The following is a 57,671-nucleotide window of genomic DNA, read 5'->3' as shown; positions in this document are numbered from 1 at the left end:
AGTAGGACGCCATTGATAAGGCTCTGACGATACCTTACTTCCATGCGATGTCTGCTGGGGGGCTGACTTCGAAGTGCCCGTTTGATGCGCCGGGGCGGACACAGGCGATGCACTCTCTGCCGCCGTCGCTACGCGATCGAGCACAGATAACGCATCAGTCTTGGCCGGTGTCCGTCCCGTCTTTTTTACCCCATCTCCCGTTTTATCAGCTTGACGTTTCATACGACTACGCAGCTGATTACGCGCCTGGATAAGGCTAGAGGCAGGCGAAGAGGCAGATGGCTCACTCGCGGACGCTGCATCCGGCACCGAGTCTTCGACCACCGGTTGGCTTTGCTCGACGACACTCGCGTCACGTGCCCCACTGCCGGACGCATCTATGCTGGGCTCCTCCGCGCCAGTCTTTGCCATCGGCTGCTGAGGCGCATGGCTTGGTGGCACTTGGTTTGGCGACGCCACACTGGCCGATGAGACCTGCGCTTTTAATGCATTCAGCGCTTGCGAAGGATCTTTTTTTGTCGGCTGCTGTGACACAGAAGCGGGATCATGTGTCGGCACCGATATGGTAGCCGGTTCATACGGCACGGTTTTGACCGGCTGAAACGCCAACATACGCAGCAAGACCATTTCTAATCCCGCCCGCCCATCAGGGGCGTAAGGCAGGTCTTGCCGTCCTTGCAGTGCCATTTGGTAACACAGCTGCACATCTTGTGGCGCAAGTCGCGAGGCCAAGGCGTGGATCCGTGCTTGCTCACCACTGTCGTCATCATGCGTCTGAGGCAGTGCTTGAGCCAACGCCACATGGTGAAGCTGACTGGCTAACTCTTTGAGTAAGCCATCCCATTCCACCCCGACGTGCGCAATCTGCGTCAGCATGTTCATCAACTCGACCGCATCATGGTTCGCCAAGGCTTCAAGGAGTAAGAGTGCGTTATCGGTACTCAGTGTCCCTAGCATCTCTGCCACTGCTTGGGTGCTAATTTGGCCATTTCCCAGCGCAATCGCCTGATCAGTCAAGCTCAAGGCGTCGCGCATACTGCCTTCCGCCGCCCGTGACAATAGCATTAACGCACGTGACTCTGCCTCGACACCTTCTTGATCAAGAATATGCTCTAGCTGCGTTTGGATCTGACTGGCGTCAAAATGCTTTAAATGAAACTGCAAGCAACGCGATAAAATGGTGACCGGTAGCTTTTGTGGATCCGTGGTCGCCAGCAAAAACTTCACGTATTCGGGCGGCTCTTCTAACGTTTTTAACAATGCATTAAAGCTGTGGCGCGACAGCATGTGTACCTCATCAATCAGGTACACCTTATAACGGCCACGTGCAGGCTTGTACTGGACGTTATCGAGCAGCTCTCGCGTGTCTTCTACCTTGGTACGAGAAGCGGCATCAATCTCCAGCAAGTCAACGTACCGGCCCTCGTCGATCTCACGGCAGGTTGCGCACTGTCCACATGGCGATGACGACACGCCCTGCTCACAATTAAGCCCTTTGGCAAAAATACGCGCAATAGTGGTTTTACCCACACCGCGAGTACCACTAAACAAGTATGCGTGGTGCAAGCGGTCATGATCCAACGCATTGGCCAAGGCCGTGAGCACATGACTTTGACCAGCAACAGACTCAAAATTATGGGGTCGCCACTTACGTGCGAGAACTTGGTAGCTCATGTCAATTCGCTTCCTGTATGCTTATGGCTAACGCGAGACCCTGCACATAGCCTGGCATTAATGACCGGCAAATTCGCACAAGCTATAAACGTTGATCCCAAGCGCGGCCAGTTTTTCTTCCCCGCCGATATCCGGCAAGCTTATCACAAAGCCAGCGTGTTCTACGGTGCCACCTAAACGGCGCACCAACTTCACGGTGGCTTCTATAGTGCCGCCTGTCGCCAGTAGATCATCAATCACCAGCACTTTATCCCCCTCACCAATCGCATCACGATGGATTTCCAGGGTATCTTCACCGTATTCCAGCTGGTAGTTTTCGCTGATCACCGCGCGTGGCAATTTGCCAGGTTTGCGAACTGGCACAAACGGGAGCCCTAGCGCAAGCGCCAGAGGCGCACCGAATAAAAAGCCACGTGACTCGGTACCAATCACCTTGGTAAATCCATGATCGCGATATTGTGCCACCAAGGCGTCAATTGTCGCTTGGTAGGCAGCAGGGTCTTCCATTAAGCTGGTGACATCGCGAAATAAGATGCCAGGTTTGGGGTAATCTGGGATGGTTTGAATACTTTGTTTGATGACATTCAAGCTGTCGGTGCTCATGGCCAATTCTCGCCGATAAAAAACGCAAACCGCCATGTTATGAATTTTCGGCCGAGCCAGCAACAGATTCCGTTTCAGGTAGGCGGAGAAACCAGCATAAGAGCACAATTAGGCAGGTAATCAGTAACGCTTTCAGCCACATCGCCCCGACGATATAAATGGAGAAACTGAAACTTGCCACTATCATGACGGTCGCGCGTCGTTTTACTTTGCGACTAATCGCGCGCTTTTGGTACCAATCGGTCAATATCGGTCCAAACGTGGGGTGGGCATGGAGCCAGTTAGCGATACGAGGAGAGCCTCGCATAAAGCAACCACTGGCGAGCAGCAAAAACGGCGTGGTCGGGAGTACCGGCAAAAAGGCGCCTGCCGCCCCCAGCGCGACCCATAACCACCCTAATCCGTTCCATAACCAACGCCATGCGGCTGTCGGTGCTTGCTGCATAGTCTCTATTACCTCTCGATTCGCGATGGTTGCGCTTGTTTACTCACGCTAAGTGTAGTGGCAGAGACGATGGAGGTACAGGATGGCGGATCAGGAATACGGTGCGGTAAGTGAACAAGGCGGTGATTAGCCGCCAAAAATAATGCCAAGCCAGGTGAGACTGGCAGGTAAGGTCGGGATTAGCAATACCAGCAAAAAGCCGATGAAGTACTTAACGTTATAAGGCTCTTTAAAATCGTGTTCCATTTTGTTACTTCACTCACAACAGCATAACAACAGTGAGCGGCTACTATAGCTCAGGTCAACAGCGCTAAAAACGGACGATTTGTAAGGTTTTAACTGAATCCTTGATTTACATCAGGGTAACAACTTGTGTGACTGCGTCATGATAAACGTCATTTTAGCCAATCAAGCGAACTGACCATGGATACAACAACCCTTGCTCAGCTGGGGCGTGAACTTAACCGCGAACGCACTGAGCTAGTAGCAACACTAACCACGCGATTGCGTGAAGACTGGGACAAGCATTGCGAAAACCTCACCATTTCGGATCTGATTAAAGAAAGCCAAGGGGTACCTGGCGCCATCCGATGTCTCGGTGAACGTTTAGAAAAAGTCGATGCGGCTTTATGTGCCATGGATTTGGAGATTTATGGCTTGTGTGCCGATTGTGAAAGTGACATTCCACTGGATGATTTAATGAAAGACGCTGCCGAGCAGCGCTGCCCGCAGTGCCGTGCGTCGAATTATTATCATCACGATCCAGCCACTCGCCAAGCCACAGCGGGAGAACGTAAAACCGTGTGATCGCGAGGCTGACTTTCGCTTGTCTCATCGTGGCTTAAACGGAACGCGCCCCGCATCAGCTGGGCGCGTTTTTTATTGACTGTTTAAAGCTGTCAAGCGCGTGGAACTAGTGGCCATCCATCACACTAGGCGCTTAATCTTGGTCAATAATCCAACGACGGAACGACTTACGCTCTTGGTCACTGGCTTTGGTATACCAAAGCTTCAACTGAGAGAGTGCATCACCCTTAATTGAAGCTTGACCTTGATCGTCCACCTCGACCAATACATCGTTGAGGTTCTTGCTTTCACCTTTGTCGATAATAATCCCGTTGGCACGGTTATACTCCGCCACCAGCGCTTCCATATCGGCATAGGCAGCAAAGCCATCACCTTTTAACTCGACGGCATCTAACGGCATCACGTCACCGTTATCGAACTCGGCTTGCCATTGCGGGTTGCCGTCAAAATAGCTGGTCGCTTGGCTTTTTACCCGCAATTTCGAGTCAATATTGATGGTGGCATTGCGGCCATCGACCTCAAGCTCAAACAGATACGGGCGGGAGGTAAAGATCACCTCTTTACTGCCGCGTTTCACTTCGCCGTCAAAGCGCATCACTAATTGGTGGGTACCGTTATCTAGCTCAATCGTCTGCTGCGGCGCCCAGTTTTCAAAACTAATTTCCTTGCCATCAACCACCGCAAACTCAATGTTACGTGCTGAAGTAATTTCTGCCGCATTAACCACACTCGATGCTATGAGAGTGCTTAGCACCAAGCCCATACCTACTACTTTTTTCATCTCTACTCCAAACCGTGATAATAAAAAAGCCGCCCTAAGGCGGCTTTTGTAACCAATGCTACATTTAGCAAGGATGGTGTAAGCTCAATTAGAACTTAACTTCCATACCTGCTACGTAGCCTAGGTCTGAATTGTCTGCGTTAGTATCGCCGATTTCTGCGTATACTTTAGCGTTGCTGTGCAGAGCATATGTCACGTTAGCGTAATAACCGTTGACATTATCACCCTCTTTTGGATCTTGGCGGTCCCAGCCTGCAGCGAAGGTAGTATTGCCCATGGTGTAATCAGCAGCCAAAGAGAAATAATCAGTATCAGCGACTTCCGCACCACCTACAACTCTTTCAGCTTCGCCATTACCATAAGAAGCTGCCAAGCCTACATTTTCAATACCTGCATACTCAACTTCAAACTGATACGCTGTTACATCTGTGCTTGAAGCTGGTTTATCTGCACCAACGTCATCAGCTTTGTAGTAATAGCCACGCATATCGAAGTCAGCTACACGGTAGCCTAAACGCGCATCGATGATAGACAGTTCTGCGCTTCCATCATCATTGCCATCGCTGTCTTGACGCGTAGAAATACCGCCATACACTGTGCCGTTGTCGTAGACGTACTTAGCCACTTGCGCACCGTGAGTTGCTTCAGTGCCGTCAAAAGATGAAATTGAAAGCTCATAATCTTTGGTGATACCAATATCATCACTTAGGAGATATTGACGACCGAAAGTAACTTGGCCGAAAGTGTCACCTTTAAAACCAACGAACAGCTCTTTGTTTTCTACGCCACTATTTGAACCAGCATCAGTAGACTCGTCTTCAAACTCAAACGACATACCCGCTAGCGCACTCATTTTTGGCGAGATTGCGACTTCGGTGTTAACAGCGATATCGCCATCGTCTAGGCGCCACATACCGTCTTTGTCATTACCAATTTCTTGCATGTACTGAACTTCAGCTGCACCAGACAAATCGACTTTAACGCCTTCTGCGTCATACAGGTTGATGCTTGCTGATGCTGAGCCAGCAGCCAGCAGAGCTGGCACTGCCATTGCTAGAATAGTCTTTTTCATGGTTAATCCACTGCCTTTTCTATTTAGTCATTATGAGTTCCTTCTTGGAACTCTGTTTTATGGTGACTGTCACTCTATTACCGGCAGCAAAAACGCTGCGAAGCACAAAATGCCAGTTCACTGAAACTTCGTGGCTAATCGTGCAGAACATTTGTGGTTCTGTCAACTCGCCGGAAGCGCATTACAACCTAGACAAAAACCACTTAAAAACAAAAACATAGCAATGTTTTATGAACTGAGATCACAGTTTATCTGACTCATAATTCGCCTTTTGATGAAAATAAACAACAAACAAAGGCAATATAAACCACCAAAAACACCAATAAAAAAATCATCTTTCAGAATAAAAAACTAATCAATCGCTTAAATCAGGCGTTTTGTTAATAAAACGGCAGATCAGCAAGATAGCGAAGAATGGTTCAAATTAAATTCGTGACTAAGATCTCATATCTGTAAGGAAATCTTGCAGTTCGCGATCGTTTTCACGTTTTTGCCTCGTGTTATACTGGCCGCCAACCTTTGCAACTCGGACCTGTTGATGCTCAGCCCTGCCGTAAAATCAGACATTCGCGCGTGCTACCAAACGCTACAAGATCAACTTCCCCACTTTATTCCCCGTAAAGCCCAAAACTATTTAGTGGCAGAGCTCGCGAAAACTCTGGCCGGTGATTACGAGCCGAAACGCCGATTATTAGTGGCAGAAGCAGGCACTGGGGTCGGTAAGTCGATGGCCTATCTGATGGGTGCGATCCCATTTGCACTCAACAACAATAAAAAAGTGGTCATTTCCACCGCGACCGTAGCGTTGCAAGAGCAGCTTGCCAATAAAGATATCCCGTTTTTTCATCGCATCTGTCCCAAGCCGTTTGATTTTATCTTGGCCAAGGGGCGCCAACGCTATTGCTGTGCACATAAGCTAAGTGCAGTGGCAGATACCGAGAGCATTCAAGGCGCGCTATTTACCCAAAAACCCAAGCGTAGCGAACAATTGTTGCTGAATGATCTTTACGAAGCGCTGAGTCGGGGCAAGTGGGATGGTGACAGAGACAGCTGGCCAAAGCCCATTGCTGATCATCTTTGGCAAGCCATCGCCTCTGATAAACACACTTGCCATGCAGGTTTACCCGCCCACCGTGGTTGCCCGTTTGCTAGAGCACGCGAAGCGATGGATAAAGCGGATGTGGTGGTGGTGAATCATAGCCTACTGCTGGCCGATTTAGAGCTCGGCGGCGGCGTGATCTTGCCCGAACCAGAACAATGCCTGTATATGATTGATGAGGCGCACCACTTGCCCACGGTGGCGCGAGACTTTTCGGCCGCCAGTGCCAGCCTGTTGGGTGTGGTCAGCTGGCTGGAAAAGCTCAATCAAGCGACGACTAAGTTGGGGAACACCGCGGATATCAAGCGTGCACATCGGTTTGTGGACAGCTTGCTAGACGCGATTCAAACCCTGATCCCAGGGTTGCGCGAAGCAAAAAACATGCTCAGCCAACTGTCGCTCAACGACGACGGTTGTTATCGCTTTGCCGACGGTGAACTGCCCGAAGCCCTGATTGCACCCAGTGAGCAGCTTAAAACGGCGAGCAAAAAAGCCCATCAAGCATTGGGAAAAATTCATGATTTGATCAATGAGCGTCTGAAAGAAAATGACATTTCGGCAAAACTCGCCGATCCGGCGCTCGCGGAAACCGCGTTTTTCCTGCAACGGTTAGAAAACCTAGAAAAGGTGTGGACCTTGATGGCTCAACCTAATTCGGAGAAAGGCGCCCCCTTGGCACGTTGGGTGCAAGCGTGTCGCGAGCGCGAAGGCGATCTTTGGGTGCATGTCTCTCCCTTAGAAGTCGGTTGGCGCCTAGATCAAATGCTCTGGTCTCGCGCCGCTGGAGTGGGCCTTTTTTCCGCTACTTTGCGTGCTCTAAATCGGTTTAGCTATTTCTGCCGTCAGGTTGGTTTGAGCGAAACCGACGGCTCGCGTTATTTAGCCTTACCCTCACCCTTTGATTACGCCAATAAAGCGCGCTTGGTGATCCCGACGATGCCTTGTGAGCCGCAAGCCAGTGCCTTTACAGAGGCATTAAACGATAAAATACTTGAGCACCTAGAAGGCGAACGTGCCTCTTTGGTGCTCTTTGCCTCCTATTGGCAGATGAAGCAAGTGACACAAGCGATTGAACGTACCTGTAAGCAACGGGGCTGGCAGCTGCTTTGCCAAGGAAACCAGTCGCGTACCGCGTTACTCAAAGCGCATCAACAAGCCGTTAATAATGATAAAACCAGCATCATTTTTGGCACCGGCAGCTTTTCCGAAGGTTTAGATTTACCGGGTAACTTATTGACCAACCTTATTATTACTAAAATCCCCTTTGCCGTGCCGACGTCGCCGGTTGAAGAAGCACACGCTGAATATATCGAGCGCTGTGGTGGCAATCCGTTTTTACAAATTGCCGTGCCAGAAGCCAGTAAAAAGCTGGTGCAATCCGTGGGGCGACTACTGCGCAAAGAAGAGGACTCTGGTAAAGTAGTGCTCCTTGACCGGCGCATTATCACCCGCAGATATGGCCAATCTTTACTCGACTCGCTGCCGCCCTTTAAGCGCGTGATCGAATCTTAAACTGATGAGTTAACATGCTGGAACTGATTGACCTCTCTACTTTAGTTATTCTGGGGCTGACTGCGTTTGTCGCTGGATTTATTGATGCGGTGGCTGGCGGCGGCGGTATGCTCACGGTGCCTGCCCTGTTATCGCTAGGCCTGCCGCCGCATGTTGCGTTAGGCACCAATAAGCTGGCCGCGACCTTTGCCTCAAGCACCGCTGCCTTCACTTATTATAAAAAGCGCCTATTTTCTCCCTCGTTTTGGCAACATGCTTTTTGGGGCACTTTAATTGGCGCCACGGCCGGCACCCTGCTGGTGGACGTGTTAAGCACCGAGTGGCTCGAAAAAGCCATACCAATCGTGGTATTGGTGGCCGCGGTGTATACCATTTGGCACCCACACCCAAAGGGTGATAACAACCAGTTACCCGCACGTTGCCCGAAGTTGCCAATAAAACAATGGAGTCAAGGTTTATCACTTGGCTTTTACGACGGGGTAGCCGGCCCGGGAACCGGCGCGTTTTGGACGGTTTCCACCATGTCGCTCTATCGGATGAATATATTGCTATCCTCTGGGTTGGCAAAAGCGATGAACTTTACCAGCAACTTCACCTCACTGGTGGCGTTCGCACTATTAGGCCATGTGAGCTGGGCACTGGGCTTAACCATGGGCGCGTGTCTTATGCTGGGTGCCTTTATTGGCGCACATTCGGCTATCCGCTTTGGTAGCCGTTTTATTCGCCCCATTTTTATCACTGCGGTGGTTATTCTAGCGGGCAAACTTGCCGTTGATGCGTGGTTTTAGCCCTCAATAAAAGAGAACAACACCATGAAAGCGCAAATCGATGCCATGGCTCAACATTTAGACCAACTCGCTGTTCAAGCGGCAGAGGTCGATCGGCGTCGCGGCGAAGCCAAAGCCCCTTTATTTGCCACGCCACTTTTTCACTGCAAAGGCAAGCTGTTAACGCCTTGTGTTAATGAAGCGCAAGGCTTATTGGCGGTGATGCGCCGCGACCATCAACAAGGCGTGCTAACGGATGCGCGCGCGACCCATATTTGCGAAACCTTGTTGGCGCAAATCACTGCACTGCAACGTGAGCTTGCCACCCAACCTTTACGTAAGCAAGAACAAGCGCGGCGTGGGCCACGGCGAAAGTCAATCGGTGAACTTTATCAAGACTTGGCCAAACACCAAGACTGGGAAAGGCGTCTCGCCGACAAACTCCGTGATGCCAACGCCAGTGTTGAGATGGCTTCCAGTCCGGCTGTGCGACAACAATACCAAAAACAGGTTCTCGCGCTCGAGCAGCGTCTAGCACGATGCACCAAAGCCCGAGAGCGTATTGAAACCACCATTACTTACCGGGAAAAGCGATAACGTAAGGAGCGAATGTGCTACCACTGATATACCATCCCATTTACTCTGATTTCCCGCTTCCCGAGGGTCACCGTTATCCTCTGCAAAAGTACCGTCTGCTCTTTGAGCGCTTGCAAGCACTTGCATTACCGGTTGCGTTTTGTCAGCCCACCACCGCGCAAAGAGAGATCATTGATGCGGTCCATGACCCCGCCTATGTAAGCCAATTACTCGAAGGCAGCTTGCCTTTGGTAAAAATGCGTCGTATTGGGTTTCCTTGGAGTGAGTCGCTCATAAAGCGCAGTTTAACCTCTCTGGGCGGCACCACCTTAACGGTAGATCAGGCATTGCGCACGGGTCTGGCGATTCACCTTACTGGCGGCTATCATCACGCCCACTATGATTTTGGCAGTGGCTTTTGCTTATTTAACGATCTAATGATTGCCGCGCGTCATGCTCTCACACAGCCAGGTATAGAAACGGTGATGATCGTCGATTGCGATGTTCACCACGGTGACGGCACGGCCGCACTGGCCTCCTCACATCCAGATATTGTGACCTTTTCCGTCCACTGTGAGAAAAATTTTCCCTCGCGGAAACCAGCATCAACGCTTGATTTACCCCTCCCGATTGGCACCCAGGATAGCGACTACCTTGATGCCTTTTTACCTTTACTCGACCTTGCACTAGCTCAGCATCGCCCCGACATGGTGATCTATGATGCGGGGGTCGACGTGCATACAGACGATGCGTTGGGGTATTTGTCGCTTACCACTGAGGGGATTTTTCAACGCGATGCAGGCGTGTTATCACGGTGTGCCGCCCACCAGATACCGGTCGCTGCTGTCATTGGAGGAGGTTATCATGACACCCATGAGCAGCTGATCCCACTGCACGAACAACTCATCCAAGCCGCTATCACTCACTTTCCCGACTTTTCCGCCAGCCTGGAGGCATCATGACCGACTCACATTCTTCCTCGTCAACAGCACTCGAAGAGGCGCCCGACGACGTCAAGCTCGCGGTCGATCTTATTTACTTGCTTGAAAGCCATGCGATTGATACCGACACAGCGCTCTCCGCGATCGATATGGTTAAGCATGATTTGCTGACTAAAAAAGCTGCGTCATCCAGTGAATAAGTCATCTTTATCTATCCGTTCGAGCAGTGTAGCTGGGGAATCAGTAAGAGCGCGCAGAGAAAATATGAGGCATTGATCACATTTCGTTCAGCGCGCATGCAACCAATATTGAGTCAAAAAATACCGGATAATATGCGAAGGCGTTGAGATGACTGCTTTAACATCAAGTAATTAGCGTCAATTCCATTACATTTTGATTACAATTTTTAGGACTGTTATTGACACCTAGCACCGCTCAAAAAACCAACAGATCAACAAACATCTAGTGTTTTGTCTCATAAATGTCGGTATTATCCGGCGTGCTCCACCTAGTGTATTGCTGTGCTAAGACATCAATATCGCGGTTAACGGTGCACTCTGGCAACAGCCGAGCATGGATTCAAAATGCTGTTGCAGATCCAACATCACGCGTCATAGCAGCCAGACATTTTGGTGCTACTGCGCGTTTCGTTGCTCACCTGCATGGACGGCAGAGATCTCACATGGACAGTGGTTGTCGACCCTCGCTCTCTCACCATGAACAATAAGTTCTCGTCGCGAAAGAGCAAGGCGTCTCCCAACAGACAAAACAGAGTTTAATGATGGAACAACTTAAAAATCTATTTGTGTCCATAGTCGATACAGGTAACGGCCTCCTTTGGGGCAGCGTACTCATTTATCTTTTGATTGGCTTAGGTTTGTACTTCACCGTGCGATCTGGCTTTATTCAATTCCGTAACTTTGGCCACATGTTCAAACTGATGGCCAACAGCCGCGATGGCGCGTCAGGTGGTATCTCTTCTTTCCAAGCCTTTAGTACCAGTTTGGCGGCGCGCGTCGGTACCGGAAACATGGCCGGTGTGGCCGTGGCGCTCTATCTGGGTGGCCCTGGTGCGATATTCTGGATGTGGCTGACGGCATTGGTCGGTATGGCAACTAGCTTTGTCGAATCTACTTTGGCGCAAGCGTACAAAGTGAATCACAACGACAAGACCTTTCGCGGTGGCCCTGCTTACTATATCGAAAAAGGCTTAGGTCAGCGCTGGTTAGGCATTGCGTTTGCTATCTGTCTGATTATCGCCTTTGGTTTGGCGTTTAACGGTGTCCAGTCCAACTCGATTGCCGCAGCAATGAATACCGCGTTTGGCTTTGATGCCTTAGCGGTTGGCATCGGCCTTGCCTTAGTGACCGCGCCTGTGATTTTTGGCGGTATGCGTTCGGTTGCGCGTGTGGCCGAGCTGATCGTGCCGTTCATGGCACTGGCGTATTTGCTGGTCGCGCTTATCGTGGTCGGTATGAATATCGAACAACTGCCTGCGGTAATCTCAACCATTGTTAAGAGCGCGCTCGGGCTTGAACAAGCGGCTGGTGGTGCAATGGGTTATGCGATCGCGCAAGCGATGATGCACGGTATCAAGCGTGGTTTGTTCTCCAACGAAGCAGGTATGGGTTCGGCACCGAATGCGGCCGCTACCGCAACCACTAAACCCAATCACCCAGCGGCGCAAGGCTATGTGCAGATGCTGGGGGTTTTTGTCGACACCATCGTTATCTGTACCGCGACGGCATCGATCATCTTGATCTCCGGTATGCTTGAGCCAAATAGCGGCCTTACGGGTATTGCGCTTACCCAAGAAGCATTAGTTAGCCAAGTGGGTGACTGGGGCGCGGCCTTTATTGCCATTGCGATTCTGCTGTTTGCCTTTACCTCGATCATTGCCAACTATTCTTATGGTGAGTCAAACATCGAGTATATATTCAAGTGCCGGAAAGCCATTTTACTCTACCGTATCGCCGTGCTCGCGATGGTATTAATCGGCGCGGTGATGGATCTACCACTGATTTGGAGCTTTGCGGACTTGTCGATGGGCATGATGGCGGTGATCAACTTGGTGGCTATCGCGCTCTTATCGGGTGTTGCGTTTGCGCTGATGAAAGACTACGAAGATCAGCGCCGTGCGGGCAAAAAACCCACCTTTGATCGCACTAAGTTCCCGAAATTGGATAAACAAATCGATAAAGACGTTTGGTAATTCCTTGCGGGGTATACGAAAAAACCACCGAGTCATCGGTGGTTTTTTGTTACTCACTGAATGAAATCGAGATTCTCACCCATAGACGCTGCGGCGTTACACACTCAACCAATAACCAATCAGCAGGGTGAAGACAAAACACGCGCCCGCATAAAAACCTAATTCAATCTTACGCGCCGTCATGTCCTCTGCCTCTTCTGGCTTTAAGGTGATCCCCCAATACGCAAAGCCAATGGACGATGACAGCAATAGCACACCGAGACCGAACGCCAACCCTTCAACCGCATGGATCAATGTCATTTTTCCTCTCACTTTCGTCACTGACTTGTAGCACGTTGATTATACGCCGTGAGAGCCACTACGAAAACCATCAGCGAAGGGTTCATTGTCTCGCCACGAGAGCCTCTACTTTAGTCGCGAGGACCGTTCCCATGGTTAGCGCCATAGTTCACTGATGGGCGTGTCCGGTGAAAAGTCATGAGCAATTTGCGCTTGCAGCAATTCAGCGGTAGCCATTGCATCCGTCAGCGCATGGTGGCTTTGATAAAAGGGCAAGTGATAACGATGACGACTGTCGGCTAAACGAATCGACTCAGGCGGGCGGCGTGCAATCCAATCCATGAAACTGCGTTTACCACTTCTGTGTTTGCGCGCTTCTAACTCCATGGTATCGACCATTGGGAAAATAATCCCCTCCCCCAAACGCTGTTTGAACGCGCGGTCGAGAAACTCCCGCTCAATACGGCGGTAGTGAACGACGACGACGGAGCCGGCCAACGCACTCAGTAAGGGCTCAATCACATGCGAAAAGTCAGGGGCATTCACGATATCCGAGTGGGTGATGCCATGAATCACAATCGACGACTCTGCCAACGGCCGATTAGGGTTAACAATCCAATGTTGCGCATGCTGACAACGAATACGATTCAGGGTAAAGGGCACCAAGCCAATACTGACGATGGCATCTTGCTGGCTATCAAGTCCTGTGGTTTCAAAGTCTAACGCTACAAAAGACACCTGAGAGACAGAGGTATCAGGCGATACCCAGCCTTGCTGATAAAACGCTTGCAAGGTCTCGTGCTGAACCGTTTCACGTTTGGTTTCCAACATGGCACGCCAGTCAACGTGGTCGGCATCCTCTTTTTTTCTCAAATCGAAATGAAGCATACCCTCCCCTTAAGACCGATTCGGCTGATAACGGAATTTCAAGAACTTCTGCGCGTTGCTTAAGATCTGAAATGCATCTTTTAAGTTTCGACGTTCAAAGTCAGATAGGTTCTCTGGCTCGATGTTGTTGTCCGGCTCACGCCCAGCCTCAATATCCAGTGCTTGATGTCGGATACGTACCATAGAAATAAACTCCATGGCATCACGTAAGTCTGGCCCGCGACCTTTCGGCAAGATCCCAGACTCGATAATATCGTCCAAGCGCTCAAAAGAGTTTTGCGAGCGTGAGTCGATCGCCAATGAATGCACCCGAATCAGATCGGCCAAGGGCGCAGTACCGCGACGCTTCAAGTTAATGGAATTGTTATGACGCCCGTCTTGCTCCATCACAAAGTCTTTGAAAAAGCCCAGTGGCGGTGTGCGATTGAGCGCATTGCGTGCCATCGCCGCCAAGAAGCGGTTGTTGCGACGAGCCCGACGACCAATAAAGGCTTTAAGTTGCTCTGCCCAGTTAGTGCGGCCATGCACGCCATCAAGGTCAAAAAAGATATTGCTGTCAAGCAGCGAGCGCGGACTGGGATTATCAATCCAATCAGCAAAGCATTGCTCCCACTCTTTCAGCGTTTTTCGCCATTCAGGGTTGGTCGCCATAATATTGCCAGTGCAATACGTATACCCGCAGGCATTAAGACCATCAGAGACACGTTTAGACAAGGCTTCAAAATAGGCATTGTGCTCACTGTGCTCATAACTATCGTCCAAAATAATGGCGTTATCTTGGTCGGTAACAATCAGTTGCTCGTCGCGCGCCATCGAGCCCATGGCTAAAAAGCAATACGGTACGGGAGGCTCACCGAGCTCTTCCTCGGCAAGCTCAAGCAAACGTTGCTTGAAACTACGGCCAATCACCGACAGCGCAGAGCCTATCATGTGTGAATTCGCGTCTTCGTTGACCATACGGACAAAGCAATCTTTCACCTGTTGAGACAGGATCACCAAATCATCCACAGATTGCTGGCGGAAAATACTCGCCACCAAAAACAAGCTGTTTTGCGACTCATAGCGCGCAATATCAGACAGGGCAACCACACCAATCGGCTTACCGTGTTGGAGCACGGGCACATGATGGAGGTTTGAGCGCAAGATGGTCAGCATTGCCTCAAAGATATACGCATTGTGGTCAAGCGTGATCAGCTGTGGTGACATAATTTCTTGCACTGGCGTCTCATAAGGCAAGCCTTCCGCTAACACCCGATTACGTAGGTCACGATCAGTAATGATCCCTAATACAGGCTTGAACCCCGTGTCAGGGTCAGGCTCATCGCCCATCACCAGAATAGAGGAGACTGTCTCTTGGGACATCACCTGAGCGGCATGCTGAACCGAGTCGGTACTTGAAATCATTACCGGATCGCGAATAATCAGTTTTTTGACCTTGGAGGTGGTCAAGTCGTTGGCTTCATTATGACTCGATACCGCTTGGCGTAACCGAGTTCGGTCTTCTACCTCAACGAAGTCAGCGAAATGCTCAAAGTCGTCAAACAAACGGTTAAACATCGCTTCAGGGATGAAATAGATCAGCGTATCTTCGATCGCTTTGGCAGGCATCCGGACACGGTTATTCATCAAAAGGCCCATTTGACCAAAGATATCGCCTTCTGAAATACGGTTGTATAAGGTGCCATTACGGCGAAATAGCTCAACGGCACCACTACGCAAAATGGCCAAATCGTGAATTTCATCGCCGTAAGCAAAAATATCGGTACCTGCGCGGTAGTAACTGATTTCAATGCTGGTTGCCACCTCAGCCACCACCTCTTCCGGCATCGCGTCAAACGGCGCGTACTGCGCAAGAAATGTCGCGATTTCAATCTGTTCAGCTTCCATAATGCTCACCTAAACCTGCATTTTATTGAAGGACGCCCAGATCGGGGCGTCCGTTCTTTCGCGAGCGGCACAGCTCAAGCGCTCGCCGGATAATAAAAAAGGCAGCCCCGACGGCCTGCCTTTCCTATCTTAGCTAACAATCAAACAGTTAGCACACCTCTTTATTTTGCGCGTGGCTCCGAAGCCAAGCCTTTAAACAAAGAGACAGTCGCAACCAGCAGCACCACCGCGAATGGGAAGCCTGTTGAGACGGCCATCGCTTGTAGGGCGACCAAGCCCCCACCAAGGATCAGCGCCACCGCAACCAAGCCCTCGAATGATGCCCAGAATACCCGTTGTGAGACCGGTACATCCATTTTTCCGCCCGCCGAAATCGTATCAAGTACCAAAGAGCCTGAGTCGGATGACGTGACGAAGAAGACAATGACCAGAATAATACCAATGAACGAGGTAATCGTCGCGAGCGGCAGGCCTTCAAGCATTGCAAACAGCGTTAAAGAAAGCTCGGCATCGACAACGGCGGTGTACCCTTCGTTAACAAACTGGTCAATTGCCGTCCCCCCAAATGACGTCATCCAAAGTACACTCGCCGCGGATGGGATCAACAACACACAGGTAATGAATTCACGCACGGTTCGGCCACGCGACACCCGCGCGATAAACATCCCGACAAATGGTGACCAAGAGATCCACCATGCCCAATAGAAGGATGTCCAACCTTGAGTAAAGTTGGCATCGTCACGACCAAATGGCATCGCCAATGCTGGCAAGTTTTCTAAATAAGCACCAAGATTGCCAAAGAAGCCGGTCAGAATCGCGAGCGTTGGGCCAACCGCAATCACAAACAGCAGCAATAAGAACGCCAGGATAAGGTTAAGCTCGGATAGGCGCTTTACCCCTTTGTCGACGCCGGCGACCACTGAGAAAATCGCCATTGCGGTGATCAACACTACCAAGATGACTTCAGTCGTTGCCCCTAATGGCGTATCAAACAAATAATGCAATCCACCCGAAGCCTGTGACGCGCCGATACCTAAAGAGGTCGCGAGGCCAAACAAGGTCGCAACAATCGCGAGCACATCAATCACATGCCCCGTCCAGCCCCAAACGCGTTCACCGAACAAGGGATAGAATACCGAGCGGATAGTCAGCGGCAACCCTTTGTTATACGCAAACAGGGCAAGGCCAAGCGCCAGCACCGCGTAGATCGCCCAAGGATGCAGTCCCCAGTGAAAAATAGTCGCTGACATCCCTAAGCGACGAGCCGCGTCTGTATCCCCCGCGGCACCGCCTAACGGTGCCCAGTCAGTCCGAACACCATTGGCATTTGTCGATGTGCCATCGAGCGCGGTTTGAAAATGTGTCAGCGGCTCTGACACACCATAGAACATGAGACCAATGCCCATACCCGCGGCGAAAAGCATCGCGAACCAGCCACCATAGCCAAAATCCGGCTTGGCTTCTGTGCCACCCAGCCTCACTTTACCTAACGGCGAGACAATCAATACTAAGCAAGCAATGACGAAAACATTACCTGTCGAGAGGAAAAACCAATCGAGATTTGCCGTTAACCAAGCACGTAAATCACCAAAAATCGGCCCCATTTTGTCTTGAAAGGCCAAGGTCACAAAGACGAAGGCCATGATCGCCAGCCCTGAGACCATAAATACACGGTTATGAATATCAAAACCAAACGGGCCCACTTTTAGAGCGACGTTATCCTGACCCACTTGGTAGTCAGTATCGATCGGATTCACCTGACCGTCTGGCGTCATCATATCTTCATGGCTTTTATCGCTCACACGTAAACTCCTTACTCCGTCTACTCGGCAACCTGCCATTGTTGCTGAACGCTGTCTGGGTGACACTCGATATCGAGGTATACGTCAGCCCACAAAAAGACACAATGACAGAAAAGTCAGCAAGAATATCACACAAGCTAAAGAGGTGAATAAAGGCTTGGCGAGCTTGGTCAAGGATTAACCACTTCACGACTCTTCATATCAGGGGAATAGACATTAGCGGCAGAAAAGGTCTGATAAGAAAGAGGGGAATAAAAAAAGAGGCAGCGCGTAGTGCGCTGCCTCTTTCGTCATCGACGATGATTACCGATGTTTTGCTAATTAAGCACGCGGCTCTGAGGCCAAACCTTTAAACAGAGACACGGTAGCAATCAGCAACACAATGGTGAATGGGAAGCCTGTCGAGACCGCCATTGCTTGTAGGGCGACCAAGCCCCCACCAAGGATCAGCGCAACGGCGACCAAGCCCTCGAAAGATGCCCAGAACACACGTTGTGGTACAGGCACGTTCACTTTACCACCGGCAGAAATGGTGTCGATAACCAATGACCCTGAGTCAGACGAGGTGATAAAGAACACCATGACCAGGATAATGCCGATAAAGGATGTGATCGCTGCCAGTGGCAGATCATCTAGCATCGCAAACAGTTTCAGTGACAGCTCTGCATCTACGACGGCTGTATAGCCTTCATTGACGAACTGACCAATTGCGGTGCCGCCAAAGGCCGTCATCCACAACACACATGCAGCTGATGGGATAATCAACACACAAGTGATGAATTCACGCACGGTACGGCCACGCGATACGCGCGCAATAAACATACCGACGAATGGGGACCAAGAAATCCACCACGCCCAATAGAAGGATGTCCAGCCTTGGGTAAAGTTGGCATCTTCACGGCCAAATGGCATTGACAGCGCAGGCAAGTTTTGCAGATACGCGCCCAAGTTACCAAAGAAGCCTGTCAGGATAGCGATGGTTGGACCTACGGCAATCACGAAGATCAGCAGTAATAGCGCAAGTATCATGTTGATTTCAGACAGGCGCTTGACCCCTTTATCAACACCAGCAACAACCGAAAGAATCGCTGCCCCTGTGATACCCATTACCAATAACACTTCTGTGGTATCACCTAGCGGTGTATCAAACAGATAGTGAAGACCCGCCGATGCCTGTGAGGCCCCTAAGCCGAGCGATGTCGCAAGACCAAACAAGGTCGCGATGATTGCCAAAATGTCAATCACGTGGCCCGTCCAGCCCCAAACACGCTCACCGAACAGTGGGTAGAACACAGAACGCATGGTCAAAGGCAAGCCTTTGTTATACGCAAACAGTGCCAGGCCTAACGCCAATACTGCGTAAATCGCCCATGGGTGCAAGCCCCAGTGGAAAATGGTGGCAGACATACCTAAGCGGCGCGCCGCCTCTGTATCGCCGGCAGCAGCCCCTAAAGGCGCCCAGTCAGTGCGAAGGCCATCAGCCCCCACGGATGTCCCACCTAGCGCCGTTTGGAAATGCGTCAATGGCTCTGATACCCCGTAGAACATCAGACCAATACCCATACCAGCAGCGAAAAGCATTGCAAACCAGCCGCCGTAGCCGTAGTCAGGCTTCGCTTCGGTACCACCGAGCCTCACTTTACCCAGTGGAGACGCAATCAGAACTAGACAGGCAATGACAAAAATGTTTCCTGCTGAAAGGAAGAACCAGTCTAGGTTTGAAGTTAGCCATCCACGTAGATCCCCAAAAACAGGACCAATTTGGTTTTGAAAGGCCAGGGTGACAAAAATGAAGGCCAAAATAGCCAGCCCTGAGACCATAAATACTCGGTTGTGAATATCAAAACCAAACGGGCCGAGTTTCAGTGCCACGTTATCCTGACCGACCTGATAGTCAGTATCGATCGGGTTAACCTTCCCGTCTGGTGTCATCATATCTTCATGGCTTTTATCGCTCACGAGTTAACTCCTTAGTCCGTTTATTCGGAAGCCTGTGAGTGTTGGTGGTGCGCCCATTATTTATTGCCGTTCAAGCCATCTTTATCAGCAATAAAAGACCAGCTGTCACCACACAATCCGCTACATTACCACATCTGAGAAAAAATTTAATTAGGCCCCTAACCAAATGTTTACTTTCTGACCAACCACCTAATTCTAACTTCCCTCCATGTCCCGATTTTACTGGCCTTCCCAGTTATTTGAACTCTTTATTTCAGAACAATAAACAATTTAGTTAATAGGCTTGAGAATCCCTAAGACCCTTTTAAAATCATAGTCGTATTTTCCACCATTGCGAAGCAAATATCGCGAGCATGACAGTCTTCACGCTTGGTCATCGCGCTTTCTCATATCACATCCCCCTTCATTGCAACAAAATGCAAACACAATTCAAACAAAGTGACTCTTGTCACATCTATAAAACCACGTACAATACCGCCGCAATCGTTTTCCATCCTAAGTTTAACGTTTGCGGAGCAACATCATGCAGTTTGGCATTGGCCTTTTGGGGATTAGCGTCCTCTTTCTTGTCGCAATGGTTTTTTCTGAAAATCGCGCCGCGATTAACTGGCGCACCGTTGGCGGTGCATTCCTGATACAAATCGTCTTTGCTGGCTTTATCATCTCGGTTCCCCTAGGCCAGCGTATTTTAGCCAATGCATCTGAAACCGTCTCTGCGATCATCAGCTTTGGTGACATTGGTGCCGAATTCCTCTTTGGCGATCTCGCTACATTCAAACTCGGTTTTATATTTGCCTTTAATGTATTACCCACCATCGTTTTTTTCTCTGCCCTGATCGCCGTGCTGTACCACATTGGCGTCATGACATGGATCATTCGCCTGATTGGTGGACTACTACGACGTGTACTCGGCACATCGCGTACAGAATCTATGTCTGCTACGGCCAATATTTTTGTTGGCTCTGTTGAAGCGCCGCTGGTCGTTCGTCCTTTTCTTGCTGCCATGACACGCTCAGAGCTTTTTGCTGTCATGGTGGGCGGGCTCGCCTCAGTGGCTGGCGGCACTATGGTCGGCTATGCCGGGCTCGGTGTGGAAATGAAGTATCTCATTGCAGCGGCGTTTATGTCGGCACCGGCAGGACTCATGATGGCAAAAATCATGGTGCCACAAACCGAAACGCCGATGAGTCAAGCGCAACACCAATCAGTAGAAGACGCACAGGATAAGCCAGTCAACCTGATTGATGCCGGCACGCAAGGCGCATTAAGTGGCTTACAAATCGCCATGGCGGTGGGTGCCAGCTTATTGGCCGTGATCAGCATGATTGCGCTTATCAATGGTGGCTTAGGTAAGCTTGGTCCGATGGTACACGTGCCTCAGCTAAGCCTTGAGTGGTTATTTGGCTACCTGTTCGCGCCCGTCGCTTGGTTAATTGGTATCCCTTGGCAAGAAGCCATGACCGCAGGCACCTTGATTGGTAAAAAAATCGCCGTGAACGAGTTTGTTGCGTTTGCTGATTTTATGAACCTAAAAGGCCAGTTATCCGCCCACAGTCAAGCTATCGTGACATTTGCACTGTGTGGTTTTGCCAACTTGACGTCCATTGCCATGTTGATGGGCGGCCTAGGTGGTATCGTACCCGAACGCCGTGGCGACATTGCTAAACTCGGTATGCGAGCCATTCTCGCGGCGACGCTAGCCAACCTGATGAGTGCGACGCTCGCTGGCCTCTATCTTTCCCTGTAACGACACAGCGTATTCGCTCGCGACCACGCACACTGTTTCTCACCATGGACGGTGAGTAAAAAAATAGACTCGAAAACCGCATTGGCACTCTGTTACACTTAGTTAACTTTACGTAAAGAGATGTAATAACATGCGATACCCATGGGTTTTATTCGATGCCGACGAGACCTTGTTTCACTTTGATGCCTTCTCTGGCCTACAACGTCTATTCTCACATTATGATGTCGATTTTGATCATCAGGCGTTTGCCGAGTACTCCGCACGCAATAAACCACTGTGGATACAGTATCAAAATGGCGAAATTGACGCCCAGACTCTACAGACCGAACGCTTTACTTACTGGGGAAAGCACTTAAACGTCGCCCCTTCCACCTTAAACCAAGGCTTTTTAGATGCCATGGCAGACATCTGTGAACCATTGCCAGGGGCACGGGAACTGATCGACGCCATTTCCCCACATGCCCATATTGGCATCATTACTAACGGATTTACGGCTTTGCAAGATATTCGTTTAGAAAAAACAGGGTTGAAGGATGCGATTTCTACGTTGGTTATTTCCGAACAGGTCGGTATCGCTAAGCCTGATCCACGTATTTTTGAACATGCGTTTGAAAAAATGGGCCGCCCGCCGAAAGAAAAAATATTGATGGTGGGTGATAACCCACATTCCGACGTCCTTGGCGGGATGCAAGCGGGCATTGATACATGCTGGCTAAACGCTGATAACACGCCCGTGCCTGAAGATATTGCGCCGACACACCAAGTTAGCTCCTTGCATCAATTAAAGAACTGGCTACTGCCGACCTAAACATGGATCCAAAAAAAAGAGAGCAATCATGCTCTCTTTTATCAGCGCCGCCATTGTCCACAGCGGCCTAAACGCCATCGCGCGTCGCTTAGCTGTGGTCACCTTTGATGAATGCAGCTTGCTCTGCGCGCTCACCTTGGTCGGTGCTAGCGACAAAGTTGATTGAGCGGCTGTTTTGGTTTTGGGCATGGATAAATACACGACCAGACTCATCCGTTACCTTCGCATCCAGACCCGATTCGCTGGCGACTTTAGCGCCTTTTACCGCTTGACCTTGTTCAGTGACCGTTACCCAAGCGCCCCCTTCTGCAGGGTCTACATTGAGGTTCAGACCACCCGCCATCACAGACGTTGAAGCGAACGCTAGGGCAAAGATTGCAGCCAATTTTTTCATGGTTTGTTTCCTCTTTCGTAATGGGTTGACGGCTATTAAACGCAAATTGTGCCGGCGATTTGTCACCTCAATGTCTCCATTTCTAAAACCTGGTTTCAGAGAGTCATCAAGGTGCTAGCACGGTTCAATATCGCCGTTGCGTTATTGCCTTGGAACGAGAGTGAGATTACGCCTGAAATACCGTGACGACAATCACAATAATATGAATAACTCGTTCGAAAAATTTCACAAGACGGCGGCAGTTATTCGGCGTAGAAAAGGGGAAGATGGGGAATATTTTTCTGTCCAGTGATCGACTTCACTCCCATCCTCGTTTTCACCCTTGCAACAAAGTGATCCTTCCCAAGTCGTCACCAAGAGTTGCAATAAGGCAACTTATTGGGTGGGGAAACGAACGCAAAAGGGAGAACAATGATGTTAACACGCACGATCTCGACATTAGCTATCACTGCGACATTGCTGGTTGGAATGGGAAGCGCCGTTGCTGCCCACCATAAAGGCGAGCATGACATTGTTGATACGGCGATGAAAAATGACGACTTTTCAACCTTGGTGGCAGCCGTAAAGGCAGCGGATCTGGTTGATACTTTGAAAGGAGAAGGCCCATTTACCGTCTTTGCCCCCACTAACGCAGCCTTTAACAAGTTACCTGACGGCACGGTAGAATCGTTACTCAAGCCGGAAAACAAAGGCAAGCTCACCGATATCCTGACCTACCATGTCGTTCCAGGAAAAGTAACGGCTGAGCAAGTAATGGGAATGTCTTCCGCGACCACAGTGCAAGGCAGCGACGTGATGATTAAAACATCGTACGGGGATGTAAAAGTCGATAACGCCACCGTCATCAAGCCCGATATCATGACCACTAACGGCGTTATCCATGTGATTGATACCGTGATAATGCCCTAGCACCTTATTCGTCTCGCGTTCAAAGGGCGCTTGTGAAGCAATATGGGCGAGACAGCAAGGATAGATAAGGACGTAAAAAAACAGCCTACTCCGCGAGTAGGCTGTTTTATTCATCCGTCTAGTGACGACGCATGCAGCGGATTTTACGCCGCTTTATCCGTGCACTTTTGTTGAAACTTACCCAACAGCGCGTGGTAGAAGTCATGGTCAGATAAGGTGCCAACCAGTTTTCCTTCTTCGATGAGTAACACCGGTTTAACAGTGTGGTAGCGAATTTCAATCGCATCACGCATTTCAATGTCAGGCGAGGCAACCACTATGGTGTCGTCTCCAACTTGTGACAGATCTTGAACGTCTTTTTGCCATTCAACGACACGCAAGGGTTGTGAGCCAGCCGCAGCTGACAAGCGACCACCCTGCTCTGCGGTAACCCAAATATCACGCTGCTCACACACTTTCCAACGGTTGTCGACATGTGGTAAGTCGTCAACAGACTTCATCATCGACCGCCCTTTCAACACATTTAGTGGATTGGTATGAGCCACAAAGTCACGCACATAATCGGTCTCGGGACGCAGCACAATGTCTTCAGGCTTACCATGTTGAATAAGCTGGCCCGATTCCATAATGGCAATGTTGTTACCAATTTTTAGTGCCTCGTCCAAATCATGGCTCACAAACAAAATCGTTTTATTGAGCTTTTTCTGCAGCTCTAGCAACTCGTCTTGCAGCTGCGCGCGGATCAGTGGATCCAATGCCGAGAAAGGTTCATCCATCAGCAGAATATCACTGTCCATCGCGAACGCACGGGCTAAGCCAACGCGCTGCTGCATACCACCAGACAGCTCGTGCGGGTATTGATAAGCCCAATCGTCCAACCCGACCATTTCTAGTTTTTCCAGCGCTTGTCTACGACGTTCTTTCTTGCTGATACCTTTCATTTCCAGACCAAAAGCAACGTTATCAACCACTGTCAGCCAAGGCATAAGCGCAAACTTTTGGAACACCATAGACGCACGGTTAGTGCGAAGGTGGCGAAGGGTTTGCGAATCAACCGTTGCCATGTCGACCATTCTGTTGTCATCACGAAGTTCAAGGCTACCGCGGCTGATGGGATTCAATCCATTCACCGCGCGCAGTAGACTCGATTTCCCTGAGCCCGATAAGCCCATCAAGACGCAGATTTCACCTTCTTTCACATTGAGTGAAACATTGTCCACGCCCACGACTTGACCGGTTTTCTCGATAATCTCTGAGCGGCTTAATCCGTTATCAAGCAGGTCCAGTGCTGGCTTAACATTGTCGCCAAACACCACGTCTAAATTTTTAATTGCGATTGCGTCCATGGTTTCCCCCTTATTCGTTGCCTTGATTTGGTGCTTTACACAGGCGGTCAAGAATGATGGCTACCAATACAATCGCCAGACCCGCTTCAAAACCTTGAGAAATGTTGACGGTATTCAGTGCACGAACCACTGGTTTACCTAAGCCGTCAGCACCGACCAACGCCGCGATAACCACCATCGATAGTGACAACATAATACACTGGGTGACACCGGTCATAATGCTAGGTAGCGCCGCAGGCAACTCCACTTTAAACAATAATTTCATACGGTTAGCACCAAAGGCGCGTCCCGCCTCTACCAACTCTTCCGGTACGCGGGTGATACCAAGATAGGTCAAACGAATCGGCGCCGCGATGGCAAAAATGATGGTAGAAATAAGACCTGGGACAATGCCCAAACCGAACAACACCAAAGTTGGGATCAAATACACAAATGGTGGCACCGTCTGCATCAAGTCCAATAAGGGCCGCATAATGGTGTACACCAAGGGCCGATGCGCGGCCATTATCCCAAGCGGTATGCCAATTAATACGGAAATCGTTGTCGCGGCAAATACCAGAACAAAGGTTTCCAGCATCTCTTGCCAGTAGCCCAGGTTGAGGATCAACAAGAGCGCACTCACAACAAAGATCACGATGGAAATTCGACGCTGCAGGTACCATGCTAAGGCGGCTGTCATGAGGATCGGCCCTGCCGCTGGCATCCATTTAAAAATGTCGACTAATAGTGTGATGGTCGTATCTAAGCCAATTGAGATCGCATCAAAAAAGCCGGCGGCGTTCATGGTTAGCCAGTCAACGCCATTTTCCATCCATTGACCGAGTGGGATCTTGTTATCTGTAATAATATTCACAATAAAACCTTAGGGGCGGCATTAACACCGCCCTCTCCTTCTACACTTTTTTATTTACGCTTCAGTCTTGTTTAGATATTCAGTGACTGCTTCAACCGCGTTCTCACCATCAATGGTAGTCACGCCATTCAGCCACTTGTTCAACACACTTGGGTTGTTACGCAACCATTCGCGTGCTGCAGCCTGAGGCTTTTCACCGTCATTGAGGATTTTGCCCATCATTTCGTTTTCCATCTTGAGGCTGAACTCAAGTTGCTCGAGCATTTGACCGACGTTGGAGCACTGCTCGACATAGCCGCTACGTACGTTGGTATGAACCGTGGCACCGCCATAGTTCGGACCAAAGTACTCGTCCGCACCCGATAGGTATTTCATATCAAAGTTGCTGTTCATTGGGTGCGGGGCCCAGCCTAGGAAGGCAACCCACTTGTCACGACGCACGGCACGAGACACCTGAGACACCATGCCCGCTTCACTGGATTCGATGAGACGGAAATCACCCAGATTGAAATCATCGGTATCGATCATTTTTTGAATCTGGCGGTTACCGTCGTTACCTGGCTCAATGCCATAAATGCGTGAGTCGAACTTGTCAGCGTATTTCGCGATATCTGCGACGCTAGTAACACCTGCATCGTAAACATACTTAGGCACGGCGAGCGTATATTTGGCACCTGTTAAGTTGGCGCGAACGCTGTCGATCGAGCCATCGTCAAGATACTTTTTGATATCGCCTGTTTGCGTAGGCATCCAGTTACCGAGGAATACGTCGATGTCGCCCGACGCAAGTGATGAGAAGGTTACCGGCAAAGACAATAGATCGGTTTGTGTCTCGTAACCCATGCCTTTCAGCACTTCAGTAGTGATGGCAGTCGTTGAGGTCACGTCTGTCCAACCGATATCCGAAAAACGGACTGTCTCACACTGATTAGCCGCGGCGCTAAAGGCGACCATTGAGCTCAAACCCACTGCGGTCATCAGAGTTTTGCTGGTTTTACGTTTATTCATTGACATCTTAGTTTCCTTGTAATGCTTACTGATTAGTTTCTAGTGTGTGCTCACCGACGGTGGCATCATCACTCTGCGCGTTTTGATTGCGTTGCTTGTGCTGCCACTCAGCCGCAATCCATACTGGCACCTGCTCGGCAGGCAAGAGTGGCTTTTCAAGGATCATGTCAGCGGCGCGCTCCGCTACCATGATGGTTGGGGCATTCAGGTTGCCGTTAGGGATGGTTGGGAAGACAGACGAGTCCACCACACGCAGCCCTTGAATTCCGCGTACACGGCACTGCTCATCAAGCACGGCCAGTGCGTCATCATCGGCACCCATCTTGCAAGTACACGAGGGGTGATACGCGCTTTCCACGTTATCTTTCACCCAACGGTCAATCGCTTCATCAGACTGAACATCATTGCCTGGCTGAATTTCATCGCCGCGGAATGCATCCATCGCGTTTTGCGCCATGATTTCACGGGTCAAACGAATGGTGTCACGCCAGTCTTGGCGATCTTGCTCGGTGGTAATGTAGTTAAATAAGATTGACGGCTTATCGTGCGGATCAGCTGATTTGATCCTTACATGGCCGCGGCTCTCTGGTTTATTCGGGCCGACGTGCACCTGGAAACCATGGCCAGCAAACGCGGCTTTGCCGTCATAACGCATTGCAGCTGGCAAGAAGTGATACTGGACGTTCGGCCACTTCAACCCTTCGCGAGAACGAATAAAGGCACATGACTCAAAGTGGTTGGTCGCCCCCAAGCCTTTACGCGTCAAAATCCACTCGGTACCAATCTTGCCTTTGCTGATAAGACCTAACTTGCTGTTAAGCGTAATAGGCTGCTGACAGTGGAACTGAAAGTAGACTTCGAGGTGATCTTGCAGGTTCTCGCCTACACCCGGCAGCTCATGCTTGACGTCTACGCCGGCTTTCTCGAGCACATCTCGCGAACCAATCCCTGATAGCTGTAGTAGCTGTGGGGAGCCCACTGAACCCGCACTGGAAATGACTTCTTTGTCGGCCATCACATGCTCGATGTTGCCGCCTTTTTCAAATTCCACGCCCACCGCGCGCTTGCCTTCCAACAAGATGCGGCGTGTGACCACACCTTTTTTCAAGGTCAGGTTGCTACGCTTCAGTGCGCGGCGCAGATAAGCGTTTGACGTAGACGCACGCACGCCTTTATCGACGGTCATATGCATAGGGCCAAAGCCCTCTTGCTGATAACCGTTATAATCTTTGGTTTCTGGGTAGCCCGCTTCGACACCCGCATCAATAAAGGCTTGATAGAGCGGGTTTAATTTCATGTCGTTACCGTTACATGTGCCCACCGGGCCATGACCGCCACGATAGGTATCGGCTCCGCCAGACCAGGTTTCCGCGCGCTTAAAGTACGGCAAACAACTTGCGTAATCCCAGCCATTAGCACCGTGCTCAACCCACTCTTCAAAGTCACATGCGTGACCACGGACATACACCATGCCATTAATCGATGAGCTTCCACCCAGCACCTTGCCACGCGGGCAATGCAGTTGGCGGCCATCAAGGCCTGGCTCAGGCAAGGATTCAAACTGCCAAGCGTAGCGCTTGGTATTCATCGGAATCGATAGCGCCGTTGGCATCTGAATAAAAATGCTCTTATCGGTACCGCCGGCTTCCAGCAATAACACTTGATGTTGGCCTGACTCGGTCAGCCGATCAGCCAATGCGCAGCCGGCCGAACCCGCGCCGACGATAATATAATCGTAGCGTTGTGACATATTGGTCGCTCCGTTAGAAATTAGGCGTAAGGGCTGGCGAAGTCGCCAAGCTCGATTAACACACTCTTGGTTTGGGTATAATGCGTGAGGGTTTCGACACCGTTTTCACGCCCTACCCCTGAGTGCTTATAACCACCGACAGGCATCTCGGCGGGTGAGTCGCCCCAAGTATTGACCCAACAAATACCCGCTTCGAGTTGATGAATAATGCGATGCGCACGCGATAGGTTTTGAGTGAAGACACCAGCCGCCAGGCCGTAGTGCGTGTTGTTAGCACGGGCTACTACTTCTTCCTCGTCAGAGAAACGCAGCACCGACATCACAGGACCAAAGATCTCGTCACGAACATGCGCCATGCTGTCGTCACAGTCAGTGAAAATGGTGGGGGCCACAAAGTTACCTTTATCGAGGCCGTTCTCAGTGACGCGGTAACCACCGGTCAGCAAGGTCGCGCCGCTTTGTTTCGCGGTCTCAATCGCCGTCATCACTTTATTAAGGTGTTCGGTCGAGATCAGCGCACCGACCTGGGTGTTCATATCGGTTGGGTCACCGATAACGAGCTTTTCTGTACGCGCTTTCAGTTGCTCAACAAAGGCGTCGTAAATGCTGTCGTGAACAAATACACGGGTGCCGTGTGTACACACTTCGCCTTGGGTATAGAAGTTCGCGACCATGGCTGCGGATACCGCGTTATCCAGATCGGCATCATCAAACACGATACATGGCGATTTACCGCCCAGCTCCATAGTGACTGATTTCAGGGTCTTCGCGGCATCGCCCATCACGGTTTTGCCCGTGCCCACTTCACCGGTGAAAGAGACTTTGGCAATCTCAGGATGTGCCGTCAGCATTTGACCCACACGATAATCACCTTGCACCACATTAAATACGCCGGCAGGCATACCCGCTTCGGCAAAGATCTCTGCCAGTTTCAGTGCGGTCAGCGGCGTTTCTTCAGACGGTTTGAAAACCATGGCATTACCGGCGGCCAAGGCAGGTGCTGACTTCCACATGGCAATTTGAATCGGATAGTTCCATGCACCAATGCCTGCACATACGCCAAGTGGCTCACGACGGGTGTAGAAAAATTGGTTGTCAGAAAGCGGCTGCTGCTCACCCTGCATTGATGGTACCAAGTTAGCGAAATATTCAATCGCATCCGCACCCGTCACCACGTCAACTTCTACCGCTTCTTGTATCGGTTTGCCGGTATCCAGTACTTCCAATTTGGCTAGCTCATCATTACGCTCACGTAACAACGCAACCGCTTTAAGCAAAATACGGCTACGCTCCATAGCTGTCATGCGTGACCAGACCGCAAAACCTTGCTTAGCCGCATCAACCGCCGCTTGCACATCGTCTGCCGAAGCTTGATCGATTTGCGCCAGTGTCTCGCCCGTTGCTGGGTTTACCGTTGCAAACTGTTCGCCGCTTGTTGCGGAAGTAAGCTGACCATTAATAAAAAGCGTTTTCGCATTCATGATTAATCCTGAATTCTTTTCTGTTCGAGTGTGCATGTAAGGTGCTACCGAGGCTTAGCCCTGAGGACGACCATAAAAGGTCAGTTGCTTATCCAAGTAGTCATTGATGATGGTTCGCGCGTTGTTGGCATCAATACCTTTAGGGTTCAATGCACCACGCAACCAGATACCATCAATCAATGCTGCAATCCCCTGAGCCACCATCGCCGCCTGCTCTTCTGGTAATAGTGCGCGAAGTTCAATGCGCAAATGCGACAGCAAGCGCTTCTCGTTCACACGTTGTAAACGGTGTAACTCATTGTCATGCATGGCATAAGACCAGAACGCCAACCAGGTTTTAACCACATCAGATTTGGCCTGAAAACCTTCAAAGTTGGCATTGATAATCGCGTTAATACGCGCCTGGTGGTGATGACGCGGAATTTCTCTCAATGCGTCGATCACAGTCGCTGAAAGCTCACGCAATACCACGCGCATCGTCTCTTCCAGCAAGCCATGCTTACCACCGAAATAGTGGTTGATAATGCCTGTCGATACGCCGGCTTCCTTACTAATCAGAGAAATACTTGCCGCATGCAGCCCCACTCGACCAATCACCGTCATGGTGGCTTTAACAAGCTGCGGTTTTCTTACTTCCGGCATCCCTACCTTAGGCATTTCGTCTCCCATTCGTTTTTAATTGAACGATTAGTTAAAGATAATCTTACACGCTAATCTTTAGATCTCAAACATTATTTTTAACCAATTTGCTACACTCACCCTCACCCAAAAACAGCAAGATAAAGACAAAACAATGATTTAGGTCAATTTTACCCTGACTGATTACACACCTAATACTTTGTGCTGATAGCACTATTTGTGAGCAATTTGCGCAAAAATTCGCCTTCACCGACAGTAAATGTTGGCTTTAATAAGGGGTATAAAGAAGAAAAATAACTCAGTACCTCGACCACAGCCGGTCATTGATCAAGCCACATCGCGAACAATGTTCGCTTAAAAACGTACATTTGCGACAAATGACTGCAAATTAGCGACATTAGACAAAAAAAGACAATGGCCATAGTCGATGACCAAAAGAAGAAGCCCAAACCAAACGCACCACAAACAAACGAGATGTAATGGTTAACTCGGTAAATGTTTAGGGTGACAATGTTTGTAGCCGCACAGAGTGATGGATAAAACGATAACGGGCAATCTTAGCACCGCTTAATAAAGCGCATTTTAGACGTGCAATCAGGAAGGAATAAAAAAGCGCTCAGGCCTGTCAAAAATCCTGAGCGCCTCGTTTGCTGTTTAGGGTCGGTTACTCGTAGTTTAGCTCAGTCGCTTTCCCAGAGAAGACACGATACACAAACAGGGTATACAAAAAGATCATGGGCAAGACAAACATGGCCCCATAGCCCACAATCAACAAGGTCCCCGGCGCGCTGGCCGCTTCTTTCGCTGTCATTACCCCGGGAATGATATCGGGGAAAAAGCTATACGCGAGACCAAAGAAACTCAATGCGAATAGGAAAATCGCACCAATGAACGGGAACTGGTATCCCACATCGTTTTCGACCGGTACGTGGCGTAGGTAGCGATCAACAAGCAGCATGATGGCAAGGCAAACCAATGGAACGGGCGCGAGTAATAAAATTTCCGGGAAGCCAAACCAACGCTCCGCCACTGTCTCACTGACTAAAGGGTTAACGACACTGATGGCTAACACCCCCAATGCCGCCAGCCAGCCGCCACGACGTGACCATTTCGCCGCCCGTTTTTGTAAATCGCCCTCGGTTTTCATTACCAGCCAGGTACCGCCAATATAGATGTACGCCGCGGTCACACAAAGGCCGCTTAATAGCGCAAACAAATATGATCCTGTGCTCTCATCAAAGGCCAACACGTAACGACCAATCATGTAGCCTTGCGTCATCGACGCAATAAAGGAGCCCGCTTTAAAGCAGCGGTCCCAGAGGTCTTTACGCTCTGGCCTCACCTTGGCACGAAAATCAAATGAGACACCACGCAAGATAAGCCCCGCCAACATCACAGAAGTGGGCAAATATAACTCGGTCAAAATCATGCTATGTGCCGCGGGGAAAGCAATCAACAGCAAGCCTACCGCCAACACCAGCCAGGTTTCGTTGGCATCCCAAAAGGGGCCAATCGACGCAATCATACGGTCACGCTGCGCCTGATTGCAGCGTGGTAACAGCATACCGACGCCGAGGTCATAGCCGTCAAGCACGGCATACATAAAGACCGAAAAACCAAATAGCAATAGATAAATTTCAGGTAAATACGGCGTTATACTCATGCGGATACCTCTTTCTCAGGCTGAGCGTGATTGTCTGATTGGTATTCAGGCAGGCGTTTTTTCGCCAAAAAGAACAGGGTGCGGATATACGCCACCATTAGCACCGCGTAGAGCGTCAGGTAAATGGTTAAGCTAATCCCCACGTTCGAGCTGGCGACTGGCGTGACGGCATCGGCGGTTTTAAGCACCCCCTGTACCAGCCAAGGCTGACGACCAATCTCCGTCACATACCAGCCAGAAAGCGTAGCGACCCAGCCTGAGAAGGTCATCGCCACCAAACCGATTAAGTGCCATTTGGGCATGGGCTGGTTACGCCACACGCGATACGCGGTGAACCAGCTAACCGCCAACATCAGCACACCGACGCCGACCATGACTCGGAAACCAAAGAACAGCGGCTTCACCGGCGGATGATAGTCAAAGCTTTCCAACCCTTTAATCTCGCCGTCGAGTTGGTGGGTCAAAATCAAGCTCGCTAGATTCGGGATCCCAACTTCAAAGTCGTTGGAACGGGTTTCTTCATTGGGTACCGCAAACAGCAGCAAAGGCGCACCTTGCTCGGTTTCCCAGACCCCTTCCATTGCCGCAATTTTCTGTGGCTGATGCTCAAGGGTATTGAGGCCGTGCATATCACCGACAAAAATTTGCAACGGAATAAGGATGGCAGCAGCCGTGATCCCCACTTTTAATGGTTTATCTGACACACCTGACTTAGGCGATTTTAGCTTTTGGTAGGCAGAAATACCGGCAATCAAGAAAGACGCCGTGAGGCCAGACGCCAGCAACATATGGCTTAAACGATACGGCATCGACGGATTAAAAATCACCTCGAACCAACTGGTTGGGTGCACCACACCATCGATAATTTCAAAACCGGTTGGCGTATGCATCCAGCTGTTCAGCACCAAAATCCAGAACGCAGAAATAGTGGTACCAATCGCCACCAGCAGCGTCGCTAATGTGTGCACCCAGTTCGGAACGCGATTTTTACCAAACAGCATAATGCCAAGGAAGGTCGCCTCCATAAAAAAGGCGGTCATCACCTCATAGCCCAACAGAGGCCCGGCAATATTACCGACCTTTTCCATAAAGCCAGGCCAATTGGTGCCGAACTGGAAACTCATGGTGATCCCAGACACCACCCCTAGCGCAAAGGTGAGCGCGAACACTTTTACCCAGAAGTAGTAGGTATCCAACCAGATTTGCTCACCGGTACGGTTGTGCCGGAACTTGAAAAACACCAGCATCCACCCAAGCGCGATTGTGATGGTGGGAAACAGGATGTGAAAGCTGATGTTGGCCGCAAATTGGATCCGCGACAACATTAATGTATCTAACATGACATTACCCTCAGGAGGTTAACTACCCGATTCTTCGTTGGACTTGCTGTGAAACAGCTTGCCGGATAGCTCAAGAAGCTTGCCGACACTGCTACCCAGCTTCATCAAGTTTTTTAGATGTTCAGGTTTCATTTGCTGCACATCGTCAAACCAGTGGTTAAACAGCTCTAGGAGATCGTGGATTTCGTGCAACTGCTTAACCGAGTGACTCTCTGCGTCGTCTTCACTCCGCATAAAGTGTGAGCGCAGCATGGATAAAGTAGGGTCAACTTCCCGCTTCTTCCTTTCGGCGAGAACTTGCTGCGCCAACTCCCAGATAGTGCCATTGGGCACAAAGTAGTCCTTTCTATCCCCGGGGGTGCGCTGCGAACGGATCAAGTGCCAGCCTTGCAGCTCTTTGGTTGCCATACTGACATTGCCACGAGAAATGTTGAGCGCCGACACAATGTCGTCTGCGCTCAGTGGATGCTCGCTCAACACAATCAGTGCCAACATTTCGCCCACCGAACGATTAAAGCCCCAACGACTTCCCATTTCACCAAAGTGCATCACCACATTACGTAGTTCTTGTGACAGCTCCATCTTGATCTCCCTCACAGTGCTTCTGTGGGATAATACGGAGTTTCTTTGTGGGGGATCAATGAAAATTTGGAAATTTCAGAAATTATTGAAAATAGAAAAGCAAAGTTGTAAGCAAAGGTGAAGAGAGGTTATGAATACGTTACATTCAGCTATAATTAAACATGATCGAAGTCACACAGGTTACGTTCCCACGGACGGAAAAGAAAGGGCAAACACACAAACAGATACACAATTGAGAGTTTTATAATCATCGACTTTCTCAACACAAATGGCTTTTTATACTGGCAACCACAATGTATTTAGGGACAAGATCACATTAGGAGTGTCATTATCGCCTACACTTATCACGGTGCGCCTCCTTATAACGATGAAACAAGATGCGCCGTTAACATAAACACCTGAACAAAAGGAAGTTTGCTGTCATGTTCAAAAAAGCGCAGCGAGAGCTGGACACCTGCCGAGCAGAAAAAGCCGCGCTCCAAGCAGAGCTCGATGCTATCAAAGCACATATTGCCAACATCACCTTTACACCTGATGGCATTATTACCGATGTGAATGACAAGCTGCTCAATATTATCGGCTACACCGCCGATGAAGTCATCGGCCAACATCACCGTGCGGTGTGCTTTGACGAGACCAGTCAAGCCCCAAGTTACCAGCAGTTTTGGCAGTCACTCGCGCAAGGAAAGGCACAAAAAGGGGTGTTTCGTCGGCGACATCAATCCGGCGCCGAGATTTGGATGGAAGCGACCTATGTCCCCATTAAAGATGCCAACGGCAAAGTCGTCAGCATTCGCAAATTAGCGGCTGATGTGACGCAACAGTATCAAGACGCCCGCCGACAAGAGGCCATATTAGCAGCGATTAACCGCTCATTGGCGGTGATTGAATTCGAGCCCGATGGCACCATAATTCGTGCCAACGATAACTTTCTCGCTGCAGTCGGCTATCAAGACCACGAGATCAAAGGCCAACATCACCGTATGTTCTGTGATCAGGACTTTTACGATGAGAACCCTGATTTTTGGGCGAATTTAGCACGCGGACAATTCACTTCTGGGCAATATTTGCGCCGCGATAAATATGGTAACGAAGTCTGGTTAGAAGCCACCTATAATCCCGTTTTTGATGCGAAGGGAAACGTTCATCGGGTAATCAAGTTCGCTACTGCCATCACCGATACGGTGAAACAAAACCAGGCAGTCAATCAGGCGGCAGAACTCGCGCAAGCCTCTTCCGAACAAACACTCCGCCACAGTGAAAACGGCAGTGCCTTGTTACAAGAGGCCGTCAAGCTGTCGCAGAGTGTGAACGATCAAGCCGTCGAGGCCACCAATCAAGTCGCACAATTGAGTGAGCACGCACAAAGTATCGAAAACATCGTCACCACCATTAAGCAAATCGCAGAGCAAACGAACCTTCTAGCGCTAAATGCGGCAATAGAAGCCGCACGCGCGGGCGACCAAGGGCGAGGCTTTGCCGTGGTCGCCGATGAAGTACGCGGCCTGTCGCAACGCACTAGTCACTCGACCACCGAAATTGCCGATGTTGTCGATGAAAACCAACAACTGATCAAAGGCGTGAGTGAGGCAATGGAAAGAGTGACCGAGCAATCGACAATAGGACAAGAAAAAGTCACCGCTGCCGACACTGTGATGAGTGACATTCATGCCGGCGCGGAAGAAGTGTCCGCTACCGTTCGCCGGCTGACACAATAACCGTCGATCTTATCATCACCCGGTAACCACGAGCACAAAGGATAAGAAAACAAGATGCACACCCAAGCCAGCAGCGCGACACAGTTGCAATTATCGGAGCTTATTCTGGCGTTAAGTACCGCGTTGGATATGACGGAGGGGCAACCTCCCGAACATTGTATGCGCTGCACGTGGTTAGGAATGAAACTCGCTGACGCCTTAGCGCTCGATGATCAACAACGTCATGATCTTTTCTATACCCTGCTGCTAAAGGATGCGGGCTGCAGCAGCAATGCGGCAAGGATCTGTGAGCTTTACCTCACCAATGATTTAGCGTTTAAACAAAGCTACAAGGTAGTGGACGGTAGCTTGTCCAGCGTACTTAACTTTGTGTTAAAAAATACTGGGGTCAAACGCGGCTTCATGCAAAAGCTCTCGACCACACTCGATATCATCCGCAACGGTGACATGTATGCGCAAGAGCTGATCGAAACGCGATGTACCCGTGGTGCCGATGTCGCACGCGATTTACGTTTTAGTGAAACCGTTGCTGAAGCCATCTATGCGCTGGATGAACACTATGATGGTGGTGGGCGTCCTGATCAGTTAAAGGCCGATCAGATCCCCTTGTTTTCGCGCATCGCATTGATGACGCAAGTCATTGATGTCTTCCGAACCGAGTCCGGTGTCGACGCCGCACTTCGCGAGCTAAAAAACCGTCGCGGCACCTGGTTTGATCCAACGCTGGTCGATACCTTTTTACAGATAGCGCGCGAGCCGCAGTTTTGGCAGCAACTGGACAGCCCCGCGTTAAAAAAAGACGTGCTATCGATGACGCCGGCTGACACAAGTATTTGGGTCGATGATGACTACTTGGATGACATTGCAGCGGCTTTCGGGCGCATTGTTGATGCCAAAAGCCCTTTCACCTCCGGTCACAGCGAGCGCGTGGCCGTTTACGCCAGCTTAATTGCTGATGAGCTTGGTATCAGTGAACAGGAAAAAAAATGGCTAAAGCGTGGCGCGTTACTGCACGATATTGGCAAGCTCGGCGTAAGCAATGATGTGCTTGATAAACCGGGAAAATTGGATGACGAGGAATGGGAGCATGTTAAACGCCATGCCGCACTGAGTAAAACCATCTTATCGAAAATCCACCAATTCGATCACCTTGCCAAGTTCGCCAGCGCCCATCACGAAAAGCTCGATGGTACTGGGTACCCTGAGGGGATCAAAAGCGATGAGATCTCTTTGCTCACTCGCATTATTACCACCGCTGATATTTTCGATGCCATCACTGCCGAGCGCCCCTATCGTGGCCCGATTCCGATGAACAAAGCCCTCTCTATCATGAAAGAAGAGACAGGCACAGCCATCGACGCGCAATGTTTACAAGCGCTAATGGCTGGCCTCGAGCGCCTGCCGGAGCATTTTATTGTTCATGACGATACCTCGATCACATCATAGGTCACACCTATCGCGTATATAGGTTAACTCCATTTTCTTTTTTTATATCGGGTAGTTACTCTATCCACATCGTTTGGAACGAACCGTTTCCAGTGCTTGGCACTCGCGATAAAGCGAAGGGTCGAACACATTGATTTGCCACTAAGGAGGCATTAAATGAGTAAGCAAGCAGCATTGATTGGACTAGACAGCAGCAAAGCCGAAGAGCTAGGCGCGCGTTTGGATACGCTATTAGCGAACTACCAAGTGCTATACACCAATGTGCGTGGTTTTCACTGGAACATCAAAGGCAACGACTTTTTCGAGTTGCATACCAAATTTGAAGAGATTTATACCGATCTTCAAACCAAGATTGATGAAGTCGCTGAGCGCATTCTCACCATCGGTGGCACCGCCGAGCATCGCTTCAGCGAGTACCTGAAGGTCAGTGAAATTAAAGAGCATGCACCCGAAGCAAATGGTCAAGCTGGTGTCCGAGCATTAGTCGAAGGCTTTAGTGTTCTGATTGGCCTACAACGCGATATCATGAACCTTGCCGGTGATGCGGGTGACGAAGGGACATCTGCACTGATGAGCGATTACATCCGCGAACAAGAAAAACTGATGTGGATGCTAAACGCTTACCTTAACTAATCATCAATCAATAAGATTCAGCAAAAGTCCGCGTGAATGCGGGCTTTTTTTATGGCTCATTTCTTATTCTCTGATCGCGGCAGCGGCAACGCTAATCGCTCAACATAGTTGACTTTAATGGCACCTTGATACTCAAAGTGACTGACAGTGACGCTTAAATGCTCCGCATTAACAAGTGATGAGGTGGGCAATTTTATCTTGGTTGGCGCGTGGGAGTTGTCTGCGCGGCCGGACAAATAAATCGGCGTTTGTTCGATCCAGCGATAGGCATCATCAAGCCACAGCCAGTGTGCTGCGGCGGGTGAACAACTTATAGGCGTATCGGGCACATCGACCGCGAGCTGTTGTTCAGGGTGACCAATCAGTTTGACCCAAGGTCGACGAGGCAAACCATATACCACCAAGCTATAGTGCTGGCCGCCCATTCTTAACTCATAGATCCCCGGTGTAATCTGGGTAAATAGCTGGCCTGATTCTATTTCTTGATACCCACTTTTCGCGTTCAAGATCTCATTGAGCACCGTTTGTCCGGTAGGATCAGTGAGGGTTAGCAAGGTATCACGCTCGACCTGCTCAGCAGAGAGCTTGATTTCATAGCCGAGACTCGACGCACCCGCCCGACGTACAAAAGAAATAGTGAGCCCTTGAGGGATCCCCTTACCATTGGGCTCGGTTAACTGTTGGCCACAATCGGTTTGATTGATGATCGCGTACTTTATCTTCGCCCATCGCTCAGTCGGTATTTGCTGCTGCGATAGCGCAAAAATAAGCTCTTGCCACGCCACCTTGGGCCTATCTGCGAGGAGTGCCTGATAGGTTTCCTGCATCGGTGTTTTTGGTAGCCAAGCTTGCTCAGCGCGGACGCTGAAGCTACAAACCATGCACACTGCCACGAGTAAGAGATAGCCACACCGGTTCACAGCACCACCAATCGATACCCGACACCGCGGTGCGTTTCTATCGCTAAACCGGGCAATTTTTGTCGTAGCCGCAATACATGATTGTCGACCGTGCGCGTGGTAGGAAACGCCTGATATCCCCATATTTTATTGAGCAACTCTTCGCGATGAAAAACCCGCCCTTGGTTTTGTAACAGTAATAACAATAAATCAAACTCTTTAGGCTTGAGGGTCACATCCTGGTCTTGCCAATACACATGACGGGAGCCAGGTTCAACCTTGATCTGCCCGTATACGAGTTGGCTTTCTCCTAACGGCCTTAATTGGGCATAGATGCGCGCCAAAAGCTCCTGATGTGAAAAAGGTTTAACCACATAATCTTTGGCGCCGGCCATTAAGCCTTCAACCCGTTGCTCAACCTCAATTTTGGCTGTCAATACGATCACTGGCACTGCTTTTAAAGACAGCCAATGGGGCAAATGCGCCAAACTATCGCCATCGGCGAGCTGGCGGTCTAAAATCACCAAATCAGCATGAAACCAATGCTTAGCCACCTTATGACTCTCAGTCAGCCAGGTGCATTCAAAGCCTTGCTGTACCAGAAACTGGCGTAAGCCTTCCCCTAATAAGGTGTCATCTTCAATCAACAATAGGTGGTTCATTGCGGCAACTCCAGGATACAGCAGGTTGGATGGCGTTTGATCACTAGCTTACCCCCCATTTGACGCATTAAACGCGCCACTAAAAACAATCCAATCCCCATATTTCTTTCTGACGATGACGACTTATATCGCCGCCACAGCCTTTGCCACCAGGATGGAAAAACTCCGTTATCATACACACAAACACGTACACGCTTATCCACGCATACACGAAGCCAAATTTGATCACCGCCATGATGATGGGCATTTTGAATCAGGTTTTTCAAGCAGATAGATAACCAGTAGAAAGGCAACGTCAGTGTTTTATCTTGCTCGAGGGTGTAATCAACCTCTAAACAATCGCAAATATTATCCAGCCACTCCGATAATGACGCCGTTTGTAATTTAAATTGTTCGCGTTTATCGGTACTTAAATAGCCCTTACTGGTCTCTGTCAGCTGACTTAAGCGTTGATGATCCGCCAGTAATCGCCACAGCACATCTTGCGTGCTGGGTTCAAGCGAATCGAACTGGCTGCGCAACATTTCCACCGTCATGCCGAGACTAGCAATCGGTGTTCTTAACTCGTGCGTCAGCAACTGGAGAATAAATTGGCGCTCACGGCGCTGCTGGTATCGATCGTACAGGCTACGCGCTAAACCAAATATCAGCGCACAAAAAACCGCTACCAACACCGCAATCATCACGCCACGGTACGCCGGGTGGAGTTGATTACAAATATTGCCATAACGGTAATCACAACCCGTCGTATTGGTCGATAAACTCAAACGATATTGCTCAGCAATTGGCGCCCATTGTTCATGAGATAGCGCCTTCCACCCTTCTTCGCCGTTAAGCCACAGACGTCCGCCATCCAAATACGCGCGGTAACCACTGAGTAACGCATCTCGGCCTGCCTGGCTGAGAGCATTCAGTGCAGCATGTAAAGGGTGCTCTTCGTTGGCTAACGTAAAACGTTGTACCAGTTCGGGTGACGGCGTGGTGATACCACGCGCTGATACATAGCGCTCCGCATAACTGCCACCGGCAGGATGGAGTAGCGGGTTTTGCTCAAACCACTCAATGGGTAAAGGCTCATCACGACACAAAGCCAACTCAAAACGCTGGGCGGCTAACAAAAGGGGGGACACGATACTGGGAGTCGGCTGGCACGTTTGCACCACTTGGTGTAGCGCGTTTAAGTCCTGCCAATCAACCTCCTCGAAATCAGGGTACTGCGACTGACTGACCAATAAAGCCTGTGGATAGGCATTTAATGCGGGTTGTGCAACCATCAAGGTGCCCGTTTGCCAGGCCTTATCATAAAACCCTTTCAGTTGCGTGTGCAGCTCACTGGCCGCCGTTTGGCTGCTGAGTAAAGCCAACAGTAACGCTGCTAACGCTCGAAACACCACTTTGCCACCCTTTTGGATCCTCACACTGACGCAACAAGTGCTAATGATGAGATCATAGTTAAGCAATTAAAAGCTGTGTCACCCGAGTGTCAACATTGTAGCTGGTTAGAAAGTAGCTGTGTCACACAGTCAATAAAGATAGAGAGTCAATGGAGGAAGTGAGAACGTTTTACGAGAGGCAGAAAGGGCGGAGACCTCCCCAGCTACATCCCGGCACACACGTCCCAAGCGCGGGCTGCTTCCTTCCGGACCTGACCCAGTACACAAGATAGTGTTGCGGGAGAACCAAGGAGGCCTCCATCGATATGTCGTTAAGCTTGCTTAACTGCGGGGCATTATGTGGCAAGGCTGGATGCAATGCAAGGAGGATTGATGGCCTCATTCGTTAACTGTTTATCTTCTAGGCAATTTTCTATTGATCGTCCGGCTCTTCCAATAGCAAATACTCACCAACCCAAATCGCCGCAAGCATGGTGGCCCACGCGACCAATAGCGACAGCGTGAGTTGTCCAGGGGTAAGCCACGTAATCACCAAAAACGGCACGCTCGGGATAAAATGCAAGGCAAGGTGACGTGAGCGAGCAAATTGCGGCGTGAACCCCACCCACTGTAACAACCAAATGACCATCACCGTTGTCGCACTCCATAACGCAGCAGGCCAGCCACTCACCGCCACTAATATAGGCAGTAACAACCAGGCCCCGCGATGAGGCGGCTGGTAACCTGGCCAATATCTGATCGCTAGCCATAACCCCATGAGTGCTAGCGTTTGCAGCGCGAGCGTAGTCGGTGAGCCACCCAATTTCGCTTCAGATTGCAAAGCCATCATCCCCGCAAACATGGCTACCATCACCGCACCGAGTAATAGCTTGACGTGTGGGTGTCGGTCGGGATTGAACCAGAGAGACAAAGCCGGTAAAAGCAATAGCGTGCTCGCGGCTAACAGCGCAGGTAGATGTGGCAAGGTAAAGGCAAAAATCGCCATCGCTAGCGCTAGGCACCAACTCGCGACTTTATCTGGATAGAAAAAGAATAAAGCAGACGCGGCAATCGCTAGACTATTAAGAGAAGACGTGGCACTTATCCCCGCAACAGCGATAACCGATAGCACCAACGCTGGCCAGAGAAACAGTGAGATTCGCATGCACACTCCTTGTGCGGATATCTCTTATCAGTGTAGCGATCAATGCCCCGCGCGCACCAGTGTTAGCGTTGGATCATAGGTGTGATTCGTATCCGTGATCACTTTATTGACCGTATTGGTAATAAATAGAGGCCGATCACTCACATCGATCTGGGCGGTGATCACATAATCGTGCGTCGCCGTGATTTGGCCCGGATCGTAGTTGAGGGAAAAATGCAAAGGCGTTTGCTGCCCTTCTGTCACAAAAGACTGGCGACTGATTACTTTGCCTGGGGCATCCATATTTTTGATTTCTACCAGCCGCACCGTCACACTGGCATTTTCCGGCAACGCAAGGCGTTCGCGATACACCAAACTGCCAGAAACAGTCGCTAAATCATTAGGTTGGCTATTTCCAGAACAAGCAGTAAACACCAAAGCAGTGAATAAGGCGAACAATAGAAACGTTAGTTTCTTCATTAAAGAATCCTCACTGAAGCACGTTCAAATGCGGCAAAAACACTAAGGTTATGATAGCTTGAACAATAACAATGGAAGCATAGCATGAATCAAGGACTTATGAGCCAACCACTAAAAGAACTCTTACAACTGCTGCAGCTTGAGCGATTAGACACCGGCCTTTACCGCGGCCAGAGTGAAAACCTTGGACTGCCCCAAGTGTATGGTGGGCAAGTGATTGGACAAGCGTTGTCTGCCGCGAAAACCTCCGTAGAGCCCGAGCGCTTTTTGCATTCATTCCACAGTTATTTTCTGCGCCCAGGCGACCCTGAGCAGCCGATCATCTACGATGTTGAGATACTTAGAGACGGAAAAAGTTTCAGTACCCGGCGAATAAAAGCCGTCCAGTACGGAAAACCGATTTTCTATCTCACTGCCTCTTATCAAGAGGAGGAAGAAAGCTTTGAGCATCAAAACACCATGCCAGCAGACGTGCCAGCGCCCGAGACCTTGCGCTCTGAGCAATCGCTTGTCAATGATATTGCCCACAAGCTACCGCCAAATGTGGTAAAAGCGTTTGGGGGCGACAAGCCGATTGAAGTGCGACCAGCCACGGTGATCAACCCACTCAAGCCCCACGCCGCGCCCGCTAAGCAATATCTGTGGATCCGCGCCAATGGCGAAGTGGGGGACGATTTTCATGTCCATCAGTATTTGCTCGGCTATGCTGCCGATTGGGGCTTTTTGGTCACGGCGCTGCAGCCTCATGCAGTGACGTTGCTTACGCCGGGCATGAAAGTGGCCACCATTGATCACTCTATGTGGTTCCACCGCCCGTTTAGAATGGATGAATGGCTGCTATTTACGATTGAAAGCCCCTCCGCCAGTGGCGCGCGTGGCTTTGTGCGCGGCGAACTCTTCAATCAGCAAGGGGATCTTGTTGCTTCAGCGACCCAAGAGGGTTTGATGCGTAAACTCTCCTAACCATCAACGTCTCGAGCGTGAGCGACACAAAAAAGGGGCATTGCGCCCCTTTTTGATTGCTTCACTCATGACTGAGCCGCTACACCTGCGCCTCTTCCTCTAATGCAGCTAAATGCGCGCTGGCTTGCTGAAGCTGATACATCTGCCAGTATCGGCCTTGCTGACGCAGCAGGCTTTGATGGCGCCCTTGCTCAATCACGCGGCCACGATGCAAGACGAGGATGTTATCGGCCTCGGCAATGGTCGATAAGCGGTGCGCAATCACCACCACTGTCATCTGTTGGCGTAACCTGTTCAGCGCTTGTTGCACAAGCTCTTCGGTGCCGGAATCAATATTGGCGGTGGCTTCATCAAGGATCAGAATTTTAGGCTGACGCACCAACACCCGCGCCAGAGCTAACAGCTGGCGCTGACCGGCAGAAAAGGTCATTCCGCCCTCACCAAGTAAGGTATCCAGCCCCGCTGGCAATCCTTTCACGTAATCTGCCAACGCCACTTGCTCGAGTGCATGCCAAATTTTTTCATCGTCCAGCGTCTGTCCCAGCGCGATGTTTTCTCGCAAACTCCCCGTCAACATGTGTGGGTCTTGTTGCACCATGGCAACGCCCTCACGCAAGCTTTGATGACTCAAGCTTTCGATCGGTAACCCTCCCAGCGTCAGCGTCCCCTCGCCTGCGCGATAAAACCCCATCAGTAGCGACGCCAAGGTTGATTTACCGCTGCCTGTATGACCGACTAACGCCAGAAAGCCGCCGGCAGGGACGTCTACATTGACGTCTGACAACACCGGCGTTTCACCATCGTAGGAAAACGACACATTCTTCAGTGCAATGGCACCATCAGGGATCGGCGTGGTGTCATGGCCATATTGCTCAGGCGGCGTGTCCATCATTTCAAAAAGCCGCTCACCGGCCGAAATAGCCTGCTGAAGCAGTGACAGTTGCTGCATCATTTCAATCAATGGCTCGGTGATCCGCCCCAAGTAGCTTAAAAAGGCATACAGCACGCCAACCCCAATCACTGCCGTGCCGCTAAAACCGAAGATAGCCACCAAAGACAGCAAGGCGGCCCCCGCCAATAAATCAATCAAAGGACGGAGATAGATCCCGTTAAGGCGCTGAATGGTGACCATGGCATCCAAGTGATCCGCGGTCATATCACTGAATCGCGAGGAGAACGCCCGCTCTTGCTGCATCAACTGGATCAAATTCATGCCGAGCACGGATTCGTTCATCACCCCGTTGATGTCTGCTAGTCGGTCTCGTGCCCGACGATACGCAGGCGCTGAGCGTTTTTGATAGCGCGCCATCACCAGCACCACACACGGCAGTAGCACCAGCACCACCATTGTCAGTTGCACACTGAGCATCAGCATTGCCACCAGCATCACCCCAATCAGCGCGATGTTGCGTAAAAAGGTTGAAAGCACCGACACATACAGCTCTTTCAACGACTCGGTGTCATTGGTCAAACGCGATACAATCCGCCCCATCGGCACATAGTCAAAGGCTGACAAAGGCTGTTTAATCACATTGGCGAACACCGCTTTGCGAATGCGTTGAATGATGGCCACCGCCATGGTGTTAAAACGCAGCTCGTACTGATACTGAAAGCCTGCAGAAACAATGGTCGATACGATATAACCGACTGCCAGTGCCCACATGATCATCGCCGGATAATTATCTTTGGCGACATAGTTATCGAGAAAGATTTGCACCAAATAAGGGCCAGTGACTTCCGCCACCGCCGCCACCAGCAAGAAAACCGTGGCAATCACAAATTGACGCCTGTCGCGGCGCATGTAGCTTAGCAATCGCAATAAGATCTCTCGCTTAGTCATGGCGCGGCTCCTCATCGGCTTCCAATGCCGCTTCCAGCTGCTGATATTGGTGCATTTCTTGATACCATCCTGGCTGTTGAATCAATTGGCGATGCTGGCCACGCTCTCGGATTAGCCCGTGGCTGAGCACCACAATTTCATCGGCGTTTTCCAGTGCCGATAAGCGGTGGGCAATCACTATCGTGGTACGGGTGTGCTGATGATGTTGCAGGTTCTGCAGAATGCGGTGCTCGGTGTCACCATCAACCGCCGACAAGGCATCATCCAAAATCAAGCACTCCGCTTCCACCAACAAGGCGCGAGCAATGGAAATACGCTGCTTTTGACCGCCAGATAGAGTGATCCCTTTTTCACCCACCGCGGTTTGATACCCGTGCGGCAGCTGACGGATGTCTTCATCAATGCAGGCAAGTGTAGCCGCCTGCTCGATTTCCGCTTGAGTTGCATCCGGACGGCCCAGGGCGATGTTTTCCGCGATCGATCGCGAAAACAAAAATGGTGTTTGCGTCACCACCGCGAAACGTTGTCGCCATGACGACAAATCAGCCTCCGCTATCGACACATCACCATAGCGAATATCGCCCTTTTCAAGCTGGGTCAGATGAAGCAGTAATTGCAATAAAGTTGATTTACCACTGCCGACTGGGCCGGCAATCCCCAGCATGGCCCCAGGCGGAAGCGTCACATGGATATCTTTAAGCGCAAAACTGTCATCCGGTTGCCACTTAAACTGCTCAATCGCCAGCGTCAACGACTGCATGGTGTCTGGCAGCGGCGTGTCACCACCAACAATGTCTGGCTGCTCTTGCAGCAACGCATCAATCCGCGTCCAAGCCGCACGCCCACGCTCAATGATATTAAACAGCCACGCCACCGCGAGCATCGGCCAAATCATCAAGCCTTGATACAAGGTAAATGCGGTAAGATCCCCAAGCGAAATCTCACCAGTGGCGACCATGTAGCCGCCGCCAGACACGGTCAGGAAAAACGAAGCACCAATGGTGCCTTGGATCACCGGCGAAAACAGCGCATCAACCCGCGCCACCGCGAGATTTTTCTCCCCAGTACGATCGGCAACTTGATTAAACTGATTCATCTGGTGCTGCTCTAAGCCGAATGCGCGCACCATACGCACTGCTGACAGTGAGGACTGACTCACTTCTGACAGCTCAGAAAATGCCGCTTGTGATTCGGTGAAGGTATGATGCAAACGACGGCCAAAGCGATTGACCAGCACCGCCATCACCGGCATCGGTAACAGCGCTAAAAGCGTCAGCTGCCAGCTAATTTGGCTCACCATTACAATAAGCACAGCAACGCCTGTGATAATGGAATCCCCGGCAGTCAGAACCCCTTCACCGGCTGTCATTACCACCGCTTTCACATCATTGGTAGAGCGCGCCATGATATCGCCACTCGGATAGCGACGGAAAAAATGCGGGGATTGGCGAGTAAAATGATCATAAAGCCTGTTGCGCAGCACAGTACCCAGCTCAGCCGCGGCACCAAATAGCCACACTCGCCACACAATGCGGAGCAGATATACCACTACCCAAATGGCCAGCATGCCTGCCAGTAGCCACATCAGTAGCTCAGTGGAAATCTCGCCCGCGACCACGCCATCAACCACATGGCCCACGGCCATCGGCGGGATCAGCTCGAAGACAGAGACAAATACTAAAATAATCATGGCGCCGAGATAACGACGCCATTCACGTTTAAAAAACCAGCCTAACTGCCAAAACACCTTCATGAGGTCTCCTTTTTATCCCCGCCTTTTTATCATCACAACGACCTATCGGATCGGTAAGGCGGTGGTGTACTTAAGCGCTTCCATGGCGAATGTTGATGTCACATTATTCAGACTCGGCACAGAATTGACCAGCTTTTTATAAAAATGATCAAATCGAGTCATATCAGCCACCTGCACCTTCATCATGTAATCATACTCGCCTGCCATGCGGTAGAATTCCATCACCTCAGGGAACTCGGTTACCACTTCCGTAAAGGTTTTGTACCACTGCTCACTGTGATCATTGGTTTTAATGTGAACGAAAGCGGTAAAGGCTAGGCCAACCGTTTCGGGGTCAAGCAATGCCACCCGCCCGCGGATCACCCCTTGTGATTCCAGCCGTTTCAGCCGCTTCCAACAGGGGGTGGTGGTTAAATTTACCCGTTCGGCCAGCGCGGACACAGACCAGTTGGCATCTTCCTGCAGCGCCGCGAGTAAAGTGCGATCTATCTCATCTAAAGTGATAGTCATGAAAAGTTATTTCCATTAATCATTACTTGGGAGTTTATTTTTCTCTTATGTAGGCATTATAGAGCAAAAATAGCAAGGTTTTTATCCCATGCTTTGCGTAAACTGGTGCTAATGACGCATTCGGAGACGCATGATGACAACCCCACAGCCTTGCCATACTTGGGTCGGTAACGCGATTCGCCTGATTGAAGCCGACTTTAAACGCTCTGCAGATACCCATTTAATTAAGCTCGATCTCCCTAGCTTTACGGACATTGATATCTATCTCAAAGACGAGAGCACCCACCCGACCGGCAGTTTGAAGCACCGCTTGGCGCGTTCTTTGTTTTTGTACGGCTTATGTAATGGCTGGATTGATGAGCACACTACCATCATTGAAAGCTCATCAGGCAGTACTGCCATTTCCGAAGCGTATTTTGCCCGTCTGCTTGGTTTGCGTTTTATTGCCGTAGTGCCCAAAAACACTGCGTGTAAGAAGATTGAGCAAATCCGTTTTTATGGCGGTGAAGCGCACTTTGTCGAGCGGTCAGATCAGATCTATGCCGAGTCTCGTCGCCTTGCTAAGGAGCTCAATGGCCATTACATGGACCAGTTTACCTATGCCGAGCGCGCGACGGACTGGCGTAGCAATAACAACATCGCCAACCGCATATTTGATCAAATGCAGTACGAGCGCTTCCCTATCCCTCGCTGGATTGTGATGAGCCCGGGCACCGGTGGCACCTCAGCGACCATTGGCCGCTACATTCGTTATCGCTGCCAACCGACTCAGCTGATGGTGGCCGATGCTGAGCACTCGGTGTTTCACGATTACTACCTCACCGGCGACAGCGCACTGACCACCGATAAAAGCAGCCGCATTGAAGGGATTGGACGGCCACGTGTCGAGCCCAGCTTTATTCCCGGCGTGATTGATAGAATGACCACAGTGCCGGACACTCACAGTATCGCCACCATTCACTGGCTAGAAAGCCAGCTTGGCCGCAAAGCCGGCGCGTCCACCGGTACCAACCTGTACGGCGTCTTGATGCTGGCCAATGAAATGCGCGCTAAAGGCGAGAAAGGCTCTATTGTCACCTTGCTGTGTGACAGCGGCGAGCGCTACCTAGACACCTATTACAACCCTGATTGGGTACGCGAGCACATTGGGGGTCTCGACCAAGCGACCCATGATTTGCAGACGGTGTTGGGGTAACGCGCCATCGTCTCTAACTGGGTTTCACGAAAAGGCGAGTGAATTATTCTCGCTCGCCTCGACGGACATCGGCCTGCAAGGCATCAAATTTGTCGTGCAGGCGCATTAGTTCAAGCTCGAGTTTTAGATTGATTTCGTAGGTAGCTTTTTGCTCCATCCTGTCTTTTGCCGCTTGGCGGTTTTGCGACATCATGATGATCGGCGCTTGGAAAGCCGCCAGACTGGATAACCCAAGGTTCAGCAAAATAAAGGGATAGGGATCGAATGACGCGTCTCCCACTAACCAAACCGTATTCACGACAATCCAGCCAATGATGAATGCGAAGAAAAGCCCGATAAATGACCAAGAGCCACCAAATGAGGCAATTTTGTCCGCCACCATTTGCCCAGTGGTCAAACTTTCGTGGAAGGACTTGTTGACGTTCTCAGACACTGCCGTGTTATTGGCAATGCTTTCAATAACTTTTTGTTCTCCCGAACTAAGGCTACCAAATGGCTGGCCGAGCAAAGCTTTGGCTAAGTTCTCAAAATATTTTTTCATCTGTGACTCCATGTCAACGTGCACATTACTAACAAGGTACTATGCAGCTCTAATCATTAAGCAATTGAAATAGAGTAGATTAACGTAGGGACTCCGCAAGTGATGCCCTTCTTATCGCGATTGCGATCCGTGCTTAGAAAGATTCAGACCATTGCCAACACGCCTCACCCAATTGGATCGCCATTCAGGTGCTGGCATGTCGTCAGGCCAAAACTCTTGTTGATACGTGATACGGCCAGCCTTCAGTGTATGAAAAGTAATGACTCGATCGTTTACGACACCATCAGTCACTCCAACATCTGTCACCACCCTATCGCCTTCAGCGATACAAGAGTAAACGGAGAATGTCCAAAGACCATTTGCAGGATAGGCCGTGTTTAGTGCGACAAAGTCATCGCGCCCAACGATCAATTCTCCTGACTGAGGCCAGAAGCATTGATAGTCATCACTGAAGTACTCACTCGCTTTTGAGAAGTCATTTCGTTGCATGGCTTCCCAAAACGCGAGAACAACATCCTTGTTCGTCATGCTTATTCCTTGGTTATGTCTTTGATGCGTTCTTACAAACTAAATCCGGCGGGCGCGGATGGTGCGGCCTTTCACTTTTCCATCATTGAGCTTACGCAATGCAGCTTTAACGCAAGATTGGGACACAGCAATAAACGCCACATTATCGAGCACATTGATTTTACCCACCTGCTTACCGTCAATGCCCGCTTGACCGGTCAGCGCGCCCAAAATATCACCCGCGCGTACTTTTTGTTTTTTACCTGAGTCAATCATCAAGGTTGCCATCTCAGGCTGATAGGGCACGGTGTCGAGCAAATGTTGCGACGGCAGGGCTTCAGGGAGAAAATCGCGGTCATACTGATCGCCAATCATCGCCAGCTTATAGTGCTCGGCATCGTTATATAGCGAACACGCTACTCCTTTTTTGCCAGCGCGACCGGTACGGCCGACGCGGTGCACGTGAGTTTGCGGATCGTGGGCGAGCTGATAGTTGATCACCATATCCATGTCATCAATATCTAAGCCTCGCGCGGCCACATCAGTGGCTACCAGCACGGACGCACTTTTGTTGGCAAATTTTACTAAGGTGCGCTCACGGCCACGCTGTTCAATATCACCATGCAAGGCAACAGCGCTAAAACCATCATCTTCTAGGTTATCGCAAACTTGTTGTGTTTGGGCTTTGGTCGTACAGAACACCACGCAGCTTTGCGGCTGAAAGTGCAATAAAAGTAGCTTTAACGCTTGATAACGCTGCTTATTGTCATCGACTTTATAGACGTGCTGCGAGATTGTACTTTGCGTTTGCACCTCATCCACTTTAACGGAGACAGGGTGGCTCAGCACTCGCTGAGCAATCGCATTGATCGAGCGCGGGAAGGTAGCGCTAAATAACAAGGTTTGACGATGAGCGGGAACTCGCGCAATGATGGCATCCAAGGTCTCTTGGAAGCCCATATCCAGCATCTGGTCGGCTTCATCCAACACCAAAGTCTCAACGTCATCGAGACGCAAGGTGCCCTTGCGTAAATGGTCATCCACACGCCCCGGAGTGCCGACAATAATGTGTGCACCATGCTCCAGTGAGCCAATTTGTGGGCCAATCGATACGCCGCCACATAGCGTCAGCACTTTGACATTGTGGCGACCACGCGCCAACTTACGCATCTCAACCGCCACTTGCTCGGCCAGCTCACGGGTTGGACACAGCACCAAAGATTGCACGCGAAAGCGTTTTACGTTCAGTTTGGCTAACACTCCCAGGCTAAACGCCGCCGTTTTCCCCGAGCCGGTTTTTGCTTGGGCAATAATATCTTTGCCATTGAGCACAGACGGTAAGCTCTGCGCCTGAATCGGTGTCATGTGCGTATAACCCAAGGTTGCTAAGTTATCGAGTAAATCAGCGGGTAACGCAAGCGAGGAAAAAGCGGTATCAGTCAAAGTCGTATCCACAGCAAAAGTAAATCATGCCGCGCCCAAGCACGGCCAAAGGGGGCGTATCATACCAGAGTCTGATTGCTGCCACATTAATCGATTAGCGCCACACACCCTGATAACCACTTTGTCGACTTATGTATTTTGTTACGTCATTGTTAGACAAAGCTCCGTATTTATACCTGCGCGGCTTGTCTTGTCATTGGGCTTGGTGTGCAATCAAGGCACACAATTAAGGAGGATTGTCTTGTGGCTAATATCCCAGTAGAAAACTACCCGCTCTCTCATACGCAGGCGATTGTCTGGAACGACATGGATGCCATGCAACACATCAATAACACCGTGTACTTTCGCTATTTTGAAGATGTACGCGTGGTGATGCTTGAAAAACTGGAAGTGTTCGAGCTAGCCAAACGGCTGCATGTTGGTCCCGTGGTCGCCTCAACCCGCTGCGATTATCGCGCTCCTTTGGTGTATCCAGATACCATCACCACCGTCGCTTGGGTCGAGGATATTCAAGAAAAGCGCTATGCGATGAAGTATGAAATCTACAGTCACAATCAAGAGCGCTGTGTGGCCGAGGGCGAGGCCTTGATTGTCTATTGCGATTTTAAAACCGGTAAAAGCTGCCCTATCCCAGTCGAAACGCTCGAAGGGTTAAAAGCTTTTGTCGCGAAATAGTAACTTTATTCCAAACTAATCTCTTCAGGCTCGCCCACTCTGGTTACGGACGGCGCGCCAGGGGCGTTCCAGCGAAACAAGGTGATATGCCAAGTGCTGGGATCTTTTCGCGATGGGTCAATTAAGCCGATTTCATTACCGCTTCTCAGTTTATCGGCCACCCACCAACTGGATGGTGATTGGCCTTTTGCTAAGGCGGCTTGCCAATCAACGCTGGATAAAGTTTTGTATTGCTGTAGTTCAGGATGACGCAAATCCACCAGCTCACAGGGGTCAACCTGATACCGCACAAGCACGCGTGGCGTTGTGATCTGGCTGGCGTACTTTTGCATAGCTACGCGCGCACTCTCTGCACTCTCGGTTAAATACAGCGCGCTTTCACCCTGACGATTATACCGACCGTTCGGTCTGTCTTTACTTGATCGCATCAAGGCGGCGTCGATGTGCTCAGGGTGACATACTCTGACAAAAATACCCGAGATAGGTGTACGGCACAGGCAAGGGATAGCTTGCGGTTCAAGTCCGTCCATGACTTGTGAATGTCCTTTATAAATCAACCATCAAGGCATAGCTTAGCAAACAAAGAGGGGACAAATTGCATACTGACTAACGGATTGCATCATCGCATCTGGCTTGCTGTCGATACCACACAGGGGTACCATCCGTGCTCTGTGTAACACTGGGTGAGTAGCACCGCCAAAGGACAAACCGATGAAAAAAGCCGTTGTGGTATTTAGCGGAGGACAGGATTCAACCACCTGTCTGATTCAAGCGCAGGCAGAGTACGACGAAGTGCATTGCCTCACTTTCGACTATAACCAGCGCCACAAGCAAGAAATTGATGTTGCCCGTGAAATTGCTGCAAGCCGCAAAGTCAGTGCGCACAAGGTATTGGATGTTGGTTTGCTCAATGAATTGGCAATTAGCTCGCTCACACGCGACAATATTCCTGTTTCCAACGCGCTGAACGAAAACGGCCTGCCCAATTCCTTTGTGCCGGGACGTAATATCTTGTTTTTGACTTTAGCGGGTATCTACGCCTATCAAATTGGCGCTGAGGCGGTGATCACCGGTGTCTGCGAAACCGATTTTTCTGGCTATCCAGATTGTCGTAACGATTTTATTCAATCAATGCAGCAAGCTCTTGAGCGCGGCATGGACAGACAACTCGCCTTAGTGACGCCGCTGATGTGGCTGGATAAAGCCGAGACCTGGGCACTGGCCGATCAGTATCACGCCCTCGATTTTGTGCGCGACCACACCCTAACCTGTTATAACGGGATTAAAGGCACTGGCTGTGGTGAGTGTCCAGCCTGCCACTTGCGTCAGCGTGGCTTAGATGATTACCTCGCCAATCAAACGGACGTACAAGCCGCACTGCAACGCAAACAAGCCGAAAACGCGTAACTGCGCGCATCTACTGGCAGCGACAAGCAATAAAAAACCGCCTCACTATGAAGAGGCGGTTTTTGTGTCGATAATACAACAGCGGTTATTTATGCGGCTCATCATGCGGATGGGTATCAAACTCACCATGACTAGCCCGATGCACAGTTTCCACCGCGAGCGCTTTGTCCAATTGCTGCGCCACATACTCAGGCGAATGAGTATGAATGGAGAGCAAGCGATACATCGCCGGGATCACTAATAAGGTCACGAACGTCGCAAAGGCCATACCGGTGAAGATCACCGTCCCAACCGCGATACGACTTTCCGCTCCCGCGCCAGTGGAGAGGATCAGTGGGATCATCCCAGCCAAGGTGGTAAACGCTGTCATCAGAATCGGTCGCAAACGACGGACTGACGCATCGATAATCGCTTTTTCAAATGCAATGCCACGGTCACGCAATTGGTTGGCAAACTCCACGATCAAAATACCGTTTTTGGTCACCATCCCAATCAGCATAATCAGACCAATTTGGCTATAAATATTGATCCCTTGGTTGGTCAGCCACAGACCTAAAAAGCCGCCCAGCATCCCCATAGGCACCGTCAACATCACCACCAAGGGGTTGATAAAGCTTTCAAATTGCGCCGCTAACACCAAGTACGACACCAAGAGCGCTAAACCAAACACCACCAGCACACTGGTTTGGTTGTCACGAAAATCTTTCGACTCCCCTGAATAGCCCACCGAGATATCGGCCGGTAGATTCTCAGCCGCGACCCTATCCAGATAATCCAGTGCTTGGCCCAGCGTCACTCCCTCGCCTAAATGCGCCGATAAGGTGATCGATTTTTGCTTGTTGGTATGGCTTAAACGCTGCGCGGACGCTGTTTCCTCCACCGTAGTCACTGCATCCAGCGAAACCAACTTGCCGCTGCGGCTGCGCATATAAATACGGCTGAGATCGCTTTTACTGCTAAAGGCATTTTCATCGCCGCGCACATACACATCGTACTCTTCACCGCGATCCACATAGCTAGTCTGGGCTCGGCCACCAAGCATCACTTCTAACGTATCGGAAACATCCCGCACCGAAATCCCAAGTTCAGAGGCGCGACGACGGTCAACTTTCACCACCAGCTCAGGGGTGTTTTGGTTGTAGTCGTAATCCGGGCTGTCAATCACACCCGCCTCGCGACCCGTTTCGCCCAATTTTTCTGCCCAGCGATGAAGTTCAGGATAATCCGGGCCGCTGAGTACAAACTGCACGGGCTCTGAACTCCCCCCACCAAAGCCAGGCGCAAACGGGAACACTTGCACATCTGGCACACCATTTAACACCTGACGGACTTCCGCCAAGATATCTTGAGCGGAGCGATCGCGCTCATCCCAGTCCGGCAATAGCATGATCACAAAGCCCGTTTGATCTCCCGCTCGACCGCCAAACGCTGGCGTCTGCAAGCTCACCGAACTCAAAGTGCCCGCTTCAACTAAGGGCATCAAGCGCTGCTCAATTTGCTCAATGTTGCCCACCATGCGGTTATAGGCGGTGCCTTCCGCACCACGGACAAACGCCAGCAACACCCCACGATCTTCTTGTGGCACTAATTGCGATGGTAAGTGCTGCATCAACACGCCACTGCCGCCAATACAGAGCAAGATCACTACAGGTGCCAACCAACGCCAGCGCAGTACATGCCCCAACGCCCGGCGGTAGTAGCCTTCAAGCACATCAAACCCACGAGTGATAGCACGGTTCACAGGACTGGATGTTACATTTAAGCGCAGCAATTTACTGCCAAGCACCGGCGTGAGGGTCAACGCTATTAAGGACGAACAGAGCACGGTGACGGCGAGCATCACGGCAAACTCGGTGAACAACTTACCAATCATGCCATCCATGTAGGTAATGGGGAGGAACACCATCACCAACACCGCGGTGGTGGCGATCACCGCAAAGCCCACCTCCCGTGCGCCACGGTAAGCGGCCACCAAGGGTGGATCGCCTTGTTGTAAGTGGTGGAAGATATTTTCGACCACCACAATGGCATCATCCACCACCAGGCCAATCGCTAAGATCAACGCCATTAAGGTCAGCAGGTTGATGGAAAAGCCCATCGCCGAAGCAACAATAAAGGCAGATATCAAGGACACCGGCACAGTTACGGCTGGGATCAAGGTGGCGCGCGCTTGGCCGATAAAGATATACAGCACTAATACCACCAACGCCCCTGTGATAAAGAGGGTGCTATACACCTCTTCAATCGAGCGCTCAATAAACACCGTAGTATCGTAATCGACCCAAAGGCGCGTGCCTTCGGGCAGGAAGGCCTGCATTTCATCGACAAGCTTGTGAGCGCGGTCGGAAATATCAAGCGGATTGGCATCGGATTGTGGGATCAGCGCCAAGCTTAAATTATTGATGCCGTTGTTTTTATAGGTGGCATCTTCATTGCGTGAGCCAATTGCTACCTCCGCGACATCCGACAAGTAAATCGCCGTGCCATCAGCCGTGGTGCGCACCACCAGTTGTTTAAAGTCTTCTGCATCATGATATAGCCGGTCGCTACGCACCGGCATGGTCATCACGTCGTTACGAATCTGTCCACCGGGACTCTCTAGATTCTCACTACGCAATGCATCGAGAATATCTTGGGTAGTGACACCGTGCCCCGCCATTTGGGTGGGATCCAGCTTGACATACATCACTTTATACAGCGCACCGTATAGATCGACCGAACTCACCCCAGAGATCAGACTAAATCTGTCTTCCAAGGTGCGTTGGGCGTATTCGGTGAGCTGGTTACGATCCATCTCTGACGAGGCCAAATTGATATAGACCGCCGCTTCACCGGTGCCGTTGTCTTTGTACACAATCGGATCATTGGCATCATCAGGCAGTCCGCCTTGTGCGCGCGCCACGGCATCGCGCACGTCACTCACGCCTTCGGTCAGCGGATGATCGAGGTTAAATTCTACCGTGATCCGTGATGAGCCGTTGCGACTGACTGACGTAATTTCATCAATGCCGCTTATCCCGGACAGCTCATCTTCAATCAACTGTGTAACTTGGCTTTCCATAATACTGGCCGAGGCGCCGGAATAGCCGGTGTAGATACTCACCACTGGGCTATCAATATCCGGCATCTCACGCACTGATAAGGTCGAGAAAGAAACCGCCCCGAAAACACATAACAGCAAACTCAACACAATCGCCATCACTGGCCGTTTTACCGAGACATCAGACAACCACATTAGCTTGCCTCCGTCTCTGACGCGGACTCACTGACACGGCTTTGGTCATCAGCTTGGTTTTTGGGCGCTTCCGCATTCAATACCGACACTTGTGCGCCATCGCGCATATTTACCAGGCCTTGTACGACGATGTTTTGACCCGATTCGAGCCCTTGACTCACCACCACTTGGTTATCAATGCGCGCACCGAGGGTAATTTCAGTGCGATGAGCAATGCCTTCGTCATCAATACGGAATACATAGCGACGTGTACCGGAATATTGCAGGGCTTGCACCGGGACAATCACCGCTTGCTGCTCAGGCAAGGTCAGTTTCGCCTCCATCAGCATACCAGGCTGTAATTGGCGTTCCGGGTTATCCAGCGCAACGCGAACACCGACAGATAACGCGTCTTGGTTGATGCGCGAGTCCACGACCTGAATTTCACCGTCAAACGTTTTGTCCGGCCAAGCTTGAGAGGTCACTGCCACGGGCATATCAGGATATAAGCGGCTAAAATACTGCTCTGGGACTTGAATATCCAAATTCATTCGCGACAGATTATCGAGGCTAAAGAGGGTTTCACCCACATCCACGCGCTGACCGACACTTAAATCAAACAAACCAATGCGACCCGAAAAGGGCGCGATTAAACGGTGATCATCTAAATCAGATTGCGCCGATTGCAGACGCGCCTTGGCGATATTGACACTGGCTTGCTGTGCATCCAACTCGGTTTGCGTTAAGGCACCACGCTGCGCCAGCTTGGTGTACTCTTTTAGCTTGCGCTGCTCATCATTGAGATAAGCTGACGCTTCCAGTACCGCTGCTTGGGCTTTGGCACGATTAAATGTCACCAAAGGCGCCCCTTTTTCAACCGTTTCTCCCGGTTTTACGTGCACCGTTTCAATGCGCGCCGACACTTCCGATTCGATATTAATCTGTTGGTGGGCTTTAACGTTACCCACCAACGACAGCGACGGCGCAATCGATTTGGTCTCCACTTGTGCAGTCATCACATCCACAGATCGCGCACCCGGTGGTGGCGCAGAGGCTTCCTCGTTCGAGGGCTGTATACCTCCCCACTGCCAGAACGCAACGCCGGCCAACATCACGGCGCCCAGTAGCATCCCTTTTTTCATTACATCACACCTTATTATTTGAATAGCACCAGTGTACTGATCTACTTTTTTTTGTCCTTAAAGAATTGTAAAGACGTTGTTTTTTCTCGTTATTACATCCAAATTCGAGATTTTGCCACATAGCACTCAGACTATGTAAACGAAGGCAGGTTTCAAAAAGCGATAAAAACAACGCTTACTGCTGATTTTGGACGCAAGACGTTGAAAAAAGCACCAACCGCAACCTGAGGTTAAGAAAACCCTTTACAGCTCCAATCGGTTTGGTAAGATTCGCCCCAATCGCGTGGTGGAGTTCCCGAGCG

51 protein-coding genes, 1 other RNA gene and 1 pseudogene (1 of these 53 running past the window's edge) are annotated in these 57,671 nt (G+C 50.5%); 18 read left to right on the top strand and 35 right to left on the bottom strand.

Annotated elements, in window-relative coordinates; genetic code table 11:
* The 3 genes in view from dnaX to BGL48_RS03645 are tightly spaced (at most 57 nt apart) and all read right to left on the bottom strand, a layout consistent with a single transcriptional unit that may run on beyond the window.
* Nucleotides 1-1,674, bottom strand: the 5' portion of a protein-coding gene (gene dnaX, locus BGL48_RS03655) for a DNA polymerase III subunit gamma/tau (protein WP_069361389.1). It extends 489 nt beyond the left edge of the window; 1,674 of the gene's 2,163 nt are visible here — the first part of the coding sequence; it begins with the start codon at nt 1,672-1,674; its stop codon lies off the left edge, out of view.
* Nucleotides 1,675-1,731: 57 nt separating this feature from the next.
* Entirely contained in the window at nt 1,732-2,277 is a 546-nt protein-coding gene (gene apt / locus BGL48_RS03650) for an adenine phosphoribosyltransferase (RefSeq protein WP_069361497.1), read from the bottom strand.
* 37 nt (nt 2,278-2,314) lie between these two features.
* The gene (locus BGL48_RS03645; protein ID WP_069361388.1) at nt 2,315-2,722 is read right to left on the bottom strand and encodes a YbaN family protein; all 408 of its coding nucleotides are present in this window, start codon (nt 2,720-2,722) and stop codon (nt 2,315-2,317) included.
* 423 nt (nt 2,723-3,145) lie between these two features.
* Between BGL48_RS03645 and BGL48_RS03640 the strand changes: the two genes are divergently transcribed.
* The gene (locus BGL48_RS03640) at nt 3,146-3,529 is read left to right on the top strand and encodes a hypothetical protein (RefSeq protein WP_069361387.1); all 384 of its coding nucleotides are present in this window, start codon (nt 3,146-3,148) and stop codon (nt 3,527-3,529) included.
* A 133-nt stretch (nt 3,530-3,662) separates the two neighbouring features.
* On the opposite strand, the gene BGL48_RS03635 is transcribed toward BGL48_RS03640, so the two are convergent.
* Both BGL48_RS03635 and BGL48_RS03630 read right to left on the bottom strand, forming a co-directional pair.
* Entirely contained in the window at nt 3,663-4,310 is a 648-nt protein-coding gene (locus BGL48_RS03635) for a YccT family protein (RefSeq protein ID WP_069361386.1), read from the bottom strand.
* Nucleotides 4,311-4,398: 88 nt separating this feature from the next.
* Nucleotides 4,399-5,382, bottom strand: a complete 984-nt coding sequence (locus BGL48_RS03630) for a porin (RefSeq protein WP_069361385.1) — start codon at nt 5,380-5,382, stop codon at nt 4,399-4,401.
* A gap of 538 nt (nt 5,383-5,920) precedes the next feature.
* Between BGL48_RS03630 and dinG the strand changes: the two genes are divergently transcribed.
* The 6 genes from dinG (at nt 5,921) to BGL48_RS03600 (ending at nt 12,489) form a co-directional block, all read left to right on the top strand.
* On the top strand, nt 5,921-7,993 hold the full coding sequence (gene dinG, locus BGL48_RS03625; RefSeq protein WP_069361496.1) for an ATP-dependent DNA helicase DinG: 2,073 nt from the start codon (nt 5,921-5,923) through the stop codon (nt 7,991-7,993).
* A 14-nt stretch (nt 7,994-8,007) separates the two neighbouring features.
* A complete protein-coding gene (locus BGL48_RS03620; protein ID WP_077456629.1) occupies nt 8,008-8,781 on the top strand; it encodes a sulfite exporter TauE/SafE family protein in 774 nt (257 codons plus the stop codon).
* Nucleotides 8,782-8,805: 24 nt separating this feature from the next.
* Nucleotides 8,806-9,357, top strand: a complete 552-nt coding sequence (locus tag BGL48_RS03615; RefSeq protein WP_069361384.1) for a primosomal replication protein — start codon at nt 8,806-8,808, stop codon at nt 9,355-9,357.
* Nucleotides 9,358-9,371: 14 nt separating this feature from the next.
* Complete coding sequence (locus BGL48_RS03610) at nt 9,372-10,298, top strand: histone deacetylase family protein (protein ID WP_069361383.1); 927 nt, start codon at nt 9,372-9,374, stop codon at nt 10,296-10,298.
* Nucleotides 10,295-10,477, top strand: a complete 183-nt coding sequence (locus tag BGL48_RS03605) for a DUF2496 domain-containing protein (RefSeq protein ID WP_069361382.1) — start codon at nt 10,295-10,297, stop codon at nt 10,475-10,477. Before BGL48_RS03610 ends, BGL48_RS03605 begins: the two co-directional genes overlap by 4 nt.
* Nucleotides 10,478-11,058: 581 nt before the next feature.
* On the top strand, nt 11,059-12,489 hold the full coding sequence (locus BGL48_RS03600) for an alanine/glycine:cation symporter family protein (protein ID WP_069361494.1): 1,431 nt from the start codon (nt 11,059-11,061) through the stop codon (nt 12,487-12,489).
* Between the two features lie 96 nt (nt 12,490-12,585).
* Here BGL48_RS03600 and BGL48_RS03595 read toward each other — a convergent pair whose 3' ends face one another.
* The 5 genes from BGL48_RS03595 to BGL48_RS03575 all read right to left on the bottom strand — a co-directional run bounded on the left by BGL48_RS03595 (nt 12,586) and on the right by BGL48_RS03575 (nt 19,280).
* Nucleotides 12,586-12,789 carry a hypothetical protein gene (locus tag BGL48_RS03595; protein ID WP_069361381.1) on the bottom strand — a complete coding sequence of 68 codons (204 nt, stop codon included), beginning with the start codon at nt 12,787-12,789 and terminating at the stop codon, nt 12,586-12,588.
* 135 nt (nt 12,790-12,924) lie between these two features.
* Nucleotides 12,925-13,656 (bottom strand): 3'-5' exonuclease, encoded by a 732-nt coding sequence (locus BGL48_RS03590; protein ID WP_069361380.1) that lies wholly within the window; start codon nt 13,654-13,656, stop codon nt 12,925-12,927.
* Nucleotides 13,657-13,665: 9 nt separating this feature from the next.
* The gene (locus BGL48_RS03585) at nt 13,666-15,543 is read right to left on the bottom strand and encodes a DUF294 nucleotidyltransferase-like domain-containing protein (protein ID WP_069361379.1); all 1,878 of its coding nucleotides are present in this window, start codon (nt 15,541-15,543) and stop codon (nt 13,666-13,668) included.
* 161 nt (nt 15,544-15,704) lie between these two features.
* Nucleotides 15,705-17,321, bottom strand: a complete 1,617-nt coding sequence (locus BGL48_RS03580; protein WP_235607549.1) for a BCCT family transporter — start codon at nt 17,319-17,321, stop codon at nt 15,705-15,707.
* Between the two features lie 345 nt (nt 17,322-17,666).
* Entirely contained in the window at nt 17,667-19,280 is a 1,614-nt protein-coding gene (locus BGL48_RS03575; protein WP_198534552.1) for a BCCT family transporter, read from the bottom strand.
* 547 nt (nt 19,281-19,827) lie between these two features.
* Between BGL48_RS03575 and BGL48_RS03570 the strand changes: the two genes are divergently transcribed.
* Nucleotides 19,828-21,051 carry a NupC/NupG family nucleoside CNT transporter gene (locus BGL48_RS03570; protein WP_069361376.1) on the top strand — a complete coding sequence of 408 codons (1,224 nt, stop codon included), beginning with the start codon at nt 19,828-19,830 and terminating at the stop codon, nt 21,049-21,051.
* A 130-nt stretch (nt 21,052-21,181) separates the two neighbouring features.
* Nucleotides 21,182-21,859, top strand: a complete 678-nt coding sequence (gene yjjG / locus BGL48_RS03565) for a pyrimidine 5'-nucleotidase (RefSeq protein WP_069361375.1) — start codon at nt 21,182-21,184, stop codon at nt 21,857-21,859.
* 88 nt (nt 21,860-21,947) lie between these two features.
* On the opposite strand, the gene BGL48_RS03560 is transcribed toward yjjG, so the two are convergent.
* Complete coding sequence (locus BGL48_RS03560; protein ID WP_069361374.1) at nt 21,948-22,253, bottom strand: hypothetical protein; 306 nt, start codon at nt 22,251-22,253, stop codon at nt 21,948-21,950.
* Nucleotides 22,254-22,667: 414 nt separating this feature from the next.
* On the opposite strand from BGL48_RS03560, the gene BGL48_RS03555 reads away from it, so the two are divergent.
* On the top strand, nt 22,668-23,162 hold the full coding sequence (locus BGL48_RS03555; protein ID WP_069361373.1) for a fasciclin domain-containing protein: 495 nt from the start codon (nt 22,668-22,670) through the stop codon (nt 23,160-23,162).
* 143 nt (nt 23,163-23,305) lie between these two features.
* On the opposite strand, the gene choV is transcribed toward BGL48_RS03555, so the two are convergent.
* From choV to BGL48_RS03510, 9 genes are all read right to left on the bottom strand, one after another.
* Nucleotides 23,306-24,508, bottom strand: coding sequence for a choline ABC transporter ATP-binding protein (gene choV, locus BGL48_RS03550; protein ID WP_069361372.1), 1,203 nt, complete (start codon nt 24,506-24,508; stop codon nt 23,306-23,308).
* 10 nt (nt 24,509-24,518) lie between these two features.
* Nucleotides 24,519-25,361: a choline ABC transporter permease subunit gene (gene choW / locus BGL48_RS03545; RefSeq protein WP_069361371.1), complete on the bottom strand. Its 843-nt coding sequence runs from the start codon at nt 25,359-25,361 to the stop codon at nt 24,519-24,521.
* Nucleotides 25,362-25,415: 54 nt separating this feature from the next.
* Nucleotides 25,416-26,375, bottom strand: a complete 960-nt coding sequence (locus BGL48_RS03540; RefSeq protein WP_069361370.1) for a choline ABC transporter substrate-binding protein — start codon at nt 26,373-26,375, stop codon at nt 25,416-25,418.
* A 19-nt stretch (nt 26,376-26,394) separates the two neighbouring features.
* Entirely contained in the window at nt 26,395-28,119 is a 1,725-nt protein-coding gene (gene betA / locus BGL48_RS03535) for a choline dehydrogenase (protein WP_069361369.1), read from the bottom strand.
* A gap of 20 nt (nt 28,120-28,139) precedes the next feature.
* Nucleotides 28,140-29,600, bottom strand: coding sequence for a betaine-aldehyde dehydrogenase (betB, locus tag BGL48_RS03530; protein ID WP_069361368.1), 1,461 nt, complete (start codon nt 29,598-29,600; stop codon nt 28,140-28,142).
* 54 nt (nt 29,601-29,654) lie between these two features.
* A complete protein-coding gene (betI, locus tag BGL48_RS03525) occupies nt 29,655-30,257 on the bottom strand; it encodes a transcriptional regulator BetI (RefSeq protein WP_069361367.1) in 603 nt (200 codons plus the stop codon).
* Between the two features lie 646 nt (nt 30,258-30,903).
* Nucleotides 30,904-31,902, bottom strand: a complete 999-nt coding sequence (gene cydB, locus BGL48_RS03520; RefSeq protein ID WP_069361366.1) for a cytochrome d ubiquinol oxidase subunit II — start codon at nt 31,900-31,902, stop codon at nt 30,904-30,906.
* Nucleotides 31,899-33,242, bottom strand: a complete 1,344-nt coding sequence (locus BGL48_RS03515) for a cytochrome ubiquinol oxidase subunit I (protein ID WP_069361365.1) — start codon at nt 33,240-33,242, stop codon at nt 31,899-31,901. The genes cydB and BGL48_RS03515 overlap by 4 nt, the downstream gene beginning before the upstream one ends.
* A gap of 18 nt (nt 33,243-33,260) precedes the next feature.
* Nucleotides 33,261-33,824 carry a GbsR/MarR family transcriptional regulator gene (locus tag BGL48_RS03510; RefSeq protein ID WP_046073610.1) on the bottom strand — a complete coding sequence of 188 codons (564 nt, stop codon included), beginning with the start codon at nt 33,822-33,824 and terminating at the stop codon, nt 33,261-33,263.
* A 422-nt stretch (nt 33,825-34,246) separates the two neighbouring features.
* On the opposite strand from BGL48_RS03510, the pseudogene BGL48_RS16600 reads away from it, so the two are divergent.
* From BGL48_RS16600 to BGL48_RS03495, 4 genes and pseudogenes are all read left to right on the top strand, one after another.
* Nucleotides 34,247-35,014, top strand: a pseudogene (locus tag BGL48_RS16600) (PAS domain-containing protein); the annotation flags it as partial.
* Nucleotides 35,009-35,542, top strand: a complete 534-nt coding sequence (locus BGL48_RS16595) for a methyl-accepting chemotaxis protein (RefSeq protein ID WP_255377317.1) — start codon at nt 35,009-35,011, stop codon at nt 35,540-35,542. The pseudogene BGL48_RS16600 and the gene BGL48_RS16595, both read left to right, overlap by 6 nt.
* 54 nt (nt 35,543-35,596) lie before the next feature.
* Nucleotides 35,597-36,988, top strand: coding sequence for an HD-GYP domain-containing protein (locus BGL48_RS03500; RefSeq protein ID WP_069361363.1), 1,392 nt, complete (start codon nt 35,597-35,599; stop codon nt 36,986-36,988).
* A 156-nt stretch (nt 36,989-37,144) separates the two neighbouring features.
* Nucleotides 37,145-37,621, top strand: coding sequence for a Dps family protein (locus BGL48_RS03495; protein WP_069361362.1), 477 nt, complete (start codon nt 37,145-37,147; stop codon nt 37,619-37,621).
* Nucleotides 37,622-37,677: 56 nt separating this feature from the next.
* Here the strand turns inward: BGL48_RS03495 and BGL48_RS03490 are convergent, their stop codons facing one another.
* From BGL48_RS03490 to BGL48_RS03465, 6 genes are all read right to left on the bottom strand, one after another.
* Nucleotides 37,678-38,502, bottom strand: coding sequence for a DUF2861 family protein (locus BGL48_RS03490; RefSeq protein WP_069361361.1), 825 nt, complete (start codon nt 38,500-38,502; stop codon nt 37,678-37,680).
* 35 nt (nt 38,503-38,537) lie between these two features.
* Complete coding sequence (locus BGL48_RS03485; RefSeq protein ID WP_069361360.1) at nt 38,538-39,182, bottom strand: response regulator transcription factor; 645 nt, start codon at nt 39,180-39,182, stop codon at nt 38,538-38,540.
* The gene (locus BGL48_RS03480; protein ID WP_069361493.1) at nt 39,179-40,573 is read right to left on the bottom strand and encodes a DUF3404 domain-containing protein; all 1,395 of its coding nucleotides are present in this window, start codon (nt 40,571-40,573) and stop codon (nt 39,179-39,181) included. The genes BGL48_RS03485 and BGL48_RS03480 overlap by 4 nt, the downstream gene beginning before the upstream one ends.
* 197 nt (nt 40,574-40,770) lie before the next feature.
* An RNA gene (gene ffs / locus BGL48_RS03475) (signal recognition particle sRNA small type) lies at nt 40,771-40,867 on the bottom strand.
* Nucleotides 40,868-40,988: 121 nt separating this feature from the next.
* Nucleotides 40,989-41,720: a hypothetical protein gene (locus BGL48_RS03470; protein ID WP_069361359.1), complete on the bottom strand. Its 732-nt coding sequence runs from the start codon at nt 41,718-41,720 to the stop codon at nt 40,989-40,991.
* Between the two features lie 39 nt (nt 41,721-41,759).
* On the bottom strand, nt 41,760-42,179 hold the full coding sequence (locus tag BGL48_RS03465; RefSeq protein ID WP_069361358.1) for a YbaY family lipoprotein: 420 nt from the start codon (nt 42,177-42,179) through the stop codon (nt 41,760-41,762).
* Nucleotides 42,180-42,278: 99 nt separating this feature from the next.
* Between BGL48_RS03465 and tesB the strand changes: the two genes are divergently transcribed.
* Complete coding sequence (gene tesB / locus BGL48_RS03460) at nt 42,279-43,142, top strand: acyl-CoA thioesterase II (RefSeq protein ID WP_069361492.1); 864 nt, start codon at nt 42,279-42,281, stop codon at nt 43,140-43,142.
* A gap of 79 nt (nt 43,143-43,221) precedes the next feature.
* On the opposite strand, the gene BGL48_RS03455 is transcribed toward tesB, so the two are convergent.
* Genes BGL48_RS03455 through BGL48_RS03445 form a run of 3 tightly spaced genes read right to left on the bottom strand, consistent with a single transcriptional unit; the run spans nt 43,222 to nt 47,245 of the window.
* Entirely contained in the window at nt 43,222-44,982 is a 1,761-nt protein-coding gene (locus BGL48_RS03455; RefSeq protein ID WP_083238417.1) for an ABC transporter transmembrane domain-containing protein, read from the bottom strand.
* Nucleotides 44,975-46,735 (bottom strand): ABC transporter transmembrane domain-containing protein, encoded by a 1,761-nt coding sequence (locus tag BGL48_RS03450; RefSeq protein WP_069361356.1) that lies wholly within the window; start codon nt 46,733-46,735, stop codon nt 44,975-44,977. Before BGL48_RS03450 ends, BGL48_RS03455 begins: the two co-directional genes overlap by 8 nt.
* Nucleotides 46,736-46,777: 42 nt before the next feature.
* Nucleotides 46,778-47,245, bottom strand: a complete 468-nt coding sequence (locus BGL48_RS03445) for an Lrp/AsnC family transcriptional regulator (protein ID WP_069361355.1) — start codon at nt 47,243-47,245, stop codon at nt 46,778-46,780.
* Between the two features lie 133 nt (nt 47,246-47,378).
* On the opposite strand from BGL48_RS03445, the gene BGL48_RS03440 reads away from it, so the two are divergent.
* Nucleotides 47,379-48,440, top strand: a complete 1,062-nt coding sequence (locus BGL48_RS03440) for a PLP-dependent cysteine synthase family protein (RefSeq protein WP_176719634.1) — start codon at nt 47,379-47,381, stop codon at nt 48,438-48,440.
* Between the two features lie 43 nt (nt 48,441-48,483).
* Here the strand turns inward: BGL48_RS03440 and BGL48_RS03435 are convergent, their stop codons facing one another.
* The 3 genes from BGL48_RS03435 to dbpA form a co-directional block, all read right to left on the bottom strand.
* A complete protein-coding gene (locus BGL48_RS03435; protein ID WP_069361353.1) occupies nt 48,484-48,981 on the bottom strand; it encodes a DUF1003 domain-containing protein in 498 nt (165 codons plus the stop codon).
* A 111-nt stretch (nt 48,982-49,092) separates the two neighbouring features.
* Entirely contained in the window at nt 49,093-49,509 is a 417-nt protein-coding gene (locus BGL48_RS03430) for a nuclear transport factor 2 family protein (RefSeq protein WP_069361352.1), read from the bottom strand.
* A gap of 39 nt (nt 49,510-49,548) precedes the next feature.
* Complete coding sequence (gene dbpA, locus BGL48_RS03425) at nt 49,549-50,931, bottom strand: ATP-dependent RNA helicase DbpA (RefSeq protein WP_069361491.1); 1,383 nt, start codon at nt 50,929-50,931, stop codon at nt 49,549-49,551.
* 243 nt (nt 50,932-51,174) lie between these two features.
* On the opposite strand from dbpA, the gene BGL48_RS03420 reads away from it, so the two are divergent.
* The gene (locus BGL48_RS03420; RefSeq protein ID WP_255377311.1) at nt 51,175-51,606 is read left to right on the top strand and encodes an acyl-CoA thioesterase; all 432 of its coding nucleotides are present in this window, start codon (nt 51,175-51,177) and stop codon (nt 51,604-51,606) included.
* Nucleotides 51,607-51,611: 5 nt separating this feature from the next.
* Here the strand turns inward: BGL48_RS03420 and BGL48_RS03415 are convergent, their stop codons facing one another.
* The gene (locus BGL48_RS03415; RefSeq protein ID WP_069361351.1) at nt 51,612-52,136 is read right to left on the bottom strand and encodes an RES family NAD+ phosphorylase; all 525 of its coding nucleotides are present in this window, start codon (nt 52,134-52,136) and stop codon (nt 51,612-51,614) included.
* A 181-nt stretch (nt 52,137-52,317) separates the two neighbouring features.
* Between BGL48_RS03415 and queC the strand changes: the two genes are divergently transcribed.
* Entirely contained in the window at nt 52,318-53,013 is a 696-nt protein-coding gene (gene queC / locus BGL48_RS03410; RefSeq protein WP_069361350.1) for a 7-cyano-7-deazaguanine synthase QueC, read from the top strand.
* Between the two features lie 85 nt (nt 53,014-53,098).
* On the opposite strand, the gene BGL48_RS03405 is transcribed toward queC, so the two are convergent.
* Together BGL48_RS03405 and BGL48_RS03400 are read right to left on the bottom strand one after the other, a co-directional pair.
* Complete coding sequence (locus BGL48_RS03405) at nt 53,099-56,248, bottom strand: multidrug efflux RND transporter permease subunit (RefSeq protein WP_069361349.1); 3,150 nt, start codon at nt 56,246-56,248, stop codon at nt 53,099-53,101.
* A complete protein-coding gene (locus tag BGL48_RS03400; RefSeq protein WP_069361348.1) occupies nt 56,248-57,369 on the bottom strand; it encodes an efflux RND transporter periplasmic adaptor subunit in 1,122 nt (373 codons plus the stop codon). Before BGL48_RS03400 ends, BGL48_RS03405 begins: the two co-directional genes overlap by 1 nt.
* Nucleotides 57,370-57,671 lie beyond the last annotated feature (302 nt).

Source organism: Salinivibrio sp. SS3 (assembly GCF_001722105.1).
Lineage (GTDB): Bacteria > Pseudomonadota > Gammaproteobacteria > Enterobacterales > Vibrionaceae > Salinivibrio > Salinivibrio kushneri.
Note: the sequence above shows the minus strand (reverse complement) of the source record. Positions and strands in the feature narration are given on the sequence as shown.

Excerpts from the sequence above, each read along its gene's own strand:
- apt (WP_069361497.1), bottom strand. The coding sequence starts at position 2,277 with ATGAGCACCGACAGCTTGAATGTCATCAAACAAAGTATTCAAACCATC.
- BGL48_RS03645 (WP_069361388.1), bottom strand. The coding sequence starts at position 2,722 with ATGCAGCAAGCACCGACAGCCGCATGGCGTTGGTTATGGAACGGATTA.
- BGL48_RS03640 (WP_069361387.1), top strand. The coding sequence starts at position 3,146 with ATGGATACAACAACCCTTGCTCAGCTGGGGCGTGAACTTAACCGCGAA.
- BGL48_RS03635 (WP_069361386.1), bottom strand. The coding sequence starts at position 4,310 with ATGAAAAAAGTAGTAGGTATGGGCTTGGTGCTAAGCACTCTCATAGCA.
- BGL48_RS03630 (WP_069361385.1), bottom strand. The coding sequence starts at position 5,382 with ATGAAAAAGACTATTCTAGCAATGGCAGTGCCAGCTCTGCTGGCTGCT.
- dinG (WP_069361496.1), top strand. The coding sequence starts at position 5,921 with ATGCTCAGCCCTGCCGTAAAATCAGACATTCGCGCGTGCTACCAAACG.
- BGL48_RS03620 (WP_077456629.1), top strand. The coding sequence starts at position 8,008 with ATGCTGGAACTGATTGACCTCTCTACTTTAGTTATTCTGGGGCTGACT.
- BGL48_RS03615 (WP_069361384.1), top strand. The coding sequence starts at position 8,806 with ATGAAAGCGCAAATCGATGCCATGGCTCAACATTTAGACCAACTCGCT.
- BGL48_RS03605 (WP_069361382.1), top strand. The coding sequence starts at position 10,295 with ATGACCGACTCACATTCTTCCTCGTCAACAGCACTCGAAGAGGCGCCC.
- BGL48_RS03600 (WP_069361494.1), top strand. The coding sequence starts at position 11,059 with ATGGAACAACTTAAAAATCTATTTGTGTCCATAGTCGATACAGGTAAC.
- BGL48_RS03595 (WP_069361381.1), bottom strand. The coding sequence starts at position 12,789 with ATGACATTGATCCATGCGGTTGAAGGGTTGGCGTTCGGTCTCGGTGTG.
- BGL48_RS03590 (WP_069361380.1), bottom strand. The coding sequence starts at position 13,656 with ATGCTTCATTTCGATTTGAGAAAAAAAGAGGATGCCGACCACGTTGAC.
- BGL48_RS03585 (WP_069361379.1), bottom strand. The coding sequence starts at position 15,543 with ATGGAAGCTGAACAGATTGAAATCGCGACATTTCTTGCGCAGTACGCG.
- BGL48_RS03580 (WP_235607549.1), bottom strand. The coding sequence starts at position 17,321 with ATGATGACGCCAGACGGTCAGGTGAATCCGATCGATACTGACTACCAA.
- BGL48_RS03575 (WP_198534552.1), bottom strand. The coding sequence starts at position 19,280 with ATGATGACACCAGACGGGAAGGTTAACCCGATCGATACTGACTATCAG.
- BGL48_RS03570 (WP_069361376.1), top strand. The coding sequence starts at position 19,828 with ATGCAGTTTGGCATTGGCCTTTTGGGGATTAGCGTCCTCTTTCTTGTC.
- yjjG (WP_069361375.1), top strand. The coding sequence starts at position 21,182 with ATGCGATACCCATGGGTTTTATTCGATGCCGACGAGACCTTGTTTCAC.
- BGL48_RS03560 (WP_069361374.1), bottom strand. The coding sequence starts at position 22,253 with ATGAAAAAATTGGCTGCAATCTTTGCCCTAGCGTTCGCTTCAACGTCT.
- BGL48_RS03555 (WP_069361373.1), top strand. The coding sequence starts at position 22,668 with ATGTTAACACGCACGATCTCGACATTAGCTATCACTGCGACATTGCTG.
- choV (WP_069361372.1), bottom strand. The coding sequence starts at position 24,508 with ATGGACGCAATCGCAATTAAAAATTTAGACGTGGTGTTTGGCGACAAT.
- BGL48_RS03540 (WP_069361370.1), bottom strand. The coding sequence starts at position 26,375 with ATGTCAATGAATAAACGTAAAACCAGCAAAACTCTGATGACCGCAGTG.
- betA (WP_069361369.1), bottom strand. The coding sequence starts at position 28,119 with ATGTCACAACGCTACGATTATATTATCGTCGGCGCGGGTTCGGCCGGC.
- betB (WP_069361368.1), bottom strand. The coding sequence starts at position 29,600 with ATGAATGCGAAAACGCTTTTTATTAATGGTCAGCTTACTTCCGCAACA.
- betI (WP_069361367.1), bottom strand. The coding sequence starts at position 30,257 with ATGCCTAAGGTAGGGATGCCGGAAGTAAGAAAACCGCAGCTTGTTAAA.
- cydB (WP_069361366.1), bottom strand. The coding sequence starts at position 31,902 with ATGAGTATAACGCCGTATTTACCTGAAATTTATCTATTGCTATTTGGT.
- BGL48_RS03515 (WP_069361365.1), bottom strand. The coding sequence starts at position 33,242 with ATGTTAGATACATTAATGTTGTCGCGGATCCAATTTGCGGCCAACATC.
- BGL48_RS03510 (WP_046073610.1), bottom strand. The coding sequence starts at position 33,824 with ATGGAGCTGTCACAAGAACTACGTAATGTGGTGATGCACTTTGGTGAA.
- BGL48_RS03500 (WP_069361363.1), top strand. The coding sequence starts at position 35,597 with ATGCACACCCAAGCCAGCAGCGCGACACAGTTGCAATTATCGGAGCTT.
- BGL48_RS03495 (WP_069361362.1), top strand. The coding sequence starts at position 37,145 with ATGAGTAAGCAAGCAGCATTGATTGGACTAGACAGCAGCAAAGCCGAA.
- BGL48_RS03490 (WP_069361361.1), bottom strand. The coding sequence starts at position 38,502 with ATGGTTTGTAGCTTCAGCGTCCGCGCTGAGCAAGCTTGGCTACCAAAA.
- BGL48_RS03485 (WP_069361360.1), bottom strand. The coding sequence starts at position 39,182 with ATGAACCACCTATTGTTGATTGAAGATGACACCTTATTAGGGGAAGGC.
- BGL48_RS03470 (WP_069361359.1), bottom strand. The coding sequence starts at position 41,720 with ATGCGAATCTCACTGTTTCTCTGGCCAGCGTTGGTGCTATCGGTTATC.
- BGL48_RS03465 (WP_069361358.1), bottom strand. The coding sequence starts at position 42,179 with ATGAAGAAACTAACGTTTCTATTGTTCGCCTTATTCACTGCTTTGGTG.
- tesB (WP_069361492.1), top strand. The coding sequence starts at position 42,279 with ATGAGCCAACCACTAAAAGAACTCTTACAACTGCTGCAGCTTGAGCGA.
- BGL48_RS03455 (WP_083238417.1), bottom strand. The coding sequence starts at position 44,982 with ATGACTAAGCGAGAGATCTTATTGCGATTGCTAAGCTACATGCGCCGC.
- BGL48_RS03450 (WP_069361356.1), bottom strand. The coding sequence starts at position 46,735 with ATGAAGGTGTTTTGGCAGTTAGGCTGGTTTTTTAAACGTGAATGGCGT.
- BGL48_RS03445 (WP_069361355.1), bottom strand. The coding sequence starts at position 47,245 with ATGACTATCACTTTAGATGAGATAGATCGCACTTTACTCGCGGCGCTG.
- BGL48_RS03440 (WP_176719634.1), top strand. The coding sequence starts at position 47,379 with ATGACAACCCCACAGCCTTGCCATACTTGGGTCGGTAACGCGATTCGC.
- BGL48_RS03435 (WP_069361353.1), bottom strand. The coding sequence starts at position 48,981 with ATGAAAAAATATTTTGAGAACTTAGCCAAAGCTTTGCTCGGCCAGCCA.
- BGL48_RS03430 (WP_069361352.1), bottom strand. The coding sequence starts at position 49,509 with ATGACGAACAAGGATGTTGTTCTCGCGTTTTGGGAAGCCATGCAACGA.
- BGL48_RS03415 (WP_069361351.1), bottom strand. The coding sequence starts at position 52,136 with ATGGACGGACTTGAACCGCAAGCTATCCCTTGCCTGTGCCGTACACCT.
- queC (WP_069361350.1), top strand. The coding sequence starts at position 52,318 with ATGAAAAAAGCCGTTGTGGTATTTAGCGGAGGACAGGATTCAACCACC.
- BGL48_RS03405 (WP_069361349.1), bottom strand. The coding sequence starts at position 56,248 with ATGTGGTTGTCTGATGTCTCGGTAAAACGGCCAGTGATGGCGATTGTG.
- BGL48_RS03400 (WP_069361348.1), bottom strand. The coding sequence starts at position 57,369 with ATGAAAAAAGGGATGCTACTGGGCGCCGTGATGTTGGCCGGCGTTGCG.